The organism is Bacillus sp. RZ2MS9, from assembly GCF_001816185.2.
Taxonomy (GTDB): domain Bacteria; phylum Bacillota; class Bacilli; order Bacillales; family Bacillaceae_G; genus Bacillus_A; species Bacillus_A cereus.
On the sequence record NZ_CP049978.1, the window covers coordinates 4,155,119 to 4,211,736 of the forward strand.

A 56,618-nucleotide genomic window follows, 5' to 3' on the forward strand; every position below is an offset into this window, starting at 1 on the left:
ACGAAATTTCTTCTTATATGCAAATGAATCTGTTGCATAAATACATAAGGGCATTATAATATTGAAAGTAGGATAAGAAAAAAGGGAGCGATAGAATCGTGTCAACAACTTGGATTATTTTATTAGCCGTAATCGTAGCATTTATCGGCTACACTGTATGGATGTACTTCTATCAGAAAAAATTAATTAAAACTCTTACAGAAGAAGAATTTCGCGCTGGCTACCGTAAAGCACAGCTTATCGATATTCGTGAAGCAGACGAATATAACGCAGGGCATATTTTAGGTGCACGTAACATTCCGTTATCACAAATTCGCCTTCGCCATAAAGAACTTCGTCAAGATCAACCTGTTTACTTATATTGCCAAAGCGGATTCCGTACAGGTCGTGCAGCGCAATACTTAAAAAAACAAGGCTACAAAGATTTCTACCAATTACAAGGTGGATTTAAATCTTGGACAGGCAAAATTAAAAAGAAATAATAACATACAAAAAACTAGCTGAATAAATCAGCTAGTTTTTTCATTTCATCTTATTCGCAATGTATAATAAATTCTGCTTGATTACCTTTTCATCGTTCTCTTCTACATTCCGATACAGCAGTTGATATTCAATTCCTTTCTCTTTCCATATAAGCGTAGCAAATTCGTCACCACGTTCATAATCATCTTTATTTTTAAAATAAGCAGACGTTCCATTATTCAGTTTCATTTGTTCTTGAAATCGCTTCTCTTCCACAAGATCCGGAAAACTATAAGGAAAGTTCGCGACATTTAACTCAATATACTCATTTCTACCTGACTCCTTCTGTTTATATTTAATCGTTAAGACAGTGTTCTTTTTCCCAAGCGTTCTTACTTCCCCCTTCACATCACTTGTAATGTCGTACGGTAAAAACGTTGGAACTTTAAACTTCACCGGAAAATATTTTGGAAGTTCCTTTAGCGGAATAGGATCCGTAACACGATCCATAGCTCCTCCTGTTGTTCCCACAAAGTGTTTTTCTTCTTGCATCGTTTGCTGAAACGAACACGAACTAAGCATGAAACTAGAAAACACGAAACAAATGATTCTTTTTTTCAATTTGTTTCCGCCCTTTCATACCGCTCTCTTAACGAACGAAGCGTTGATATTCTCTTCATATTCGCTTTGTCACCAAACTCCACCTTTGAAAACTTTCCACGTTATTCTCACACATTTTGACAACACTTTTTGCAAACAAAAAAGACCCCTATCATTCTTACGCCCAAGTGAAAAGGTTACGCGAATAAAAAGAAGTCTTATTAATACCATAGTTTGTGAAAAGCTTTTCAGGTCAAGATTTTTTCTTTCTTATTATTTTCCCTTTATAATAAGGGAAAGAGGTGATACATATGGCCAATATAAAACAAATTGCTAAAACTGCTGGTGTATCGATATCAACTGTTTCTCGTGTCCTGAATAATCACCCTTACGTAAAAGAAGAAAAGCGTAAGCGTGTTCTAGATGCTGTTGAAGAATTAAACTACGCAAAAAATATAAATGCTGTCCATTTAATAAGAGGGAAAACATATACAATTGGCGTTATGCTTCCTTTCATTAACCTCCCCTACTTCAGTACGATTATTGAAGGAATCGGAAACGAAGCGTTAGCTGCCGGATATCACATTAATTTATGTCAAACGAATTACGATAGCATTGAAGAAATTCGTGTTCTTGAAATGATGAAAATGAAACAATTTGATGGGATGATTATTTGCTCCCGAACGAGCTCTTGGGAACAAATCGAACCTTTTGCAAAATTTGCCCCTATTATTTCATGTGAAAAAATGAAGCATCCCCTCATTTCATCCATCTACGTAGATCATTATGAAGGTTTCCGTCTCGGTACTGCCTATTTACTAAGTAGAGGCCATGAAAAAATCGGAATTTGTTTAGCAAGAAAAACAAGTGTAAATTCCATGGAGCGCGAAAAAGCGTTCGCCGATACACTTCGTAACGAAGGGAAAACGTTGCATCCTGAATGGATTTTCCACCAATGCTATACAATGCAGGACGGAGCACAAATACTCCATCGTATTTTAAATATGAAAAATCGTCCAACTGCTATTTTCACGGCGAACGATCAAGTTGCAGCTGGTTTATTAACAGAGGCTCGAAAACATGGTATTCGAGTACCTGAAGACCTTGCTATCCTTGGATTTGATAATCATGAAATTTCAAAGGCATTAGAAATTTCCACAATTGAACATCCCGGTCTCGCAATGGGCTCACATGCTTTTTCTTTATTCCATAAGCAGATCCAAAGCGAGCAAATTGTCGGCAGTGCAAAAGAACTTTCATTCCATTTAATTGAGCGAGAGACTGTCTAAAAAGAGCGTTACCTATAACGCTCTTTTTCAACTCTTCACCTATTGACATTATATTTTTCATCTCATATAATGAACCTAACGAACGGTAGGTAGGGGATGAAAATGACAGCAAACCGCATTAAAGCTGTAGCACTTTCTCATTTCGCACGCTACGGCTATGAAGGAACTTCATTGGCAAATATTGCTCAAGAAGTTGGGATTAAAAAACCATCGATTTACGCACACTTTAAAGGAAAAGAAGAGCTATATTTCATATGCTTAGAATCTGCTCTTCAAAAAGATTTGCAGAGCTTCACAGGCGATATCGAAAGCTTTTCCAATTCGTCCACTGAAGAATTGCTTTTAAAATTATTAAAAGGGTATGCAAAACGATTTGGTGAAAGTGAAGAATCAATGTTTTGGTTACGAACTTCTTATTTTCCGCCTGATGCATTTCGCGAACAAATTATTAATAAAGCAAATGTACACATTGAAAACGTCGGAAAACTTTTATTCCCTGTATTTAAAAGAGCAAGCGAACAAGATGAGCTGCATAACATTGAAGTAAAAGATGCCTTAGAGGCTTTTCTATGCTTACTCGACGGTCTTATGGTTGAACTATTATACGCAGGTTTAAATCGTTTTGAGACACGTTTAGACGCTTCTTGGAAAGTATTTTGGCGCGGACTTTCAAACTGACGGATTGCTCCTTTGCAATGCGTCGTTTTTAAGCCCTTTACCTAACGACTGGTAGGAAGGAGAAATGACATATGGCATGGATTTATGTAATCATCGCTGGTATTATTGAAATCTTTTGGGTGATTGGACTAAAAAAAGCAGAGGCACCACTTGAATGGGCTGGTGTTGCTCTATTAATTACAATTAGTTTCGTCTTATTATTTAGAGCTTATAAAGATTTACCTGTCGGCACTGTATACGCAGTCTTTACAGGAATCGGAGCTGGTGGAATCGTTCTTACAGAGATTTTCATTTTCGGAGAACCTTTCTCTATCGTAAAAGTTTTATTAATCGGTTTAATCTTCTTCGGAGTAATTGGTTTAAAACGAGTAACAGAAGAAAAAGAAGCGAAGGAGGCCGCATAAAATGGCTTGGGTATTTTTAATTCTAGCTGGTATTTGTGAAATTATTGGTGTACTCTTTATGAAAGTAGCCACTGAAAAGAAAGGCTGGGCACCAAAAGTTATTTTAATCGCTAACTTCGGCGTAAGCTTCTTCTTCTTATCTCTTGCGATGAACACATTACCGATGGGAACTGCTTACGCAATTTGGACTGGAATCGGAACTGCTGGAAGTGCACTTCTAGGCATTCTCATTTTCCGAGAATCAGCGGATTGGCGTCGTCTTGCTTTCTTAAGCTGCATTTTATGCGGCGCTGTTGGCTTAAAACTATTAAGCTAACGTGAGGTGAATGTCATGTGGAAAGAACAAGGAAAGAAAATATTAGCATGGATCACACTTTGTATCGTCATTCTATTACAAATAAGTTTTCATATAATAGAATCATTGTTTCATAAAGTATTATCCATTCTCACATTCCTTCCTAACATGACACTTGAAATTATATCGATTGTTTGGTCCATTATCGCCTCCATTGCAATCGTCATTATATGGAGTATCGCCAAACTATGGAATAAGTTATTTAAAAAGGACAGTACTTCTGAAAAAGAGTAACTGTCCTTTTTTATATTCATTCAGACTTTCTGTAGAAGTTAGATGTGATAAGACAAAACAGACCAATTATAACAATACTTATACCAATTCCTTTATGCAAATTAGGAAACGGTGATGGTATGTCTGAATAAAAATTTGATAACAAAAGACCTATTGACAAAAATAATACTCCTATTTCAAATAACAATTTTCGTTTCCCCATTGTTCCCCCTCCAATTTTTTTCATACATTCCTTTCTTTTGGACATACTACCCAAAAAAAGGAGTGGATAATATGCAAAATTCTATACATAAGCAAATCCTATTTTTATTTTTCCTATTTCTTATTCTCATCATCGTTTTCAGCTTTATATTACATACTCCGAAAGATGTGCCAAATAGCGTTTCTTTTTATAAACTACTGCTCTCGTATTGTCGTTATTGAAGAAGGTGCCTTTTTTAAGGCACCTTTTAAAATTCTCTTTTTTCATATATTTTTACTGAAACAAAGATAGATATTATGAACATGCATATTGAACTAATGAATAACAAGCTGTTATATAGTTGAATTTGTTCTAGGTTGATTCCAAAGAAAATAGAAGAAACGGCCATAGGTGCTATTAGTATAAAAATCGCAATAAAAATAGTTTTTTTATAGGCCAACCAAAACGATATCGGTAAAACAAAGCTTAAATACACTAAAATAAAGCTAATACTAGCAACCATTGTCGTTTCAATAAATTCAAATAGGTTAACCCCATTCTTCATTCCCATCGTAAAACAACCGACCATTACACTTATAAAAAGAATAATAATTGCTACTATATATTTTGCAAATACAATTTGTTTTCTCAATATTGGTAAACTATTTACTATAACTTCACTCTTATTTTTACTATCTGCTTCAAACGTTTTTACTGTTGCCCCAATTGTAATAATTACTGACATAATTATGAACAGATTTTCCGTATCTGTTAAGGCCATATAAAAGAAAACAGGATACAGTATGTACCAAATTAAAAATTTCCATTGAATAATGAAATCTTTTAAAATTAGTTGCTTGATCATGTATTGCACCTCCTAATATGAAAATGTCCCTTCTATAACTCTGCCTGCTGAAACATTTTCATTGAGAGGAACATTGATATGAATATACTCACTAATACTCCAATACTAAGAACACCCATTGCTAGTGTAGCCTCTTGAGAGTGAAGTACTTTTAACATAATTGTTTTATCACCAAAAATATTGCACATAAGACCAATCATACCCATTAAAGGAAACAGCATAATCAAATTCAAGACTGTAATAACTTTATATCCCCCAATGTAATTAGTCGGTATCGTTACTACACAATAAATCAAAGTTGCTACTATCGCTGAAAACACTGCATATCCAGGCATGACTATATCCCTGTCCAATAAAATATTTCCTAATATTACGACTATAAAAGTTACACTCAAACCAGCCATAATAAATAATGTGCTTGAAATATATTTAGCTATAATTATCTCTTTTCTCGTTATAGGTAAACTCACTAATACTTTTTCCGCTTTACTTTTCTCGTCATAATAAAAAGAAATATATATAATCGTACTACATGTTATAAATAATCCTATTGCAATCCCCATTGGTTCGACGGAATTCTTAAAAATAGATAAAATAGGGATTAAAAAATAGAAAGGAAACATCTTCTTCTGTAAAAAAAACTCCTTCAAAATCAACTGTTGCATATGAATTCCCCTCTCTATAAATCACGCGTTTTATAAATTTTAATTGTAAGAAACATAGAAGCGATATAGGCACTAGCTAATATCATTCCTCCAACTGTAAATACACCAATATGTACTGGATTCATAATCCACTCACTGAATGAAGATGTTGTTTCATTCAGCCCATCACTAATAAATATCCAAAGAAGTACACCAATCCCCATTGCTGCGGCTGATACTATACTTCTCATGCCCTTTGATTTTGTACCATAATAACTAGGAAAAAATGTCGCCACAAATACTACAGAATAAATCACTCCACTTACCACTACATACCATGGAATTTCAATATAAAAATTAGGATGGTATACACCAATATCATCAATAACAGCAATACCTCTTAAAAGGAATACAATTATCATAGTTGAAACCATGGCACCGACAATAAATATTGCACAGGAAATATATCTAGCAATAATGATATCCTTCCGACTTACTGGTAAACTATTTATAATAATGTCACTTTTATTTCTTTCATCCATAAAGGTTAACGTCATAACGGAGGAGAGGGTTATAAATAGACAACTCATCGGAAATAAAAATTCACCACTCGGCTCTAACATAAAAAACAAAAGAGGCATAACAAAATTCACTAACCACATTACCCGAAAAAAGAACAAATCTTTATATACAAGCTGACGCATAGACACCTCTCCCTTTCGCAGTGTAAACGATAATGTCATCTAATGTAGGCTTTTCTAGTACAACCTCATTTCCAAACCAATCGATAATTCCTTGTTTATCCTTCGCTAAACCTTCGAAACCAAATTTATTTTTTCGTAATCCAACAAATAGTTCTTTTCCTTCTTGGTCTAATAAATCATTACTTCCTTTTACGATTACGTAGTTCTCCATTAAGTCTTCTTTTTCACCAGTAAATATAATTTCTCCATCATTGATGAACGTAACATAATCTGCAATGCGCTCTAAATCTGTTGTAATGTGCGTTGAGAATAATACGGATACTTCATCTTCCATTACAATTTCTTGCAACATATCAAGTAATTCACTTCGAACAACTGGATCTAACCCTGCTGTCGGTTCGTCCATAATAATAAACTCTGCGTGGTGCGAAAGTGCGATGGCAATCGCAAATTTCATTTTCATTCCTTTTGATAATTCTTTAATTTTTTTATACTTTGGAACTTGCAATCTATGCATATACGATTGATACTGCTCTTCGTCCCACTTTTTATATAACGGTGCAATAATACGCTTCATTTGTTCACACGTTAAATCTTCGTAATAATGATTTTCATCATATACAAAGCCGATATTTTGTTTTATTTCCTTTTCAGCTTTCTTATTGTCCTTGCCAAAAATTTTTATATCTCCGTTATCTTTTTTAATTAAATTCATAATCATTTTGATTGTCGTACTTTTCCCGGCCCCATTCGGTCCGACAAACCCCATAATATATCCGCGTGGTAACGTAAAACTTATATTTTTCACTGCGAAACCTTCATAACTTTTACAAACATTTTTTAACTCTAACATCTCTCTCATTCCCCCTTATATAAAAACGCAATCATCTGCTGTAATTCTTCAAGTGAAAGCTGCAACGCTTTACTTTCATTCACAATCTCTTCCGCTTTACTTTCCAATAGGCGAAGCCTTTGTTCTTTTAATAGTTCATTATTTTTACGTGAAACATAAGTCCCCTTCCCAGCAACAGTTTCTATATATCCTTCTTTTTCAAGCTCCTCGTATGCACGCTTCGTTGTAATGACACTAATTTGTAATTCCTTCGCTAAGCTACGAATAGACGGTAATTGATCTCCACCCTTTAAACCGCCATTTAAAATAAGCTGGCTTAATTGTTTTCTTATTTGCACATAAATAGGGTCTTGGGAAGAATTCGAAATAATAATATTCATGTTTTCCTCCAGTGTGTGTATATACTGTGTATACCTTATATATACACTATATACACATCATCCTATTTTTGGCAAGAAAAAAAGACCAACATTTTCCTGTTGGTCTTTCGTATATGTATCACTTTTCAAAGCGATCTAACATCTCGTCTCTCATTCCGAAACTTACTACTGCAATTCCTATATACATAAACAGAAGGAATGCCGGATGAACTGTGTTGTACCAGCTGCTGTCAACGATTAAGTAAATCGTTAATGCCACAACAAGAACAAACGCTAAGATAAACATATAAAAGTGTCTTGTACTACCCATGATAAACTCCTCTCTTCTCACTTCACCATTCAACAGTTTATTTTATCGAATAATTCGATATGACTCAAGGTTAACTTTCTGTTATGTAATCAAGTTCCACCTTTACAATGTCCTCACATGCTATTGAAATGATTGTTCCTTGTTTATCAATCGCCGTCACTTCTCTATTATCCATTACACGATTTGCTACTCTTTCTAACACTTTTCCTTGGTCTCGATAGCAAAATTCTTTTACATCTTTAATTGTTTCTCCATTTTCTAAATGGTATACCATTCTATAACATCGATATCCCAAAATTTCACCCCCGTCTTGTTCGTTTTTTCACATATACATAAAAATGAGTAATCTTTGCCTCATCACATCTTCTTAATTTCAATAAAATTCTAACAAAAATAAATACTTTTATCAAACCGACTTTTTCAACAAAACTACCTATAAAACTACACCTTTACACCATTAGGAAACAAAAAACATATTTTTTTAACATTTTCTTCACTATTTCTGCATAAAGTGAAACTTTAATCAGTGGGGATTTTTGTTCATTCCCACTGATTATTAGTTGAACCAATCGGGCATTTACGGACAGTTTATCTCCCACCTGGCTTCTTTGCACCAGCTAAGTTTTGAGTTGAGAGTTTACTGTCCGTTAATGCGGGACAAATTATCCATACAAAAAAAGAACCCGCCTCAGCGAGTTCTTCTTTTGTTATTTTAATCAAACTTGTACAGGAGCTGGCTTCGCATAACGTAAAACTGGTTTACGTGCAGCCATCGTTTCGTCTAAACGTTTAATGACTGTCGTATGCGGTGCTTCTTGTACAACTTCTGGATTTTCTTCTACTTCTTTAGCGATTTGAATCATCTTATCAATGAAACCATCTAATGTTTCTTTTGATTCTGTTTCTGTCGGCTCAATCATAATACATTCTTCCACATTTAATGGGAAGTAAATTGTTGGTGGATGGTAACCGAAATCAAGCAGACGTTTTGCAATATCTAATGTACGTACACCAAGTTTCTTTTGACGACGACCTGATAATACAAATTCATGCTTACAATGTCTATCGAATGGAAGATCGTAGAATGGCGCTAATCTTCTCATCATATAGTTCGCATTTAATACAGCATACTCCGTTACTGCACGCAAGCCATCTGGACCCATAGAGCGAATATACGTGTATGCACGAACGTTAATTCCGAAGTTACCATAGAATGGTTTCACACGACCAATTGCTTCTGGACGGTCGTAGTTGAAGTGATAACCATTTTCCGTTTTCTCTAAAATCGGTTTTGGTAAGTACGGAATTAAATCAGCTTTTACACCTACTGGACCAGAACCTGGGCCACCACCGCCGTGAGGACCTGTAAATGTTTTATGAAGGTTTAAATGCACAACGTCAAATCCCATATCTCCTGGGCGTGCTTGGCTTAATACCGCATTTAAGTTTGCACCATCATAGTATAATTTACCGCCTGCATTATGGACGATTTCTGCCATTTCTAAAATATTTTCTTCGAATAGACCTAATGTATTAGGATTTGTTAACATAAGTGCTGCTGTTTCTTCGTTTACAACACGTTTTAAGTCTTCTAAGTCAACAAGGCCATTTTCATTTGATTTTACTGTAATTGTTTCAAAACCAGCTACAGTTGCAGATGCTGGGTTCGTTCCGTGAGCAGAGTCAGGCACAATTACTTTCGTACGGTTAAAGTCACCATTCGCTTCATGGTATGCACGAATTAACATTAAACCTGTCCATTCTCCGTGTGCACCAGCTGCTGGTTGTAAAGTAACAGTATCCATACCTGTAATTTCAATTAAATGCTCTTGTAAGTCGTACATTAATTCCATTGCACCTTGTACTGTCTTTTCATCTTGCAACGGATGAATATTTGCAAATCCTGCGAAACGAGCTACACTCTCATTAATTTTCGGATTATATTTCATCGTACAAGATCCAAGTGGATAGAATCCAGAATCCACACCGTGGTTACGGTTTGAAAGTGCTGTATAGTGGCGCATAATATCAAGTTCAGATACTTCTGGTAGCTCTGCATCTTCTACTCGAATATAATCGCTCTCAAACACATCTTCTAGTTTCACTTCTTCTACATCTAATTTGGGTAAGCTATATCCTATGCGTCCTTCTTTACTCACTTCAAAGATAAGTGCTTGGTCTTGGTTCTTCATTGGATAGCCCCCATTTCGTTTACAAGTGTGTCAATTTCCTCTTTTGTACGAAGCTCAGTTACTGCTACAAGCATATGGTTTTCATGCTCTTTATAATCACGGCCTAGATCGTAACCACCGATAATATTCTTTTGTAATAATGCATCGTTTACTTCTTTCACTGGACGTTTGCAATCTACAACAAACTCATTGAAGAATGGTCCAGCAAATGTTACTGTGAAGCCTTTCGCTTCAAATTGACGTTTTGCATATTGTGCTTTAGAAATGTTTTGACGTGCCATTTCTTTCACACCTTGTTTGCCAAGTGCCGTCATTGCAACAGAAGCTGCTAGTGCATTTAACGCTTGGTTTGAACAAATGTTAGATGTCGCTTTATCACGACGAATATGCTGTTCACGTGCTTGTAACGTTAATACAAATCCACGTTTACCATCTGAATCTACAGTTTGTCCAACAAGACGTCCTGGAATTTTACGCATAAATGCTTTCGTTGTTGCAAAGTAACCACAGTGCGGTCCACCAAACTGCGTTGGAATACCGAATGGTTGTGCATCACCGATTACAATATCAGCACCAAATTTCCCTGGTGGTGTTAATGCGCCTAATGATAATGGATTTGAAGAAACGATAAATAATGATTTTTGTTGATGAACAATTTTTTCAATATCAGCTAATTTTTCAACTTGTCCGAAGAAGTTTGGATATTGAACGATTACACAAGCAACTGTATCATCTACTTCACTTTGTAATACGTCTAAATCTGTTACACCATCTTTATGATTAATTTCAACAACTTCAAGATTTTGACCTTTTGCATACGTTTCAAGTACTGCTCTTGATTCTGGATGAACCGCGCTAGATACAAGAATTTTCTTTTTGCGAGTATGGCCAGCTGCTAACATTGCCGCTTCAGCTAAAGCTGTCCCCCCGTCATACATAGAAGAGTTTGCTACATCCATTCCTGTTAATTCACAAATCATTGTTTGGAATTCAAAGATTGCTTGTAATTCCCCTTGTGAAATTTCCGGTTGGTATGGTGTGTAAGCTGTATAAAATTCTGAGCGAGAAATAACATGATCTACAATTACTGGAGCATAATGATCGTATACGCCTGCTCCTAAGAAAGAAGCGTATTCTTTTAAGTTAGCATTTTTACTAGCCATTTGAGATAGCTCTTTTAAAAGCTCTGGCTCTGATTTTGCTTCTTTAATTTTTAAATCCCCTTTAAAACGAACACTCTCTGGAATATCAGAGAATAATTCATCGATCGTTTGAACGCCGATCGTTTGTAACATTTCTTTTTTGTCTTCTTCTGTCATTGGAAGATAACGATGCAACATGAAATCTACCCCTCTCCCCGTTACTTTGAACGTTTGTAAAATGGTGTTGGAACAACTACTGCTTTGACGCGTTTATTACGAATTTCAATTTCTACTTCTGTATCAACTGCTGCGTATTTTACATCAATTAGTGCTAAACCAATGCTTTTCTTTAACGTTGGAGATTGTGTACCACTCGTTACTTCCCCAATTTTTTCTTCACCAATAAATACAGGGTAATGCGTACGAGGAATTCCACGTTCGATTACTTCGATGCCGACTAATTTACGAGGCGCACCGTTTTCTTTTTGCTCTTTTAACGTTGCTTTTCCAAAGAAGTCTGCTTCTTTATTTGTTTTTACCGCAAAGCCAATTCCAGCCTCAATCGGTGTAATATCTTTTGATAATTCTTGTCCATAAAGTGGTAATGTTGCTTCGAATCGAAGTGTATCACGAGCACCTAAACCACATGCTTTTAAGCCCTCTTCTGCTCCAACTTCAAGAAGTTTCTCCCAAAGTTTTGCAGCATCTTCACTCTTACAGTAAATTTCGAATCCATCTTCACCTGTGTAACCTGTACGAGATACAAGTGCTGGAATTCCATCTACAAGAATATCGTTTTTAAATTTAAAGAACTTAATTTCTTTCAAATCTTCTGACACAACTTTTTGTAAAATGCCTTCTGCTTTTGGTCCTTGAATTGCAAGCTGTGCAACTTCACTAGAAACATTGACTACTGTCGCATCGCCAATTACATGACTTGCTAACCATTCGTAATCTTTCTCGATATTTGATGCATTGATTACTAATAAATAGTCTTCTTCACCACGTTTGTAGATTAATAAATCATCTACTGTACCACCATTTTCGTAGCACATAGCTGTATATTGTGCGCCCCCTACCTTTAAGGTAGATACGTCATTTGTAACAACACGTTGTAAAAATGCTAAACTATCTACACCTTTTACTTCAACTTCTCCCATATGAGACACATCGAACAAACCTGCAGCTGTACGTACAGCTTCGTGTTCTTCTTTAATGCTTGAAAATTGAACTGGTAATTCCCAACCACCGAAGTCGATTGTTTTTCCACCATACTTCGCGTATACATCAAATAACGGTGTACGTTGTAATGTAATCATGCTCTCTCCCCCTTATGCTTTGACAAATCAATAAAAGTTGCTTCCCTTTTCTAAACATTTTCATTCTGAAAAGATAGGATATACGGAATCTCATTATATTTTTTTATGAAAGCGTAAATAAAAAATCACTTTCTTGGATAAAATACGAAAGATTCCACACATTTCACACCATTATCCTAACATCATTCGCTATATTTCATCAATATTCTAGCATAAAAAATAATTTAGAATTTTTTATGTTAAAACACAATAAATACAGCTTTTGAGATTTAATACTTTATTATTGTCTATCATATAGCCTTTAATAACGATAATTATGCCTTCTTTTAAGGAAAATCATCATACATTAAAAAATAATTACTTTAGTTTATAAAAGGTGGGAGAGTTGTAATGAATGTCGATATTTCCGTAGATCGGACATGGCAAAACAATTTTTTAAATAGAATTGACGAAGATGGTCCTTGGACAAACTGGGATTTATATCACTTAGCTTATGAAACAGAAAAATCGTTACTTGTTCCTACTTTTGATGGACTACAAGCACCGAAACATTTATCCCATTTCACACCGCTTCCGCATCAATTAGAAGTCGCTCAAAATGTGATTGAACAAATGAACGGTAAAGCGATTCTAGCAGATGAAGTAGGCCTTGGAAAAACAATCGAAGCTGGACTTATTTTGAAAGAATACATGGTCCGCGGGCTTGTGAAAAAGGTACTTATACTTGTCCCAGCTTCTCTCGTATCACAATGGGCATACGAACTGAATACAAAGTTTTTCATTCCCGCTGTAGCACAAAAGAAAAGCTACTCATGGGAACAAGCTGACGTAATCGTATCATCAATTGATACTGCGAAACGTTCACCACATCGCGATATCGTGTTGAACTTGGAATATGACCTTATTATTATCGATGAAGCACATAAACTGAAAAATAATAAAACAAAAAACTATGAATTTGCACAACGATTAAAAAAGAAGTTTTGTTTATTACTAACCGCTACTCCTGTTCAAAATAAGATTGATGAAATTTTTAACCTTGTTTCTTTATTAAAACCAGGACATTTAGGCAATCAATCCAACTTTGAAGAATATTACGCTTCCAAAAATCGCTCAGCCGAATCAGATGAAGACTTAAAAGCTCTCATTAATAAAGTAATGGTGCGAAATAGACGACATAATACCGGTATCGATTGGCCGAAGAGACATGTACGTACAATTTTTGTTGAGTTTAATGAACAAGAACAAGCTCTATATAATGATATCGAAAATTGGCGAGGACAAGACGCCTTCACATCTGCTTTCTCATCGTTAACTTTAAAACGGGAAGCGTGTAGTAGTCGTGAGGCTGTTTACTATTCATTGAAAAAGCATGTAGAAAAAAAACAGAAAGAAAACGAACATTATATAAAAGATCCACATATCGATGTGCTAATGGACAAAATTAATCATATTCCTTTCAACTCCAAAGCAAATAAAGCTCTTGAGCTTATAAAAGAAATTGACGATAAAGTCGTTATCTTCACAGAATATCGAGCGTCACAAATGTACTTACAATGGTTTTTACAACAACACGGTATTTCTTCCGTTCCATTCCGCGGCGGGTTTAAACGCGGGAAGAAAGATTGGATGAAGGAGCTTTTCCAAAACCACGCACAAGTATTAATTGCAACTGAAGCTGGTGGTGAAGGGATTAACTTACAGTTTTGTAGCCATATGATCAATTATGATTTGCCATGGAATCCAATGCGTCTTGAGCAAAGAATCGGACGTATTCACCGTCTCGGTCAAAAAAATGATGTTCATATTTATAACTTAGCTACAAAGCATACTGTTGAAGAACATATTCTGAAACTGTTATATGAAAAAATCAACTTATTCGAGCGTGTTATTGGTGAACTCGATGAAATTTTAACGAGAATTAATATGAAAAACATCGACGCGCACATTCAAGAAATTTTCGCGCAATCAAAAAGCGAAGGTGAAATTAGAATTAAGATGGAAAACTTAACATCTATTATCGACTTTGCGAAACGAAATGAAGCTGAGGTGCAAGGCTATGCAGCAACATGAAATTCATAATTACTTATACAATTTCTTTGAGGCGAATAACTGTGAAATTTTAGAACGTTCTCCTCATTTATTAGATGTACAGTTAACAATTGAGATGGATAAATTATTAATGAATCGCCCTTTTTATTGGCACTATCTTGAGAAAACAGGAGGCGTACCGAATCCGATGCGCCTTACTCTTATTACAAATCCAGAAAATGAAGAAAATGATGGTGAGCTTATTCACTACGGTTCACCACGTCTACATCAAATTTTCCAAACGACAAAAGAATTAGGCTCATACATACGTTTATATGAGGATGTAAGACATAATGGAGCAACACATACACCGCTCCACCCTTGGCTCGGTATTAATATAAAAGTTTCCTATCAATGTGATCGAAAAAAAGACATCCTTCACTCGATTGGTATTCATCTCATTTCTGGAACAATGATGGCAAACTTTCATGAAACATTAACAAACATTAAACTTACACCAAAAATACCTGATTTTTGTTTTACGCTCTCGCCCATCATTAAACCTCAAAGTGGTTTACAACGCATAGAAGACGCTTTAAAAAATATAATTGCAGAAGATGACCATACGTGGGCAAAAGAAGCAAGAGTGCGTTGGAATCATGATTTAGACCTTTTAAACCGTTTTTATGAAGAAAGTGACGAACTTCCTGAGAGCTATGAAATTGAAAAACAAGCTCTGCAAGAACAGTATGAACCACGTATTACAGTGCAAATTATTAACGGTGGACTCTTTTATGTTACCGCGAATCATTTTCTATCAAAATAAAGCTCCTTCTGCTTTAGAAGGAGCTTTATTTCGAGTTATTCTCTATCCTCATTACGCTCTTGTTGTTTTTGCTTTGCCATGCGTTTTTGATACGCACGATCCTTCGCGCTCACATGATTTGCATCAGTTGGAAGATTTTCTTTCGAACGTCCAATTCCATTGCTCATCTTTCCCACTCCTTTTTACGTTTTTCAGAATACATGTTTATTTTCAGCTAGAGTTACAATCCTTATACAAAAAAATAAGAGCAGCCATTGGCCACTCTTACTCGCTCACATATTTTTGAAACATATCATGGATGCCTTTATTTACTAGGTTCGAGATCTGCTCGTCAGATTTATTCGGATAACGATCACGCAATCTGATAGATGCCTTCACCATTAAATTTTCTAATACAGAACGGCCACCTTCTCCATAAATAATTTCAGCATATTTAACAAGCCTTCCATCCTCTACTGTTGCTGGATTATGATTGAAGAAAAATTTACTCATTGTCTCCACCTCTCTCTTTTGATAACGTTTACATTTATATAGATTATTTATGTTATTTATTTCACAATATTGTATGCATGTATATTTAATTAGTTTCATTATAAAGCAACATATCGATAGTAAATATGTGATTTTCCGTCCATTTTGTGAACAAATTAAAAATGAAAGCGTTTCCTTTATTATATACTAAAAAAACTTACTACGCTAGGGGCAATTTTTTTCAATCTACTCCCCCCTCGAAAATTGATATATTTTTTCTTTTCCCATTAAACCTTATACAATTTTCAGAAATTATATTATAAAATATATGTATGACTTAAGGAGGCTTTGTATGAATCAAAATAAAAAAGCTATATTAGATCTTGTCTTTTATCTCGTAATCCCATTCCTCATTTGGAAATTTGCAAAACCTTATATCGATCCTTATTACGCGATGTTACTTTCCTCTGTTCCGGGGATTATTTATACACTGTATACCTTTAAAAAAGAAAAACAGTTTAACGTGACAGGGTTCTTTATTTTAATTACACTCATTTCTAATACAACGGTAGATTTATTATCTGGGTCAGCTGAACGAATGTTGTGGAATGATGCATATTATCACATCGTACTCGGTATTATCGTCATATGTACAATTTTTATAAAGAAACCACTTATGTTATATTTCGCAGCAGATATTGCCGCACTGCAAGGCCATGACCGTGATAAAAGTCGTGAGCTTTATCGTGATAGTCGTATTTATCCAGCACTACAATATTTAACGCTATTTTTCGGTCTACAATTCATATTAAAAAGCTTCTTAAAAATTTATTTCATCTCTGTTTTCGGTGTAGATGGCTATGGTGAAATGAGAGCGATTATGACCGCTGTTGGATGGGGCATTTCCATTTGTATCGGAATTGGATTTGTTTGGGTAAATAATAAAATACATGCCGTTACGGAAGAACAAGAATCCGTGCAGTAAATAAAAACCCCCTAGTGTAATACGACACTAGGGGATTTTGGGTTTGTTAAACATATGACTAAAATTTAACTTGATTTTTTTCTTTTACTTTTTACATTTCGGTAAAACAAAGCAGCACTCAGCGGCATAACACCAAACCACTTATTCATAAATGGCTCTTTTTCAGCACGGCGTTGTTCTTTCTTTTGTTTTCGATCTTCTTTTGGAGCATCCATATACGACACAAACTGCTGCGTCACAAAGCGAACATAATCATTAGTAGACATATTATCATCACCTCTACTTGATTAGTATGTCCACTTTTTTATACATTAATCTTTTCCTTTAATTCATTCATAATTTGCCTTACAGACTTATTTGTCGTATCGATATGAATGTGAGCCTCTTCATAATAAGCTCGGCGTGATTCAAATTTCTTTACGAATGCATCTATATCTTTCTTTTGAAATAGTGGACGTGTCGTATCTTCACGAAGCCTTTCTGCAATTACATGTGGATCACAATATAAATACACGATGGTGCCATTTTCCTTCATCCACTTTCGGTTTTCCTCTCGTTCAATGATGCCGCCACCAGTTGTAATGATTACATTACGACTCGGTAGTGAACGTAACATTTCACTTTCATATTCGCGAAAAGCCATTTCACCTTCTTCGGCAAAAATATCACGAATTGCCTTCTCTTGCTTCTCTTCGATTTTTTGATCAGTATCTACAATATCCATATGAAGTTCTTTACTTAATGCTTTTCCAATTGTTGTTTTCCCAGCTCCCATGTAGCCGGTTATGTATATAGATTTCATTTCTTGTCCTCTCAATCGTCATTTATTAATTGTTATTATAACGAAAGATGCTACTTTGTTTAATAAAAAAACGTTTTGTTCTTATACTATGAAGAACAAAACGTAACACTCGCTTTTACTTATAAGTGCCTCTTCTCACCCACTGCGTTGCAATCCATTTCTCGCCTTTCGTTACAGGTGCCCCTCCGTGTAACGTAAGCTCGTTTAATGATTGATCTTGATAAAAATACTCAAAGTATACTGCCATTCCCTTTCTAGGGTGTACAGAAAGATTTAATTTTGGGAAGTACGTTTCTCCGCCTTCTTCTACATCATTTAAATACATTACAAGCGTACTAATACGATTGTTAGCAGCTGATCTACTATGTTCCGCAAAATAATCATAGTGTGCTTTATATTGTTGATCCACTTCATAATTTAAAATGTGCAATCCTTCTCCGTGCGCCACCGGAACATTCATGATAGATGAAATTCGTTTTTCAATCTTTGAAGTAAGTTCATTGTCTTCCAAAAATGCACCGCTACTTGTTCGAATATCATTTACATCACGTGATGAACCAATTTTAGAACGCTCCATTTTATTTTTAGACATTTCAATCAATTCATCACACTCTTCATCACTTAGTACATTTGCTAATACGACAATAAGAGGTTCTTCGAATTTTGAAATAATGTGTATTTCTCTATCTTCTGTCATAATCGTATTTCCTTTATGATCAAAAATAGTTTGTTCCTTATTTTCACCTATTTGATTGTTGTTTGTCATTTCCCTATTCTCCCTAAAAATAATGATTGGATAGCATGAATATATCATATTCTTTCTACCTTTCTCTTTTTTGAGAAAATTTAAACTTTTGATCATTATATTTGTCCATTTCTTCTAAAAAATCAATTCAATTTACAATAGGAAATCCTGGTTTATTTATATATATATTTTACATATTATCCTTCTATCCAATCGACTATTTTCCCATCCTTTTTTCTATACCGAAAACTCACCGTATAGAAAGCTTCCTGTTTGAGTGTACACTGCAAAGCAACGAGAATTAAATCATTTTCAAAGACATAATTTCCACTCGCTTCTCCCTTTTCATACTGAAAGAAAAATGTACCTTCTTTTTCTTTTTGCTGTAAGTCTTTTTTTATATCTGTAATAGATCGGTTAAGTAATTCATCCAATAAAAATTTTTGTTCTATTCCTATATAAAAATTTTTATCTGTAAACAACATATTTGTTTCGTATATAAAAAAAGAAGTTAATAAAATAAGAAAGATAATCGTTCCAGGCATTGTAAATCCCTTTTGCTTTCTCATACGTTTATTCCTATTTCGCTATATCGCATAACTACACCTTCATATATTTTCCCACTAGTATCTTTCACATTTATAATGAGTACATGAGGTGTTAGTTTGTAAGAAACCGTTCCAATATTTTGTAAAACAACTTCCCTCCCGCGCCTATCTACCTTTCTTATAAGACGACTATTCTCTTTTTCATACGATACTTCACTCCCATTACGCGATCGGAATTGTAAAATACTTTCTCCATTTTCAAATGCTAGCTGTTCTCCAGATGATACTTCACGAAACTCCAATTGCATTTGCCCTAAATACACATCCCACTCCCAATCATTTAACCCTTTCGACTGTTTATTTTCCATTTCAATGAAATGTAGGCGGGGAAAGAGCAAAAAAAATATTGATAATAGAAACAGACATACAATCATTTCTATTAATGAAAAACCAAATTCTAATTTATTTTTTCTCCTACATAAAAGCATTGTTCCATCATTCTGTCTTTCACATCTTTCCACATGGTACAAACTTCATTGCCTCCCCAATATGTGTAATACCCAATTCCATTTATATTCTTTTCTATTATTCGCTTTTCTTCATTTCCATACATATATATAGCTGCTTCTTTTTTTAATAATCCAGTTGCCTTATAACGAATTTGTATATTTTTTCTTTCTTGCATAACTAATACTGTTTGCGGTAGTAGTAACGATACAGCCATCATTAAAACACTTAACGATACAATCATTTCAGCCATTATGGATCCTTTTTGACATTTCACGATACGTAAATCTCCCTCTTCCAAGCTGAAATACAATTTCATATTTATAATTTCTATACGAAATTATAATCGTACCACCTCTATTAATATTTCCACTTGGGTTATATGTCATCGGATTTGGAAACGTATGCAAATCAATTTGTATATCTTCTTCATACTCTCGCTTGACGATATAATACTTTGTACCTGACTCTTTTATAGCATACATATTTCTATCTTTATGCCAACGTAATGTGTAGTGCTTTTGATGGTTTATCGCTAATTGCTGCATATACAAAATATCATTTGAAAACTGTCTCAAAAATTGTTCAACTTTTTGTCGCTCGTATAAGGAATGAACACTAAAATACGTAACTATACTTAATACAGAAATAACAAATAAAACGAGTAACATTTCTAAAAAAGTAAACCCTTGTTGTTTCACAATGCCCTAATTGATACTGTGCCATCATCTGATATATGAATAGATTCGCCATTCGGACACTTATCAGTTGTAATATACTTTTCATCTGCCAGTTCTTTTAACGATGGAATTTTATTATGTTGTAATTGATATACTTGTATTTGCGCTTCTATAGATTTCACGTAAGCTGCACACCCTTTTCCTTGGACCGATGAACGCTGTGTAACTACATTTGGAATAATTAATAGTAATAATATAGTTATGACAACCATTACTAATAGCATCTCTAACAGAGTAAATCCTTCCTCATTCTGCATACAAATGCCCCCTAAATAGAATTCATCATTTGAAACATCGGCATAATCATCGCTAAATACATAAGGACAACGATTCCTCCAATACATGTAAATAAAATAGGCTGAATGATAACTAACATATGTTTAATTTTTCGTTCCATCTTTTCCATAATAAGATCGCTATAGTCACCTAATTCAATCCCTAAATTGCCATTTGCTTGTCCATGCGTAATAACATAAGAAAGTTCTTTCTCGTAATACCCACTTTTAGCAATGATAGATTGTAACTGTTCTCCTCCAATTAATTGTCTTTCAATCCGATTCGCTTCATATTGAAAGAACGGATGATATCTTTGCTCCATCATTATTGTTAAAGCTTCGCATACTGATAGTCCACCATTTAATAAACCACTCAACTGAGTAGCAAAATAATGTGAATGCTTTAAAATAAGAAATGTTTTGATGAGAGGAATACGAAGCATGATTTTTACCTGTCTAATATGTGGAAGTTTCCTAAAATACAACATGTATAAACTACATCCAATAATAACAGTTAAAATAGCGGTTAAAATAATGTATGGTAGCAGTTTTATTGCACTTAAAATTTGTTCTGTAAGTAGTGGTGTATTAGAACCGAACGAACTATAAACCATTTCAACCTGAGGTAATAAAATGAGGTTAAAAATAAAAAGCATGATTAGTAGAAAAAACATCAAGAACATAGGATACTGCATTATTTTCATCATGTCTTTCCTATACTTATCTTTCTTATAAAGAAGTGCACTTCCTTGTTGCAAAGCAAAAGAAATATCACCATGTTGCTCGGCATAAAATAGATAACTTAACATGTCCTGATGAAACTTTAACTGATGAAAAGAATCGTGTAGACTTTTCCCATCTTTTAACCCCTCAATCATGCGCTGCAATTGTACTTTCTTTTCTACAGGTAATTGAAACTGTAAAAATTCTAATGCTTGTAAAAGAGAGTAGCCTTTTTCTAATAATTCTCCTAAACGTTTCAACAATACTACTTGATCACTTAAACTCCAAGTTTTCTTAAACATAAACATCTTCTTCTAAAAAACCTAAAGCATATCCTTTTCGTATTGACGATTCTAAAGTCTCATGTTTGTAAGTAACACATTCTCCATCTGCTTCTTTAAGTGCTTGTTTTAACTCATGTCCATATAGTAGCTCATAAATGCTTGCTTGCCTTACTTGCCTCATTGATTTACATAAAGTTGAGCACTTTCCTCTGCAAAACGGACACTTCAATTCGACAAGTCGCTGTGCAGCTACAGCCAATAAAGACTGTTCAATCTCTTGCCTCGTTATACCATAATCCATGAAACGAATGATTGCTCCTTTCGCATCATTCGTATGCAGCGTTGTCATTACTAAATGTCCTGTCAAACTTGCCCTTATAGCTATTTTTGCTGTTTCCTCATCCCGGATTTCACCGACTAAAATAATATCTGGATCATGACGTAAAATAGCCTTTAATCCTGTTTCATATGTGAGACCCGCTTTTTCATTTATTTGAATTTGTAATACATCGTCACTTCTTTTTTCAACCGGATCTTCAAGTGTAATGATGCGACGTGTTTTCTTTTTTCTAATTACTTCTAATAATGCATACATTGTCGTCGTCTTCCCAGATCCAGTCGGTCCAGTAAATACGAGTAGCCCCTGTGAATAGCGTAAAAACGAGAGTAGTTTTGCTGCCGTACTTGGAAATAACGAAAGATGTGATAAGGGCTGAACAGATGCTTGTAAATGAAGGCGAATAACGAGACTTTCTTGATATACTGTTGGAAGTGTCGAAAGGCGTAAATACACTTCTTGTCCATCAATTTGCAAATACAACGAACCATTCTGTGGCTTCCGTTTCTCTCCTATGTCCATAGATGCTAAAAATTTGAAATGTGAGACAAGTTTTTCTCCAAACTCCTTTTCAATACACTGTCTCGTCATTAAATCTTTTCCTATACGTAGTTGCACTGCTACATCCTTCTGCCGGGGCACAATATGTAAATCTGACGCTTGTACCCTACACGCTTCTTTTAAAATTGTATTCGCAAAAATTTCAATCCCATTCATTACTTTTCCCTCCTCACTATGTATATAGCATGAAAACATTCGCAATAAAAATTTGGACTTTTGTATTTTCAATAGAGAAAAAAGGAAAAATATGTTTGTGAAATTATGAACAATTTCCGAATTATTGTCTGAAATTACCTATACTCATGTTTATCTGTATTATAATGTTATTATCTTGGATAAAGTGATAAAGGTGGAGATCCTCATGGAACAAGCTTTAAAAATTACAGGTGTATTATCTGACCCAACTCGTTATTACATTTATAAATATATTTCGCAAAAACATAGTTACGTAACGGTACAAGAAATTGCAGATGAGTTTGACATTCATCCAAACGTAGCGCGTTTACATTTATCTAAATTAGAAGATGTTCATATGCTAAAATCGGAAACGAAGAAAACTGGAAAAGGCGGACGACCGAGCAGATTGTATGTCTTATCTGAAGATGTTATCCAATTACAATTTCCATTCCGTGATTATCAATTGTTAGCAAGAATCGCATTTAATTCTTTACTTAGCCTTGGCGCTGCTGGTGAGAAAGCGCTATACGAAACAGGAAAACAATTCGGAGCTGAATTAATGCAACAACATATGCAACGTTTAAATGTGAGTGAAGATGCTTTAACAGTGGAACAAAAAGTTCAAATTGCAAAAGAAGCTTTCTCAACAGCTGGCTTATCACCTGCATTTGAATTAAGTGCAGATGGAACAAAAATTTTCTATGATGTACACAATTGTCCATTTAAAGAAGTTGCTGTTCATCATCCAACTGAAATTTGTAACATGCACGGAGATATGATGAAAGGAATTTTTGAAATCCTATTCCCTAACATGGAATTAACTCGAAATGATAGTCTATTAGATGGATGTAAATCTTGTAATTATAAACTAACAATTTAATTTCTCATATAAAAAGAAGCCAATAATAATTGGCTTCTTTTTATATGAATGAATATTTACAATAGTAAGAAAAATAAACTATAATGAGGTGAGGTTTACTTTTTTTAGAAAAGGAGGGAGATGGCATGGAGCGCATGTTTCGCGTTCTCGGCTTTTGGACTGGAATTTTCTCGGTTATGTTTTACGTAGGGGATATGCAACAGACCGCACTACTATTTTTAGGACAAACAGGTTTCTTCGTACTTTTAAGCTATTTAAAATTAACAGAGCGTATGTATATATACGTATTTGGGGCATATTTAACTGTTTTCTTCATAGGATTTACATACTACACGACGTTTTTACTTGTCCCTGGGGCTGGACATTAAAAGATGGCATTTTGCCATCTTTTTTTAATTCCGGAATTTCCTAGTTGACTTATAGGTTTTATTGCCTTATATTCTATATAACAGATTGGAATTAGGGGGAATCAACATGAATACACTGCTTGTCGGAATTAACGTTGCAGTCATGCTCATTTTAGTTGGCGTATTATATTATATGCAACGTAAGCATGTATCTTTTAATAAACGTGTATTTACTGCTTTAGGAGTCGGAATTATATTCGGTCTTATATTACAATTTATTTATGAACCAACTTCTAAAATAATTATTGAATCAAATACTTGGTTTGGCTTAATCGGTAACGGTTATGTGAAATTACTTCAAATGATCGTTATGCCACTTATTTTAGTATCTATTATTTCAGCCTTTACAAAATTACAGTTAACGAAAAACCTTGGTAAAATCAGTGGTCTTATTATCGGAATTTTAATTCTTACTACAGGAATCGCTGCAGCTGTCGGTATCGCTGCAAGTGCAGGATTTGATGTGTCTGCAGCAGGCTTGCAACAAGGTGATGCAGAATCTGCTCGTCTGAAACTAGTTGAAGAAAGATTTACTTCTATTGAAAAGACAACAATTCCAGATAAATTATTAGAGCTATTGCCTACAAATCCGTTTCTTGATTTAACAGGCGCTCGTCCAACATCAACAATTTCTGTCGTAATATTTGCAGCCTTTATCGGCATTGCCTTTATAGGTGTAAAACGAAAATATCCAGAACAAGCAGAACTATTTAAGAAAATGCTTGATGCTGTATATGCAATCGTAATGCGTATGGTAACATTAATTTTACGCCTTACTCCATACGGCGTATTAGCTCTTATGGCAAAAACAGTTGCTGGTAGCGATATAAATGCTATTTTAAAACTTGGTAACTTCGTGTTAGCCTCTTACGTAGCACTTATCGTAATGTTTATCATTCACTTATTATTAATTGCATTGTCTGGTTTAAATCCAATTCAATATTTGAAAAAAGTGTTCCCTGTACTAACTTTTGCATTCACATCTCGCTCTAGTGCTGGTGCGATGCCATTAAATATTGAAGCTCAAAAAGAAAAGCTTGGTATTTCCGAAGGAATTGCAAACTTCGCAGCTTCATTTGGGGTATCTATCGGACAAAACGGTTGCGCAGGTATTTATCCAGCAATGCTTGCAATGATGGTCGCTCCAACTGTAGGAATTGATCCATTACAACCACAATTTATTTTAACTTTAATCGCTGTTGTTGCTATTAGCTCATTCGGTGTTGCCGGAGTTGGTGGCGGCGCAACATTCGCAGCTTTAATCGTACTATCTACAATGAACTTACCAATCGGTATTGTTGCTCTAGTTATCTCGGTTGAGCCATTAATCGATATGGGGCGTACAGCTCTTAACGTAAGTGGTTCTATGACAGCAGGTCTTATTTCAAGTAAATGGCTTGGTGAATTAGATCAAGATACGTACAATCAAGATGATACAAAAACTGGTGAAATTGCTTCATAATGAAAAAAAGACGCTAACATACAATTGTTAGCGTCTTTTTTATTCCGTTCCCTCTTTATAGATTTTATCTTGAGAATTCTTACTCCAAGTATTCTTCTAGTTGCTCTTTTAACTCCTCCTCAATCTCATAACAAGATTCATCAACAAGTTCCCCTACTTTCTTACTCCCAAAAATGTTTGATTGAATTGACATTCCTAAAAAGATTCTTTCGCATTTCCAAATTGGAATATAGTGAAATTCAATCATCTCTTTTTCTTCATCTAATATAGCTATGGCAACTGATGAATAATAACCCACCTCAAAGGGATTCTCTTTTTCTCTTGCAAATCCCATATCTAATTCCATGTGTTTTTCTATGTATAAATGCGCATACTCTTTATGCAGTTTAAGTGATATTCGCTCTATTTCCTTCTCCATACATTGAATGTTCTCTTTTAACTCCAACGTAAACTCCTGTTCTTTATATTTCATTTTCGCCTCCTGAAACATAGAAAAAGAGAATATGATAACATATCCTCTTTCCTCAAATATATTTCATTATCTCACAGCCCGTCCTTTTCACAAATAACCATTTTGTTCGCACCATTTATGAAATTGTCCTACGTCTACTCCAACTAACACGATATCCTTTAGCTCTACATCAATGATTTGTTCTCCAATTACAATAGCAAACTGCGATGCTAATTTTGTCTCGTTTTTCTTTACAATTCCAATTCGGTTCCGATGCGGTCCATCTTTTATATATGCTTTTTGTCCTACAATATCAAAGTTCAAAATTCTCACCTCTTTTACTGCGCTCAAATTGGAAATACGATCTCCACCTCGGAAAATTTCCTTTCATTGCACTATTTCTCTATATATATGACGAAACAATAAAAGAGTCCTTCCTTCTTTACAATTATTTTTTCTTTGTTTCATTTTTGTGATTGAAACGTAAAGTTTATAATAAAATACACTTGGAAGCGCTTTCTATGTAATTTTTTATGTTATAATATATAAGTAGAACTTCGTAAAGAGGGTTAAAAAATGAATACAAAAATGATTAAAAAAGTAATTGAAGCATTAAAAGTATATGGCTTTCAGGATGTATCATTCTGTGACAAAACGAAGCAATTTTTATTTCATAACGAAACCGATATTATGAGCGGCTATGCAGAAATAACATATAGTAGTCAATTCGAAAAATTCAACGTACAAATTCATCCAATTGAAACGCATCACCAAGCAGAGTTACAAGAGATTGAAAGACATATACAAGCTTGTATAAGAAAAGTGGAATATTTAAACGCACTTCTTACCGGGCAGACAAAACTAGATGATAAAATTATTATTATGTAAAAAAAGAACGTGATCCAATCACGTTCTTTTTTCCTTATACGTTCATCTTTTCCTTTAGTTGTAATCCTGTAACAGATTCTAATACATCCATCGATTCTCCAAATGTCATATCAAAAATTGTCTTGTCCTCTATGTATGGAAACTGTCTGAAACGCTTTTCTAACACCTTCACAGCATCTGATGTAAAGTTTGCACTATCAATGCCAAATTCTGTTTCAAGAAGAACGATCCAATCTAGCACATGAAAACCTAATCCATTGACGAATGAAATAAGTTTTTCTTCTGGATTTGAAGATAAGAATACTTGGCGTTCCATCTCACTAAAAAGTTCTTCTCCTAAGATTTCAGCTAACTCATCATCATGTTCACGTTCAACAAGTTCTTCGTAGCCGTAATCATCCACAAGCTCTTCTACTTCTTCACTATCCTGACAAAGCAATTGACTAAGAAGTGCCTCTTTCTTAAATTCACTATTTTGTACGACTTCTAAAAAGCTCGTTTCCCATCCATTTTCTAATTTCATATTATGTACTCCTTTATATACGTTTCTTATCATCACTGTACCCAAAAGATCACTTTTATAACCTTTTAGGTAGTTACTATTATTTCACATGATTCATAACAAAAGATGCAAACTCAGCTACATCTCCTTCAAAAATATTTATTTCTGGCAAGTGATAGAACGTTGTTTGGAGCGGGTTTCCTGCATGATATACATATATCGTTTTCTCTAGTGCAATCGCCATTCCAAACTCTGTATGGCTCCCGTTTCCACCATCTAATATAAGTAAAAATACATCCGCTTCTTTTACAGCATTTCGTTCTGCCTGACCAATTTCTCTTAATTGTTCTTCATTCGCTGCTCTTTCGTTTTTGGTCCAATCATATGTATGGTGCCATCCTGCATGTTTCAGTTCATTTGCTACAGAATGTACAAGATGTTTATTTTGGAAACCTGAGGCGATATAAAAATTCATTTATATACACTCCTTCATTGTGTATGGGGAAACTCCTTTTTAGCGTTATTTGTTATAGCTATAATAAAGAACAACTTCAAAAAAAATCCCCATCTTTAAAACTTATTTGCGTTTAAATGATGGGATGCTTCATGGTCTTCTTTTATTTTTTGTTTTTTATAACTTTCATCAGCTAACATTTCTAGTTCAGCTGTTATCTCTGACTTTTCAAGCTCTCTTTCTTGCGAAAATTTCCTTGAAATATAAACAATAACACTACCAACGTACAACACAAAGCATATAATAAGTGCAGTATTTTCATAGAGACTTAGCTCCAACACAGTCACTCCTAATCCATTCGTATTTTCACGCCTCATTAATTGGAATTTCCCTATTAACCCATTTGTTATCCCGCTATTTGAGGGCAGTAAGACTACCTCCTCAAAATTTAGTAACAGTAAAGAAGTTAGATGTGGGATGAACCCAACTGATTAAAGTTTCACTTTATTGTAACATAAAAATATCAATTCTTGGAATCTTTCACCCTACTAAAAGAGGCATGATTGTTTCATCATGCCTCTGAAATATTTTGAATGATTGTTTTAATTGCTTCTTTTCCATTATATTTTTTTAGTGCTGTTTTATACTTCTCATTATTTTGATTCAATTCTTCGACATACTTTATAAGAGATTTTACAGTTACATCTTCTTCATATAATACGGAGGCATACCCTTGCCTTTCAAAGGACTCTGCATTTAATATTTGATCTCCACGGCTTGCAAATTTCGATAATGGAATTAAAACCATCGGCTTTTGTAATGTTAAAAATTCAAAAATTGCGTTGGAGCCCGCGCGTGAAATAACAAAATCTGTTACCGCTAATATATCTGGCAGTTCTCCATGTACATATTCAAATTGTCTATATCCTTCTTTATTTTGTAAACTTTCATCAAGGTTACCTTTTCCGCAAAGGTGAACAATTTGATATTTTTTAAGAAGTTCTGGTAATGCTTCTCGAGCCGTATCATTAATTTTTTTCGCGCCCAAGCTGCCTCCCATAATCGTAATAACTGGCTTTTTACGTGAAAAACCTAAAAACGCTAAACCTTTTTCACGATTTCCCTTCAGCACTTCTTCACGTACAGGAGATCCCGTATATATTACTTTTTCTTTCGGTAAATGTTTCGCTGCTTCTTCAAATGTAACAAATATTTTCGAAGCAAAACGAAGCGCAATTTTATTTGCTAGTCCTGGTGTCATATCAGATTCATGTAATAAAACTGGTACTCTATTTAGCCATCCTCCAATTACGACTGGTACAGATACGAAACCGCCTTTTGAAAAAATCACATCTGGTTTTAGTTTTCGAATCCTTACATACGCATCCATAACACCCTTCATTACAAGAAAAGGATCTTTTATATTTTTCAAATCAAAATAACGACGTAGCTTTCCACTCGAAATACTATAGTAGGGAATGCCTTCCTTTTCTATAATCGTTTTCTCAATACCTTGATGAGAACCAATATAAGAGATATCCCAGTTGTCTTCCTGTAAATATGGGATAATGGCTAAATTAGGTGTTACATGTCCTGCCGAACCGCCACCTGTAAAGACTATTTTCTTCATACGTCTCCCCCTTCTAGACTATAATACACTAAAATATCTTGCCTCAGGGTGAGAAAATACCATAGCCGTTACGGACGCTTCTGGCTCCATCATGAATCCTTCTGTTAATGAAATACCTATTTCCTCTGGATGAATTAAGCGAAATAGCTTTTCTTGATCTGCAAGTTCTGGACACGCCGGATAACCAAATGACACTCGTATTCCTCTATATTTCGTACGGAAACGTTCTTCCATCGTCAGTTCAGGTGAGTCCGGAATGCCCCAGCGGTCACGAATGAGCATATGTGTTTTTTCAGCAAGTCCTTCCGCTAATTCAAGCGCTAACGATTGAATGGCATGACTACGTAAGTAATCACCTTTCGCCTTCCACTCTTCTGCAATGTCCCGAACTCCTTCCCCGACCGTAACAGATAAGAAAGCAACATAGTCCATCTCATCTCCTATTGGGCGCAAATAATCACCTAAAGTACGATAGGGAGCCTTTCCTTGTCTAGGAAATGTGAAACGCTCTATAACACGCGTATGATCTTCTGGATTATATATTACAATGTTTTGTCCGTCGCTTTGCGCTGGGAAAAATTGATACACTGCTTTCGGCTTTAACCAAGATTGTCCTTCCTGCAATAATTCATCTATTAAATCATTTAATTCATGTGCTCTCTTATCTCCCTCTTTCAAAAGCTTCTTCACATTTCCTTTTAATCCAAGGTGATGCCCAAGTAGCATTTGTCTATTCAGAAATGGTGCGAGATGTGAAACAGGAACATCTCGTAATACAATTCGTTTTGTTGAATCAGGCACGATAACTTCAGCCTTCGGTAATGGCTCAATTACTGCTGGAATTTCTACTTTCTTCTCCTCTTTTTTTACGATATGAAGATGACGTTCTTTTTTATCCTGTTTCATCTTCTCACGCTCTTCTTCTTTTTGAAGCTTATTAATAATATCGAGCCCCGTCATCGCATCACTCGCATAACAAACGAGCCCTTTATATGATGGTGAAATCCGATTATCTGTAAACTTTCTCGTTAACGCCGCACCACCTACAACAATGGGAACATCAATATTTGCTGCTTTTAAATCTTCAGCAGTCGTTACCATTTGTTGCGCTGATTTTACTAATAAACCGGAAAGGCCTATAATATCCGGCTTCTTTTCTTGTACTTCTTGAACAATTCGATCCGAACGTACATTAATTCCTAAATTAATAATCTCATATCCGTTATTTGCTAAAATAATTTCAACGAGATTTTTCCCAATATCATGCACGTCACCTTTTACAGTTGCTAATAATACTTTCCCTTTTTTCGCACTATCACTAGATTCCATATGTGGCTCTAAATAGCTTACAGCAGCTTTCATACTTTCAGCACTTTGCAATACTTCAGCAACAATAAGTTCATTATTATTAAATAGTCGTCCTACCTCATCCATCCCTGTCATAAGCGGACCGTTAATAATATCAAGAGGTTTTCTTCCTTCTTCAAGCGCAAGACTTAAATCCTCGTGTAATCCTTGTTTCGTACCTTCTACAATATAATTTGCTAGTCTTTCATCAAGCGTTAACGTTTCTTGCACAACGATATCTTTCTTTTTAGCAACTCGGTAAAAGTTTGTAAATTCTTCTAACGTCTCTTTCGTCGTTTCAAACAGTAGTGCATCTGCAAGGCGTTTTTCTTCCTCTGGAATCGACGCATAGCGTTCTAATTTTTCCGTATTCACAATCGCGTAATCTAACCCTGCTTTCGTAGCATGATATAAAAAGACTGAATTTAATACCTCACGTCCAGCCGGTGGTAAACCAAATGATATGTTACTTACCCCTAAAATCGTTAAACACTCTGGTAACGCTTCTTTAATAAGGCGAATTCCTTCTATAGTCGCTGCTGCTGAACCAATATATTCTTCATCACCTGTCCCTACCGGAAACACAAGTGCATCAAAAATAATATCTGACGGGCGTATCCCATACTTCTTTGTAAGTAATTCATAGCTTCTTTTCGCAATTTCTATCTTTCGCTCCGCACTAACCGCCATACCGTCTTCATCAATTGTTCCTACAACTATAGCAGCACCATACTTCTGAAGAAGCGGTGTCACTTTTTTAAATCGTTCTTCTCCATCTTCTAAATTAATTGAATTAATAACAGCTTTTCCTTGAATATAAGTAAGAGCTCGCTCCATCACATTTTCATCTGTTGAATCAATCATAATCGGTACTTTTAAAACTTTCGTAACTTCTGCTAAGAAGTTTTCCATATCTTCTATTTCATCGCGATCAGGATCTGCCATACAAATATCAATAATATGAGCATTTTTCTTCACTTGCGCTCTTGCCACTTCAGCAGCCTCTTCAAATTTCCCTTCTGCTACTAATCGTTTAAATTTACGTGACCCAATAACATTCGTTCTTTCACCTACAAATAACGGTCTCATAGACTCATCATATTGCAGTGCTTCTAATCCACTAATTCCATGTCCTTCTCTCTCATGATGGTCACGAGGCTTAAGAGATGCTAGCGCGGATTTCATTGCTTTTATATGTTCTGGTGTCGTGCCACAACAACCACCAATAATATTAACCCACCCTTCTTCAGCAAATCGCTTCACCTTTTCAGCAAGAGAAGATGGAGATTCATGGTAATGTCCATCTTCATCAGGAAGACCTGCATTTGGATAACAAGAAATGTAACACTCCGATAAATCAGATAGTGAACGAATATGGTCCCTCATAAACTCCGGACCAGTCGCACAGTTTAACCCAACAGATAATGGTTTCATATGTTCTACTGATAAATAAAAAGCTTCAATTGTTTGCCCAGCCAGAGTCGTTCCCATTGGCTCAATCGTACCTGAAATCATAATAGGAACCGTTTTTTTCAGTTCTTCAAAAGCAGCTTGAATTCCAATATAAGCTGCTTTCACGTTACGCATATCTTGACTCGTCTCAACGAGTAATACATCAACTTCTCCTTTTAATAATCCTCGTGCCTGCCTTGTATAAGCCTCAATCAATTCTTCAAAAGTCACACCACCAGTAACACTAATTGCTTTCGTTGTTGGTCCCATCGCTCCCGCAACATATACTTCATTCCCGCTTTCTTTAACAGCTTGCTTCGCCAAAAGTGCTGCCTTTTCATTTAGTTCTTCATCTAAATGAGACAGCTCATAATCACTTAGTACAATATTCGTTGCCCCAAATGTATTTGTTTCAATAATATCCGCTCCAGCTTCAATATAAGCTTTATGAATCTTTAAAATAACGTCTGGTCTTGTTTCCACTAAATATTCATTACAGCCCTCGTACTCTTCTCCTCCGAAATCTTCAGCAGTTAAATCCTCTTGCTGAATCATTGTCCCCATTGCACCATCTAATATTAAAATGCTATTTTTCAATTTTTCTTCTATACACTTCATCAATTAATACCTTCTTTCACTTCTTGCTTTTCTCTTACATATTTAACAAGATGTTCTGTAATTTCATACTTTAAAAATGGTGTAATAAGATAAATACCATTAAAATATTTCATCGCTGCGTCGACCAATTCTTGTGAAATGCGAATCCCTTCCTCAATTGCTGCCTCTTTCGTTTCATGTCCATCCATTCTCTCTCTTATTTCTTCAGGAAGAGTAATACCCGGCACCTCAAAATGAAGAAAATCTGCATTCCGCTTACTTACTAACGGCATAATTCCAATAAAAATAGGTTGTTCCAAATGCTTTGTCGCTTCATACACTTCTTCAATTAACTTGATATCGTAAATTGGCTGAGTTAAAAAATACTCCGCTCCAGCATCTATTTTTCGTTCCATTCGCTTAACCGCTGCTTTTAAGTGCCTCACGTGAGGATTAAATGCGCCGCCTACAGAAAACCTTGTCGCCGGTCCAATTGATTTCCCTAAAATTGAACGTCCATCGTTCATTTCTTTAATCATTTTAATAAGCTCAATAGAGGATAAATCATATACAGAAGTGGCACCGGGAAAATCACCAACGCGCGCTGGATCACCAGTTAAAGCTAACACTTCTTCCATCCCTAACGCCGATAAACCTAACAAATGAGATTGTAGTCCAATGACGTTATGATCTCTACACGTTAAATGCGTCAATACTGGGATATCATGCTTCGTTAATAACGCACCCATCGCCATATTAGAGACACGAGGCGATGCTAATGAATTATCTGCTAGAGTAATAGCATCTGCTCCCGCTCTTTTTAACGCTCTTGCTCCTTCAAAAAAACGCTGTGTATCTAACGTTTTCGGTGGATCTAATTCCACTACAACTGTCGTTTGTTTTTTTGCTTTCTCTGCTAGAGTGACGTGAGCCTTCGAACGTTTCTCATGCGTATGAACGACTTTTGGCCTTTGAATCGTTTCTTTTTCTATTACAGGGGTAATATTCGCAACAGCGCGCTTCATACTTTGAATATGTTCTGGAGTCGTACCACAACAGCCACCCAATAACCGAATACCTTGCTCAATAAATTTCGGTGTCATTGCTTCAAAATAAGCTGGACTTCCCTCATATACGTAACGTCCCTCTACATAATTCGGGAGACCTGCATTTGGGTATGCTGATAAATAGCCATTTTGCGGAATCGATATCATTTTGAAAGCTTCCGTCATATGAAGCGGCCCCAGTTGACAATTCAATCCAACAACATTTGCACCGTAATCTATAAACTGCTTTAATATTTCATTGACATCATTTCCATTTTGAGTCGTACCTGCTTCATGTAACGCTAATTGCGCAACAATCGGAATATTCGTTTGCTTACGCAACACTTTAACAGCATGAAGTAATTCAAATTCATCATAAAAAGTTTCTAATAGTAATCCATCAACCTGTTCTTCTAGTAAAGCCCCCGCCTGTTCAAGTAACATAAACTCCCTTTCCATATCAGTCGTTGTAACAGCTCCGATATGTTTCATACCACCAATTGTTCCTAAAATTGCATTTTTATCTGTCACAGATGCTTTCGCCAATTTCACTGCCGCTCTATTAATTTTTGTAACTTGATTTTCTAAACCATACATACGTAATTTCGCCTCATTTGCTCCATACGTATTCGTTTGAATTACATCTGCTCCAGCAGCTACATATTGTTTATGAATGGATATAATTAGATCTGGATCAGATACGTTCAATTCTTCAAAGCTACTTTGCAAACCATGTGAATGCAATAACGTTCCAACCGCACCATCACCTATTACAATTCCTTTTGATAATAAATCTAGTAATTTCACGAATCTCCCTCATTTCTATCAATATAAAAACCCCCTCTTCACTTTGAAGAGGGGGACATAATTGTTCCTCCTCTTATTATGCAAAACATTCGTTTTGCAGGTATTAGCACCGTTTCAAACATTTCGTTTGAAGGTTGCCGGGTTTCACAGGGCCTTTCCCTCCACCGCTCTCAATAAGAGTTGTCTTTATTATTTTATTTATGTAGCTAAAAGGAAATGCGTTCCCCTTTTAACAATGTTTGTTAATTTTTTAATAAATTTAGCATGCACAAAATTAAAAGTCAATGACACTTGCGGAAAAATAAAAATTATTTAAAATAAAGTTGCAATTCAATTATCTTTTATTGTAAAGTTAAAAACATAATAAAAATTTCATACGAACATTCTTATCTAGAGAGGTAGAGGGACTGGCCCTGTGACGCCTCAGCAACCATTAACATTTTGTTAATAAGGTGCTAATTCCAGCAAATTGTGAAAGATTTGACAGATGAGAAGAAGACTCTATTCAAACCGAAAGCCTTCTTCTTAGAAGGCTTTTTTTATTTTATATTCACTTAATGTTTCAATTTAAAAAGGAGGAATTTTCACATGTCAACAATCGAAACAAAACTAGCACAAATCGGAAATCGTAGTGAAACTACAACTGGAACGGTTAATCCACCAGTTTATTTCTCAACCGCTTATCGCCACGAAGGAATTGGTAAATCTACTGGCTTTGACTATTCACGAACTGGCAATCCAACTCGCGGTCTTTTAGAACAGGCGATCGCAGACTTAGAATATGGCGAACAAGGTTATGCCTGTAGTTCAGGGATGGCGGCTGTTCTCCTCGTCCTTTCTCTATTCCGCTCTGGAGACGAACTTATTGTATCTGAAGATTTATACGGGGGAACGTATCGATTATTTTCTGAGCATGAAAAAAAGTGGAATGTTCGATGTAGATACGTAAATACACAGTCTATTAAACAAATTGAGCAAGCTATCACAACTGAAACGAAGGCTATTTTCATAGAAACTCCAACTAATCCATTAATGCAAGTTACTGATATTGCTGCTGTCGCAACTGTAGCGAAAAGGCACGGACTACTTCTTATTGTAGACAACACATTCTACACACCTTATATACAGCAACCATTAACAGAAGGTGCTGACATTGTACTTCATAGCGCAACGAAATATTTAGGGGGACATAACGATGTACTAAGCGGGCTTGTCGTTGCAAAAGGAAAGGAACTTTGCGAGGAAATCGCTCATTATCATAATGCATCAGGTGCAGTTTTAAGCCCATTTGACTCATGGTTATTAATTCGCGGTATGAAAACGTTAGCGCTTCGCATGAGACAACATGAAGAAAATGCGAAAGCAGTTGTTGCGTATTTAAATGATGAAGACGGGGTGACAGATGTATTTTATCCAGGAAGAGGCGGCATGATTTCATTCCGCCTTAAAGATGAAGCTTGGATTAATCCATTCTTACAATCTTTATCCTTAATTACATTTGCCGAAAGTCTTGGTGGTGTAGAAAGTTTAATGACTTATCCAGCAACGCAAACACATGCTGATATTCCTGAAGAAATTAGAACAGCAAACGGCGTATGCAATCGTCTTCTTCGATTCTCAGTTGGCATTGAAAATAGTAACGATTTAATTCAAGACTTAAAGCAAGCCATTAAACTCGTAAAAGAAGGTGTAAGAATATGAGCTATTCTATAGATACACTCTTACTACACAACCAATATAAACATGACTCGCAAACAGGCGCTGTGAACGTTCCTATTTATAACACATCAACTTTTCACCAGTTTGATGTAGATACGTTCGGAAAATATGACTATAGCAGGTCAGGAAATCCAACTCGTGAAGCTCTTGAAGATATCATTGCTTTATTAGAAGGCGGAACAAAAGGATTCGCCTTTGCATCAGGCATTGCAGCGATTTCCACTGCATTCCTCCTTCTTTCACAAGGTGATCACGTACTCATTTCAGAAGATGTGTACGGAGGCACTTACCGAGTGATAACTGAGGTACTCTCCCGTTACGGTGTTTCACATACATTTGTTGATATGACCAATTTAGAAGAAATAAAACAAAACATGAAACCAAATACAAAGCTCTTTTATGTAGAAACACCTTCTAACCCACTTTTAAAAGTGACAGATATTCGCGAGGTTTCTAAACTCGCAAAATCTATTGGCGCTCTTACTTTTGTTGATAATACATTTTTGACACCACTATTCCAAAAACCACTTGAACTTGGAGCTGATGTCGTTCTTCATAGTGCTACAAAATTTATTGCTGGTCATAGTGATGTTACTGCCGGATTAGCAGTAGTAAAAGATGCAGAACTCGCTCAAAAGCTTGGATTTTTACAAAATGCATTCGGTGCTATTTTAGGACCTCAAGATTGTTCTCTCGTACTTCGCGGTCTAAAAACATTGCACGTACGCCTCGAGCATTCAGCTAAAAATGCCAATAAAATCGCACATTATTTACAAGAGCACGCTAAAGTACAAAATGTCTATTATCCGGGATTACAAACACATCTCGGATTTGATATTCAACAATCTCAAGCAACATCAGCTGGAGCGGTCTTATCGTTTACTTTGCAGTCAGAAGATGCACTCCGCCAATTTTTATCAAAAGTAAAATTACCTGTTTTTGCAGTTAGTTTAGGAGCTGTAGAGTCAATTCTTTCTTATCCAGCAAAAATGTCACATGCAGCACTGTCGCAAGAAGCTCGTGATGAAAGAGGAATCTCTAATTCATTACTTCGGTTATCAGTCGGTCTTGAAAATGTTAACGATTTAATATCCGATTTTGAAAATGCCCTTTCTTATGTAGAAGAACCTGTAAATGCATAGAGAAAAAGAAGATATGAGATTAGGTTTTCATATCTTCTTTTTCTGCGTTTTAGTTATATTCATTTGAATTTCTTCTTTTCTTATAGTCCATAAAAAAATAAAAGTATATCATCTATTTCTAAATAATGGATTAATTGATATATTAAGAAATAAAAAGGGGTGAAAATAATGGATATTTGTTCAGATATTTTAATCGTTATCGATTTACAAAATGGCGTATGTTATAGCGAGGAGCATTTATTTGATTTACAGAACTTACTAACAAAAGTAAATAAAAGAATTTATTCATACAGAAAATTAAATAAACCAATCCTTTTTGTTCAACATTGTGATGATGATTTAGTACCCGAGAAAGAACTTTGGGCTATTCATACCGATCTAGATGTTCAAGAACAAGATTTTTTTGTAAGAAAAACACATGCAAATTCATTTTATAAAACAAACTTAAAAGAAATTTTAGATCAATTATCTGTAAATTGCATTGAATTTTGTGGCGCCCAAACAGAGTACTGTATGGATGCTACGATTAAGTTTGCCCACGGACTAGGATACGAAAACTTTATGGTACAGAAAACAACCTCTACGTTGAATAATCCTTTTATGTCCGCAAAAGAGACAATTGATTTTTATGAGAACATATGGAATCACAGGTTTTTAACGTTGCTAAAAGATGAATTTTAGAATAAATGACTAATGACTTGATCATCCTAAGATTTATCAGCTGTAAGCAAATATTTCATTATCACCATAAAGAAGCGAATTACATTCAGCTTCTTTTCTTTTAACCTGTTTTATATTCTATATATATCATTATAATTCCTTTGTCATATTATTTTAAAAATTTCGTATATTCATTTGAAAGAATAAGAAAATCATGATAAAATTGTGTTACAAATATATCTATATCTTTCAATTTTTAAAACGCATCGAAATTTTCACCCAAAAATGTCATTTTACAAAAACATGCTAATTTACCTATTTTATTTACATCAGGGTCTCTTTTCTTACAATTTCTTTACTTTAGGACTTTTTTTCTGCAACAACTATTTTCTTTTCTTTAAATTTTTGGTATGTATAGTATGGTATAATAGCTCACACGGAGGTGGAAAAGAACATGTTAGAAACCTTTCAAAAAGAATTAGAACTATATGAAAGTAATGCAGAATTATTAAAAGTGCTAGCTCATCCTGTTCGTTTATGTATCGTAAAAGGATTAATCGAGCGCGGTCCAAGCAACGTTTCTACAATGTATACTGGCTTAAACATGCCACAATCTACAATTTCACAGCATTTAGCAAAATTAAAAAGCGCTAAAATCGTTTCTAGTGAAAGAAAAGGATTGGAAATTTATTACAAAGTAGAGAATGAAACAATCATTCAACTCGTTCGCGTATTATTAGGTTAGGGACTAATAATCGAAGAAAAAGAACGTATTCTATATTTTTCATCTCATATCTTTAATATAAATATATATCATGAGAGGAAATATATAATACTACATAAGTCGTATTAAAAAACAAGACACAGTATATACTGTGTCTTGTTTTTTATATTGTTACATACCGATCCAAATGTAAATGTTGCATATCTTTTGTATGTATAACAACATCAAATGCACTCCCTACTCCTCCATTCAAAATCATAGAACGAACTGCTCGATTTTGTTTTTGCATTTCAGAAAAAGGATTCGTATCTTGATGGCTCGTAAGCTGTTCTAATATCCCTGCAGCTAACAAGAACTCAGATTGTTTCTTATGCCATACTGCACTCATTCCTTGCATACTAAACATCTCCTTTAGCTCGTCCCAATGAATATGAGTAGTAAGATCCATTTCACCTGGATGCGCTAGTGGGTTACGTATTAGCTTATGCTGATAATACCCTCGCAAACTTCCTTCACGGTGTGCTGGATGCATCCATTCTTCTTTTGTGTATCCATAATCAACTGTAATACATATACCTTTTTGAAACCATTTCGCAATTTCTTTTATATACTCCTCCATCACAATTGGTACTTCAAAACGTTGCCCTTCAGCAATATGAATATTATATTTCAATAAATAGCGACCAATTCTTTTATCTAACGGCCTACATACTTCTGAAAGGTTTCCTTCCTCTGTATATGTAATACGTACTTCATACAACATACCATTTCTTTTCTCAATTATTTCAACAGGAAGTGCATCAAACAACTCATTCGAAAAAAGAATTCCCTCGAAAGAATCTCCCATTTCACTATAGGAGGTATAGTACGATACATTAGAAAATGAGCCAAGGTGCTCCTGCTGTAATTTTCTATGAAAAGGGCTCACTTCAATCATTGAATAGTTTAAATCAATAAAGGTTTTTGGAGATAATTGCTTCCATTCTTGTAAAACATCATAGGCAAACTTCCCTGTTCCTCCGCCAATTTCACAAATATTCGGAGCAACTTCACCATTTTCAACAAGACGAATAAAAAGTTTAGCAAAAGTTTTTGCAAACACAGAGGATACGTTGCTACTTGTAAAAAAATCCCCTTGTCTTCCAATCTTTTCACGTTCTTTCATATAATATCCATGACCTTCTGTATACAATACAAGGTTCATATACGTACTATATGAAATTGAATAATCCTTTTCTTTCCCCATCCATTCTCTTAAAATGAGCTCCATTCCCATAATGACTCCTTATTGTAAAAACGGATTATTTTCTTTTTCAAAGCCAATGCTTGTTTCTGGACCATGTCCACATAAAACCGCTGTTTCATCTGGTAATACAAATAATTTCTCTTCAATACTTCCAATTAATTCAGCGAAACTTCCACCAGGTAAATCTGTTCTTCCAATGCTCATTTGGAACAATACATCTCCTGAGAATACAGCATTCGCCTCTTTACTATAATAAGAAATACTTCCTGGAGAATGTCCTGGTGTCTCAAAAATTTCAAAATTAAATGATCCAATTGTTAATGTACCTTCTGCATCAATAATATGATCCGCTGGTTTTGCTGTAATACTGCGGTTCATCATAAAAATTTGAGAGCCGTTTACAGTTGCATCTCCTAACCAATCTGCTTCTTCTTTATGTACATACACAGGAATATGAAAAGTGTCTCTTACCGCATCAACAGCACCGATATGATCAAAGTGAGCATGTGTTAATAAAACAGCTAATGGTTTTAATTGTTCTTCTTGTACATATGTAACGAGCTTTTCACCTTCATGACCAGGGTCAAAGATAATGCACTCTTTTTGATCGTTCATTAAAATATAAGCATTCGTTTGTAATGGTCCTAACGGCATTTGTATCCATTTCATATGAAAATCTCCTCCAGTTATTAAACTTACTTTTAATGATACAACATTTCTTTCTCTGAGGAAAAGAAAGGATGCTATCTCGACAATCATTTTTAAAACATGTACAATATAAAAGAGTAAATATTCCAAAAACTCATAATAAGAAATGAGTAGACAGAGGAGGATATTGTATGGGCCTTGTTATTATTTTTACACTTGTCACTCTGTTAGCTGTATTTGCTACGCTTAGAACACTTCGTGAAAAAAACTTTTTCGCGAGCGGCTTTGCAATTGCAACTGTACTCGTTTTCGGATGGTTTACGATCATGACTGTTCTATATAACGGGTATCCACCAGCAGCTTAATTCGTTTACACTTTATTCTTCATCGAGATTTCACACAAAAAGAGGAAGGGTTCCCCCTTCCTCTTTTCATATTTCACAACTTATATCATCTTCGCTTCGTATTTGTGCTTTTTTACAAGCCAAGCTCCTCCGATAACACCTGCATCATTACCAAGTGTTGCAATAGCTAACTTCGTGCTCTTTACAGCACGTGAGAAAGCGTATTGCTCGAAATAGCGTTGAATTGGTTCTAATAGCGCATCTCCAGCTTTAGACACGCCTCCACCAATAACAATTTTCTCTGGGTTCAATGTACTAGAAAGGTTCGCTACAGCTAATCCTAAATAAGAGGCTACTTTTTCTACTACTTCACCTGCTAATTCATCACCTTGTCCAAGTGCTTCAAAGACATCTTTTGATGTAATACGTCCTTCTTCAGCTAACATAGAACGCAACATGCTCTCTTTATTAGTCTCTTGTATTTTTTGCATAGCAACACGTACAATACCTGTCGCAGATGCTACTGTTTCTAAGCAACCAGACTTCCCGCAATTACATGGGAAAGCATTTTCTGTAACGACTGTAATATGTCCAATCTCACCAGCAGCACCACTCACGCCGTGTACAATCTCACCATTGGCGATTACACCACCACCAACGCCCGTACCAAGTGTCATACAGATTAAATCTTTTGCACCTTCACCAGCACCTTTCCACATTTCACCAAGCGCTGCTAAGTTTGCATCATTATCAATAACAACAGGTAATCCTGTTTCTACTTCTAATAAATCTTTTAGCGGATAGTTTTTCCATCCTAAATTAACCGCTTCATAAATCATTCCAGACGCCACATGTACAGGACCAGGAGCTCCCATACCAATACCAATTAACTTGCTCTTCAATTCGCCTAATTCTTCTAGCTTTTTATCAATTGCTTTCGCAACATCAAGTGTAATATGTTTTCCTTGCTCACCTGTATTCGTAGGGATTTCCCACTTATGTAAAATTTCACCGTACACATTAATAAATGCTAATTTAATCGTTGTACCACCAAGGTCAACACCAACTAACCATTTCTCTTCCATGTTGCTTACCTACCTTTATCTAATTCTTATTTAGCTCTTTTTGAATTTCTTGCTTCAATAAAAATAAAGCTGTTTGATAGTCTTGTGGATCGATTAGCTGTGATTGATTTAATTCACGCAATTCATCTTGCATTAATTGTAAATCTGCAATTCGATCTCCCGTATAAATAATCGTACCAAATTTCTTTAGCAATTGCTGAATATCATAAATAGATACCATTTCATCACCCTCTATGCTCACTTACTATAAAAAATTATAATAAGAAAACGTTCACATATTTTATTATAATCAAGAAGAAAAAGTCTCGTCAATTTTTATTTGTCTATACAAGCTTATTTGTAAGCAGTGTTCCTTTTTCTGTAATAATTTTTTCTATGTTTTTATCAAATGGCTCTACCGGAATGTGTTTTACCATTTGAAAATCATACGCTAATGACAGCGTTTTCCCTTTATAATGCACGAGATAACGATCATAATAGCCACCGCCGTACCCAATTCGCTCTCCTCGTTCTGTATAAGCTACGCCTGGGACAATTTGAAGATCAATTTCATCCATATTCACTTCTTCCGTAAGCTCGGGAATCGGTTCACGTAAATTCATATACACCGTTTCTAATTGATCAAAATTATTAATTTGCCGGAAGGACATCGTTCTTGTTCCTTTATTACACTTAGGAACTACAACTTTCTTTCCTTCTTCCCAAGCTTTTTCGATAATAGGATATGTATTCACTTCATTTTCCATTGAAAGAGTAATTCCAATTGTTTTAGCTTCAACCCACTCTTTTTGCGCATACAACGAAAATGCAATCTGTTCTGATAAAGTTGTATACTGTTCTTCTGATAAAGAATTCATGTGTTCTATTATTTGTTTACGCAAACGTACTTTCTCTGCTTTCACACATTCTCCCCCTTACAGTGACACTTTACTCTATGCTGATAGTGTATCACTTTTAACATAGGAATCGAATACAAAAAGAAACAGTAGGAAAATATTCCTACTGCTTACTTTGTTTCACGGTGTAACGTAGACTTCTTGTCACGCTTGCAATACTTTTTAAGCTCGATACGCTCAGCGTTGTTACGTTTATTTTTCTTTGAGATATAGTTACGATCTCCGCATTCTGTACATGCTAGAGTAATATTCACACGCATTCTTATTTCCCTCCAGTACTAATAACTTAAATCAGACTATACTATAATACCACTTTTAAAATAAAAATTCTACACCTTTTGATATTGTCTAATTTTTTCTATAAGATTTTTCATATTTTCCCTTGCTATTACTGGGTTTCTAGCATGTGAATACACCAAAAATTTTGGTTGTTTTATGTCAGAAACGATATAAGACCACTCTTTTTCAGTATATTTGAACTGCACTCCTTCAAATATACCTTCTCCCTTCCTTTCTATATCATCCAATAATTTCCTCATAATTTCCCCTTTTTCATTCCATGAACATACCACTTCATCATAAAGTAAATAGAGCGGAGGTGATTGCTCTACTATGCTGAGAAACGTTTTTCCTTGCAATGCTATTAGCTCGAATAATTTTCCAATCCGATATAAAATATCTCGCTTCCACCTCACTTGAAACGACTTTCTTTCATCCTGCGTATAAAATAGAAGATAACATTCTCCTAACTTCAAAGACATTGGGTAAATATTTCCTGTCGATTCGAGCAAGAAATCTGGAATATCTACCTCTTCCAAATCTGTACCTTGGTAAATATTACTATGTTTATCGTATAACTCGAAATGATTTCCTTTCTCCGAAAACATAAGAGCCATATTCGCTTTACTTGATTTCATCAAAGCTTTCACATGATCTTTTTGTTCGCTTGCATAAATCCATGTAACTGTACAACCAAGTCTTTGCAGAAAGAGCATAAGTAAATGTTGCAACGTATCATTTCTCTTATTAATAAGAAGATGAAACTTCTGCATCTGTATTTTCTCGATATCAATATGCTCCAATATAACTTCTATATACTCATTCATAGAAACATGAACGAGCTTATTACGCCCCATTTCTTTCTCCTGCACGTAATAAAACAATTCGGACATATATATTTGTTCTATCTCTTTTTGCTGCTTATACGTTAACGGCATGCCAGCTTGACCGTATAACTTTATAACAATCTCATTCTCATTCTCCACTTGAATGAAAACACCACCTGCACATTGCAAATGATGAACACTATATTGAAAAAGTGACTCGTTCATTTCTTTACATTCCATCGTATGAATCCCTATACCATGAATAGCATGTAAAAATAAATTTTTATAAGAGGTTGTTTCTATATTTTCTTGACTTCCAATTAATATACTTTCTCCTTTTTCAAAAAGAGAACCATACGCCATCGCAATCTTCACGATAAACTGGGGAGTAATTTCAACATTCCCTCTTCCTACAATGCGGCTTTTTTGTAACCACCCTGCACTCATTTCACTCTCTTGAATACCAGCCGCTCCTACTATCGAATGACTATCAATCGCCTTATAAGGCCATAGTTTTCCTTTTTGCTTAATTACCGTACTTCTCCCGATATGACAGTGATCCGCTACAACACTTTTTTGAAACAGTGTAACATCATCTTCAACTATTGTACGCTCTCCTATTGTCGTTTCTAATAGTTCACAATACTTCCCAATGTGGGCATTCGCAAAAACAATACTTTTTTGAAGATGAGAATAACTTGAAACGATACTATTTTTCCCAATAATAGAATATGGCTCAATTACAGCTCCTGTACCAATCTTTGCTCCTTCTCCAATAAAAGAGGGGCCATGAATTTTCGTCCCTTTACCAATCGTCACCCCTTCCCCCATCCATACCATAGGTAATACTTCTGTATAAGGAATAGGTACTTGTAACTTTTTCGTTAACAAATCAAATTGTGCTTGTCGATATTGATTAAATGTGCCGATATCTAACCAATAACCTTCTGACAAATATGCGAATAACAAATTTTTGTTTGCCAATAATGGAAACACATCATGACTAAAATCAAAAAATTGCCTAGGCGGTATGTAAGAAAAGATTTCTGGCTCCATAATATATATGCCTGTATTCACAACATTAGATACTACCTCATTCCAGCCCGGCTTTTCTATATATCGTGTAACCTCCTGGTTTTTATTCATTACAACCAATCCAAATGAGAGTGGATTTTCTACTTCTTTCACAAACATTGTTACCATTCTTTTCTTTTGTTCATGAAACCTAATTCCTTCTGATAATTGAAAGTCAGTTAATGCATCCCCGCTTATCACAACAAATGTTTCATCTAAAAATTGTTCTGCTTGTTTAATACTCCCTGCTGTGCCAAGCGGAGGAGAGTCTTCAAAATAATACAAGTTAACTCCCCATTTACTACCGTCACCAAAATATTGCTTAATAGTCGTACTCATATATTGAACAGTAATTGCAATTTCACGAATACCATGCTGACGTAATAACTCAATATTATATTCTAAAACTGGTTTTTCTAATAATGGTAACATCGGCTTTGGAGTATTGCATGTTAATGGTCTAAGGCGTCTTCCTTTTCCTCCAGCTAAAATAACCCCCTTCATATACTTCAGCCTCCACTTATATAATGTTCAGTAACTCCATATACCATATGTATATTCCCTATCCCACATGAACTAGCAGCATAAACTTGATTAGTTAAACAAATCCTCATTTAGAAGACCATATAATTAAATTTCTCACCTATAAAAACGTATGTTTCAAACAACAAGAAAGCGCTTACTATAAATTGGTAAATAATACTTATTAACGACAAACATATATACTAATTTTTCCATTACATTATGATACATCTTATCATCATAAACTAAAGGAAACAACGAGCTTTTTTTGTCATGTTTTGACTAAAAAAAGCAGGTGATTTCTCATCACCTGCTTTTATTCCTACTCATTCAATAAATAATGCTTTCCTTTTACTAAATAAAAGACATTTTCAGCAATATTTGTAATATGATCTGCTACACGCTCAATATATCTCGCGACAAATGATAATTGTGTAATTTGCGTAATTGCTTCTGGTTGTTCCGGAACCGACGATATAAACTCACGAATTGCTTTTCCATATATTTCATCAACGGAATCATCCATTTCAGCAATTTGTTTCGCAAAAGTTAAATTTTCTTGTTCATATGCTTCTAACGCTAAATGCAACATCTCATTTGCAACCGCAAACATTTCATCCAGGTTGTGCAAACTAACAGCCACTTCTTTTTCCCCAAGACGAATTGTAGCCTTTGCAATATTAACAGCATGATCTGCAATACGCTCTAAATCTGTCGCTGTTTTAATTGAAATAAAAATCCTTCTTAAGTCACTTGCTACAGGTTGCTGCTTCGTAATGAGCATAAGCGCAAGATCGTTTATTTCCTCTTCTAAATTATCCATGCGGTAATCACCATCAATGACCTCTAACGCTTTCTCTACATCCCTTGTATGCAGACCTTCCATAGCCATCAATAAAGCCGCATTTGCTAATTCTCCAAGCTCGATCACCTTTTGCTGTAACGCTTTTAAATCACCTTGAAACTGTTCTCTTACCATTTTTCTTCCCCCTCAATATTATGTGCCATTATATAAAAGTGAAACTTTAATCAACCCTCATCAATCGGGATTTGATAGGCAGCAAGATCCCCTCCCTAACTTCTTTGCTTTCGCTAAATTTTAAGGTGGGGGTCTTACTGCCCGCAAATAGCGGGGTAAATCTCCTACATAGCCTCTTGCGCTTGTAATAAACCTTAAGATAAGGAGAAGTATTAGTTCTCTATTAACAGTAAGATAAAATAAGAAATGCCCTCTGTTAAGAGGGCATTTGCTCTTAGCTTTGAAACGATATCAACCAAAGCGACCTGTAATATAATCTTCTGTACGCTTATCTGAAGGAGTCGTAAATAATTTGTTTGTATCTGTATACTCCACAACTTCCCCGCTTAAGAAGAAAGCTGTTTTGTCTGAAATACGCGCTGCTTGTTGCATATTATGCGTTACGATAACAATACTAAAATCTTTCTTTAGCTCTTGAATTAATTCTTCTACTTTTAATGTTGAAATTGGGTCTAATGCCGATGTTGGCTCATCCATTAAAATAACGTCTGGCTCAATAGCTAAGCAGCGTGCGATGCATAGACGCTGTTGCTGTCCACCAGATAAACCGTATGCATTATCGTGCAAACGATCTTTTAACTCATCCCAAATCGCTGCTCCACGTAAACTTTTTTCAACAATTTCATCTAATGTCTTTTTGTCACGAATACCATGGATTTTTGGACCGTATGCTACATTCTCATAAATAGATTTTGGAAATGGATTTGGCTTTTGGAACACCATTCCTACATGCGTTCTTAATTCTTCAACTGGATATGATTTATCAAATATATTGCGTTCTCTATATTCAATTACACCTGTAGTTCGAACAATCGGTACTAATTCTACCATGCGATTTAATGTTTTTAAGTAAGTTGATTTACCACAGCCACTTGGACCGATAATGGCTGTAACTTCATTCTCATGAATACTTAAATTAATATCTTTTAAAGCATGGTCTTCCCCATACCATAAATTTAAGTTTTTCGTATCAAATACTACCTTCTTTGGCGCAGTCTCGATTTTCTCTTCGTTTTTCACCTGTACATTTACTACTGTTGCTACCATTTGAATTCCCCTTTCATCCACTTCCAACTTATTTTCGATTTCGTAACCATAAAACAAATATATTAATAAATAGCAACAAACCTAACAAAACAATCATCCCAGCTGCTGCTACATACTGAAATTCTTCTTGTGGCCTACTCATCCAATTAAAAATTTGAATTGGTAGAACTGTAAATCTATCAAACATACTAAATGGAACATAATTTGCAAACGCAAGTGCCCCAATAACTAATAGTGGTGCAGCTTCTCCAATTGCTCTTGATATCGCTAACGTACAGCCCGTTATAATCCCTGGGAAAGCATATGGCAATACAATTTGATACATCGTTTGCCACTTCGTAGCACCTAATCCGTAAGAACCCTCTAATAATACACTTGGTACTGATCGAATTGCTTCTTGACTCGCCACAACAACTGTTGGTAAAACGAGTAGACTCATCGTCAGTGCTGCTGCAACTATACTCTCTCCTAAATGAAGAGCATATACAAAAATAGTTAAACCAAGCAATCCAAATACAACGGATGGTACTCCTGCTAACGTTTGATTATTAATCTCTATTATTTTTTTAAATAGAGATTCCTTCGCATATTGCTCTAAATAAAGTGCTGTTCCAACTCCAAATATAAAAGAAACAGGTATAACAATACTCATAAATAATATTGTCCCTGACAAAGCTGCAGCAATACCAGCTTCTTTCGGATTACGTGAAGCGAAATTTGTAAAGAAATTTATTGAAAGATAACTTATACCTTTTTCAACAATTTGAAACAGTAACAAAAACAAAATTACCATTGAAAATAAAATTGCTATATAAAATAACAATTTGTAAATTCGATCTTTTAAAAAGCGTGATGCCATGTTTTTTTGTATTTTTTTATGATTCAACATTCGCATATTATGTCATCCTCCTAAAACGGCGCATAATAGACTGCGAAATGATGTTCATAATAAAGGTAAACAAAAATAACGTTGCACCTACAGCATACATGCTGTAATACGTAATCGTTCCATGCGGAGCATCACCTAAACTTACTTGCACAATATAGGCTGTTAACGTTTGAATAGAATGTGTCGGATCAAGCGATACATTCGGTGTGGATCCTGCTGCAATTACAACAATCATCGTTTCACCAATTGCACGAGAAGCCGCTAATATAATTGCTGCCATAATCCCTGTAAAAGCGGACGGAAACACCACTTGTTTTACCATTTCAAACCGCGTCGCTCCGAGTGCTAATGAAGCTTCTTTCGTCCCTTTCGCCACAGCTCTCATCGCGTCTTCAGATAGAGATGCAACTGTAGGCATCATCATAAATCCGATAACGATTCCTGGACTAATCGCATTAAAAAACTGTAAATCTGGTATAAGCCTTTGTAAAAGCGGCGTAACAATTGTTAATGCAAAAAAACCATATACAATTGTCGGGATACCTGCTAATAGCTCTAACATCGGCTTTAATATTTTCCGTGCACTATTTGAAGCATATTCGCTTAAAAATACGGCACACGCTAAACCGATAGGAATTGCTACAAACATAGCGATTGCTGTTACAAGGAACGTTCCACATATGAGTGGTAATATACCGAATTTAGGGTCTTCAAAAAATGGTAACCATTCTTTCTCCGTCAAAAAGGAGTATAATGATATTTTTTGAAAAAACATGATTGTTTCATTAGAGAGCGTAAAAACAATTCCAAGTGTCGTCACAATAGAAACGCTAGCAATTATTTTTAGTAATAAAGGCACTATTCGATTGATTCGCTGCGTTTTTTTTCTTTGTTTTGTATTTCTTTCAATCAAATGTTGTACAGAAAATGTAATTTGACTTTTGTCATTATGAGCCAAAGATGAAAACCCCTTTCCACCCTGACATTACCTTTTTATTTCTGTTAACATACGCAGCTGTTCATTGTATTTTTCTTTTCGTAATTTTACATACCCGACCTCTTCAGCGAGGTTACCGACATGCTGAATCATAAACTCAACATAGTTTGCTACATTCATTTTATTTCGGATAGATGCATTATTCACATAAGCAAGTAGCGGCCTAGATAACGGCTTATACTTACCTGATTGAATGGTCTCTTTCGTCGGAAATACACCATTTACTTTTATTGCTTTCACCTTATCTCGATTAGCCATATAATAAGCATATCCTACAAAAGCAATGGCATGTTTATCATTCATTACCCCTTGTATAATAACTTGATCATCTTCAGACAAAGAGACTTTTTTTACAATGCGATGATTTTGTAAGATGACATTTTGAAAATAATCATACGTACCAGAGTCTACGCCTGGTGCATAAAACTTCACTTGTTCACGTGGCCATGTTGAATGAATTTGTGACCATCGCTTCTCTCTTCCATCTTCACTCCAAAGTAGTCGTAACTCGTCTACTGACATATCGTCTACCCATGTATTATGGCGATTCACAACAATCGTAAGACCGTCGTTAGCAACCTCAAAAGGTGTGAACTGAATAGAGTTTTTCTTCATTTCATTTTTCTCGACTTGTTTCATTACTCTCGAAGCATTATTTATATCTACTTCTCCTTTACTGAAACGATTAAATCCTCCCCCAGTTCCAGAAATACTGATGGAAATTTTCACGTCTGGATGCACCTTTGTATATTCCTCCGCTACTGCTTCTATAATAGGAAAAACCGTTGAGGATCCATCAACTCTCACTTCTCCCGTATCATTTAAAGCAAATGCAGTAGACATTTCAAAACAGAGGAACCATATTGATAATACGAAAATCTTAATCGGTGTATGCATCCATTTCACGTGTTCTTCCTCCTAGAAGTAACCGGAAATAACAGGATTACAGATATAAGAATACTGCTAAACTATTAATTCGGTTTTAATTGTTTGTAAAAGTTTTGTAAAGTTCCACAAAAATCAACATACGATACAATTTTAATTCAGTAGTAGCTATTCATTTCCTCTGATGATTTCCCTATAAAATATTTATCCCCTATTCCACCATATACAAGTATCATTTATAGGGCCGCGTTTTTTAAATGTTGTATACTTGTCCACATTTATTACACGATATGCATAAACCATAAAAAAAAGCACACTATCTTTTCATATAGTGTGCTTTTTTACGACTTTTTTATTCATCATCTTGATCTTTGTTTTTATTGTCTTTATCATCTTTTGGAGCTTCACCATTTACTTCTTTGTTTTTCAAATCAAAGTAAGCGTCCATAATTTCACGACCAATATATCCATTAATACCAGTCTTATCATCATGTACCCATGGAACGACAACAGAGAATGCTACTTCTGGATCTTCAAGTGGCGCATAACCTACTAATGTTAAGTTATATGTTTCCACACGTTCACCTTTTGCATTTCTACCAATCTCTTTATCTCCGCCATACACAGTTTGAGCTGTACCAGTTTTCCCAGCAGCTTTATATTTTGCACCTGTAAAGTACTTTGTAGCTGTACCACCTGAATCATTATACACTTGTCTAAATCCTTCTTGAACACGTTTAATTTGCGATTCCGGCATATCAATACGATTTAATACTTTCGGTTCCATAGATTGAACAACTTTCCCAACTTCATCTGGTTTCACTGCCGGTTGACGAATTTCTTTTACAACTTGTGGTTGCATACGATATCCACCATTGGCAATCGTCGAAATATATTGCGCTAATTGAAGCGGTGTATACGTATCGTACTGTCCAATTGATAAATCTAGTAAGAAACCTGGTTGACTACTCTTACCCATCTGACCAGCAGATTCATTCGGTAAATCAATTCCTGTTTTTACACCAAGTCCAAACTGTCCGAAATAATAACGCATCGTATCAAATGCTTTTTGAGGTATATCTAACGTACCACCTCTCACATATGGAACACCGGCGATATTCATCGCTGTTTTAAACATATAAACGTTAGAAGACATTTTTAAAGCTGTAAGGTCATTAATGTATCCCATCGTTTTCCAAGACGACTTCGTAGGTGTACCTTTTAATTTAATTGGTTCATCCAATTGTACTGCCCCTGGTTGAATCGCACCAGTTTGATATCCAGTAAGTACTGTTGCACCTTTTACAGTTGACCCCATCGGATAAGAACTTGTCATGGTACCTAATGCAAAGTCATTTACTTTCGTTTGACCATCTTCGTTAACTAATTGTTTCCCCGCCATAGATAAAACTTCACCATTTTTTGGGTTCATCATTACAACAAATGCGCGATCTAAAAGAGGTTCACTTCCTTTAAACCTCATTAAATTCTTCGCAAGAATATCTTCCACGCGCTTTTGTAATTCCATATCAATTGTTAAGTTCAGGTCATTACCACTTTGTCCTTTTGATACATTAATCGTTTCTAAAATATTACCGTTTTTATCTGTAACATTTCTAACTTCTGCTTTCGTACCATGCAGGCTATCTTCATACTGTTGTTCAAGATAACTTTTTCCTACTCGGTCATTTCGATTGTAATCACGAACAAGATAGTAATCTAGTCTTTCTCTCGGTAAGCCTTCATCAGATGTCGACACCCCACCAAGTACACTTCGGAATAAATCATCGTACGTATATTTTCGCTCCCAATCAACATTCGTATCTACACCTGGTAATGCTGCTAGGTTTTCACTAATAATCGAATATTCCTTTTCTGTAGCATCCTTTTTAATAACTTGAGGTGTCATTGCATATCCGCCGTCCATCTTACTCTTAATCGCTAGTATTTCTAGATCTTTGGCGGATAATTGATTAATCTCTTCTTCTGTTACACGACTTCGCTGACGCTCGTCTAATTCTTTATCATCAATTTTTTTATCTTTAAACTCTTGACGATCTTTATTCGTAATTTTTTCTTTAGCTTCCTCTTTATGCATAGCAAGCCAATAATCTTTTTTATCGCGATCTGTTAATTTATCTGTCGGTACTTCAATCAAATCTGCTAGCTTTTTCGCTGTTTCTAAGCGATCCTCTGCAGTTGATCCCTTCATTTTTGTAAATGTAATAGTACGAATGGCTGCATTATCTACTACAGGTCGCCCATAACGGTCAAATATTTTCCCACGCGGTACAGGATTACTTATCGTTGAGTTTTCTTTCTTCTCCACTTCATTCTTATATTCTTCACCGCGAACAATTTGTACATATCCGAGCCTTACAATAACCGCGGAGAACATTAAAAACACGCAGAAAAACAACACGTTTAATCGAAAAGGAACGTGGGTCTTTTTCTTATTTTGCTTCTGCTTCTTGCTCATACAAACCCCCTCTACCAACAGCTATGTAATGTGAAAGGGACACCCTCATACAGGTGTCCTCACTGCTGTCTTACATCTTTTTCTATTCTAGCATAAAACAAACGAGAAGTTAACCTTCTGGTTCAGTTTGGTTTTGCGCGTTCTCTTGCGTTACAACACTTGTTTTACTCGCATTTCCCTCATCATATTTGACATTTTTAACTGCAAAATAAATAAGAAAATGTCCAGCACCTAAAATACATAATAAGTAAGGTAAACTTTTTTCAGGTGGAAAGAATAGTACAGCACATAAAAAACTTAAAATGGAACAGATTCTTCCGGCGTTTAACCATAACTCCCGAACAACGACATATTCCACACGCCATTCTCTCGCATTTTTCGCTCTACCAATTACGTCATATGTCATTGATCCGTACGGAACAAGTAAAATAGGATATGCAATCGCAATACATGCCGCATAAATAAGTAATTTCGTGTATGTAACATTGAAAATAACTAAAAAGACGACAGCATATAAAATAATGCCCCCAAGTAAAATTGCTTTTTTTCGCCACTCCTTCTTTAACATACGAGCAACTAAGTAATAACATACAAAGGATACAGCAGAGTTCACTAAACTGTATTTCCCTAATGCGAACTCACTATTAGTTGCTAAATAAACATATACTGAAATGACAAAAATAAACGTCCCTTCTCTCAATCCTTGGAAAAAATGAGCTCGTGTAATCTTTCCCCAATTTTTATCAATCCGTCGTTCTTTCAATACTTGCACGATTTCATAACGCCCTTCACATTCTCTTTTAGATAAAAAGAAGCTTAAGACGACAGCAATTGCAAATAGAACTAATGAAAGAAAGAATATAACAGTATAGCCACTCCATTTCTCCATACGTGAAATTGTGTATCCTGCTGCTATTGGTCCAATCATCCCAGAGAAGGATGTAAGAAGTCCAAGAAACCCATTAAAGAAATCTCTTGTTTCTGGTTCTGTAATTTCAAATGTCAATAAGTTAAAAGCCAACCAGTAAAAACCGTATCCTACTCCTAAAAGAGCCCCCATTAATAGAATATACTGAGAAGCACTTTTCCCTGCTACTAAGACAACGATAAAAAAAATTGCGAGCGTTCCTACCCCTATTCGTAATAAAATCGAGCGATCGATACGTTTCGCTAATTTCCCCCCTACAAGAAATGTGAGAGGCTGTAATACCACGCTGGCTAAATTATACAAGCCAAGATTCACATAATTTTGTGTTTGTTTCCATAAATAAATATTTACAAACGTATTCGATAAAGAAATTGCGAGCGTGTATAAACCTCCTATAAGGAGCAATAACACTAAATCCCGATTCACTTCAACGTCACCAATTATATGTTTCCATTTCATACACAACTCTCCTTTACTTCATGTTCTAGTCTTCCAAAGACAAGCCCAATTATGTAAAAGGAAAGCATAGAAAAAAGCTAGGGGCTCTCCCCTAGCTTTTTCTATATTTGTTACAATTATTTTGCTTCTTGGTAACGTTTTTCAGCAGCGTTCCAATCTACAACGTTCCAGAATGCACCGATGTAGTCTGGACGACGGTTTTGGTAGTTTAAGTAGTAAGCATGCTCCCAAACATCTAAACCGATAACTGGCGTTTTACCTTCAGTTAAAGGAGAATCTTGGTTTGGAGTGCTTGTTACTTCTAACTCACCATTGTTTACTACTAACCAAGCCCAACCAGAACCGAAGCGAGTTGCGCCAGCTTTTGCGAATTCTTCTTTGAATGCATCGAAGCTACCGAATTTTGCTTCAATTGCAGTTGCAAGTTCACCTACAGGTTGTCCTCCGCCGTTTGGAGATAGGATTGTCCAGAAGAATGTATGGTTAGCATGTCCGCCACCATTGTTACGTACTGCTGTACGGATTGCTTCTGGTACTTCGTTTAAGTTTGCAACTAATTCTTCTACGCTTTTGTCAGCTAATTCTGCATGACCTTCTAAAGCAGCGTTTAAGTTTGTAATGTACGTGTTGTGATGTTTTGTATGATGGATGTTCATTGTTTCTTTGTCAAAGTGAGGCTCTAAAGCATCATACGCATAAGGTAAATTTGGTAATTCGTGTTTTGCCATTGTTATATTCCTCCCAGTTTATGTATTGCCACTTAAGTGACATACAACTTCATTCTACCCTAATTGCCATAGGGTGCAAACAAATAAATCACATTGTCTTGCTATCATTAAAGTAGCAAAATTCCCACTTCTTTTCAATTAAAATGCTCATATATTCCGTAAAAAAAGCTTCCTTCTACAAGGAAGCTTCCTGCTAACATAATAAACATGTGAAATGGATATGGACCCTGTAGGACTCGAACCTACGACCGGACGGTTATGAGCCGTCTGCTCTAACCAGCTGAGCTAAGGGTCCACAATTATGTATGTAACAACATATCAAATAAAGGAATTCCTATCGGATATGCTCTTTAAGAAATGTAAGATAAATTTACCATATAGAAAAGAAAAGTGTCAATTGTATTTTTCTTATTTAAAAGAAGAAAGTTAATAAAAGAAATTTAGTTATCTCCACTATATGTAAATATAATATATCTTGAGATTCTCTAGATTACTACGTTACAATGATTTTATACATACATAAAGGAAGTGAATCTATGTCCATATTTACCCAATTCGTAAAAAGCATATACTCGCCTAAAGATATGGCGCTATTCCGTTTTCAAAAAATCGGTAAAACCATTTTGTATATTATGCTACTTTGCTTAATTACTACTATTCCAAGAACTTTTTTGTACGGTAGTTTTATCCAAGATGGTGTAAGCATGGTAAATCAAGTCATCGATAAAGATTTACCTGATTTTAAAATTGAAAATGGCGAACTAAAAGCCGATATTGATCAACCTATTGAAAAAGAAGAAGGAAATGCACTTTTCGTATTTGATCCAAATTCAACAGACCTAGAAAAATATCAAAATAAAACAGGTTTATTTGTTTTAAAAGATAAAGTAGTCTCTATGGGAAATGGTCAAATACAAACGTATTCTTATAACGATTTGTTAGGTGCATCTCTTGAGAAAAAAGATCTACAAGAATTTATTTCTTTATTTGATAATATTTATCCAATTTTATTATTTGTTATTGGATTCTTAGTGTACCTATTCCAATTATTCATCACTTTTGTAGGTGTGACTTTACTTGCGTTCATCGGTTCTGCTATGAGCGGTCAACGTAAACTATCCTATAAACAAGTTTGGACACTAACTGCATACAGCTACACAATCCCAACAATCTTCTTTATGATTATGGATGCATGTAAGATTGTCGTACCTGGATCAACATTCATCTATATCGCAGTTGTTTTAATTGTTCTGTACTTAACGATTAAAGAAGTTCCAAAACCGAAAGAAAAATAAGAACGAAAAAAAATGCCTAAATAGGCATTTTTTTTTTGGACAAGCATATATTCCTAGCAAAGGAGTGAAGAATATGAAGAGATTAGGTATATTCCTATTCGTGCTTGTTCTCGGTTATATATTTTATTACGATATAAAAATCGGTACTTTACCGATGTT

General features: G+C 35.2%; 68 protein-coding genes, 1 tRNA gene and 2 riboswitches (1 of these 71 cut by a window edge). Of the genes, 21 read left to right on the top strand and 48 right to left on the bottom strand.

What is annotated here, in order from left to right; all coding sequences use genetic code 11:
• Window positions 1-98 precede the first annotated feature (98 nt).
• The gene (locus BHV55_RS21120) at window positions 99-482 is read left to right on the top strand and encodes a rhodanese-like domain-containing protein (protein WP_000108653.1); all 384 of its coding nucleotides are present in this window, start codon (window positions 99-101) and stop codon (window positions 480-482) included.
• Between the two features lie 40 nt (window positions 483-522).
• Here BHV55_RS21120 and BHV55_RS21125 read toward each other — a convergent pair whose 3' ends face one another.
• Window positions 523-1,059 carry a hypothetical protein gene (locus tag BHV55_RS21125; protein ID WP_025966335.1) on the bottom strand — a complete coding sequence of 179 codons (537 nt, stop codon included), beginning with the start codon at window positions 1,057-1,059 and terminating at the stop codon, window positions 523-525.
• Between the two features lie 314 nt (window positions 1,060-1,373).
• Here BHV55_RS21125 and BHV55_RS21130 point away from each other — a divergent pair, with 314 nt between their 5' ends.
• From BHV55_RS21130 to BHV55_RS21150, 5 genes are all read left to right on the top strand, one after another.
• Window positions 1,374-2,351, top strand: a complete 978-nt coding sequence (locus BHV55_RS21130) for a LacI family DNA-binding transcriptional regulator (protein WP_001273982.1) — start codon at window positions 1,374-1,376, stop codon at window positions 2,349-2,351.
• A gap of 96 nt (window positions 2,352-2,447) precedes the next feature.
• The gene (locus tag BHV55_RS21135; RefSeq protein ID WP_002005730.1) at window positions 2,448-3,029 is read left to right on the top strand and encodes a TetR/AcrR family transcriptional regulator; all 582 of its coding nucleotides are present in this window, start codon (window positions 2,448-2,450) and stop codon (window positions 3,027-3,029) included.
• 71 nt (window positions 3,030-3,100) lie between these two features.
• Window positions 3,101-3,433 (top strand): DMT family transporter, encoded by a 333-nt coding sequence (locus BHV55_RS21140; RefSeq protein WP_000312339.1) that lies wholly within the window; start codon window positions 3,101-3,103, stop codon window positions 3,431-3,433.
• A gap of 1 nt (window position 3,434) precedes the next feature.
• Window positions 3,435-3,749 carry a DMT family transporter gene (locus BHV55_RS21145; protein ID WP_000312623.1) on the top strand — a complete coding sequence of 105 codons (315 nt, stop codon included), beginning with the start codon at window positions 3,435-3,437 and terminating at the stop codon, window positions 3,747-3,749.
• A 15-nt stretch (window positions 3,750-3,764) separates the two neighbouring features.
• On the top strand, window positions 3,765-4,022 hold the full coding sequence (locus BHV55_RS21150; protein WP_000265427.1) for a DUF3975 family protein: 258 nt from the start codon (window positions 3,765-3,767) through the stop codon (window positions 4,020-4,022).
• Between the two features lie 16 nt (window positions 4,023-4,038).
• Here BHV55_RS21150 and BHV55_RS21155 read toward each other — a convergent pair whose 3' ends face one another.
• The 11 genes from BHV55_RS21155 to gcvT all read right to left on the bottom strand — a co-directional run bounded on the left by BHV55_RS21155 (window position 4,039) and on the right by gcvT (window position 12,612).
• On the bottom strand, window positions 4,039-4,224 hold the full coding sequence (locus tag BHV55_RS21155) for a hypothetical protein (RefSeq protein WP_000518066.1): 186 nt from the start codon (window positions 4,222-4,224) through the stop codon (window positions 4,039-4,041).
• Between the two features lie 247 nt (window positions 4,225-4,471).
• The gene (locus BHV55_RS21160; RefSeq protein ID WP_070756949.1) at window positions 4,472-5,068 is read right to left on the bottom strand and encodes an ABC-2 transporter permease; all 597 of its coding nucleotides are present in this window, start codon (window positions 5,066-5,068) and stop codon (window positions 4,472-4,474) included.
• A gap of 32 nt (window positions 5,069-5,100) precedes the next feature.
• Window positions 5,101-5,733 carry an ABC-2 transporter permease gene (locus tag BHV55_RS21165; RefSeq protein ID WP_001186558.1) on the bottom strand — a complete coding sequence of 211 codons (633 nt, stop codon included), beginning with the start codon at window positions 5,731-5,733 and terminating at the stop codon, window positions 5,101-5,103.
• Between the two features lie 14 nt (window positions 5,734-5,747).
• Complete coding sequence (locus tag BHV55_RS21170; protein WP_001249567.1) at window positions 5,748-6,416, bottom strand: ABC-2 transporter permease; 669 nt, start codon at window positions 6,414-6,416, stop codon at window positions 5,748-5,750.
• The gene (locus tag BHV55_RS21175; protein ID WP_048567750.1) at window positions 6,397-7,269 is read right to left on the bottom strand and encodes an ABC transporter ATP-binding protein; all 873 of its coding nucleotides are present in this window, start codon (window positions 7,267-7,269) and stop codon (window positions 6,397-6,399) included. The genes BHV55_RS21170 and BHV55_RS21175 overlap by 20 nt, the downstream gene beginning before the upstream one ends.
• A 5-nt stretch (window positions 7,270-7,274) precedes the next feature.
• Complete coding sequence (locus BHV55_RS21180) at window positions 7,275-7,649, bottom strand: GntR family transcriptional regulator (RefSeq protein ID WP_001021353.1); 375 nt, start codon at window positions 7,647-7,649, stop codon at window positions 7,275-7,277.
• Window positions 7,650-7,767: 118 nt separating this feature from the next.
• Window positions 7,768-7,959, bottom strand: a complete 192-nt coding sequence (locus BHV55_RS21185) for a hypothetical protein (protein WP_000535933.1) — start codon at window positions 7,957-7,959, stop codon at window positions 7,768-7,770.
• Between the two features lie 70 nt (window positions 7,960-8,029).
• Entirely contained in the window at window positions 8,030-8,233 is a 204-nt protein-coding gene (locus BHV55_RS21190) for a DUF3929 family protein (RefSeq protein ID WP_000262496.1), read from the bottom strand.
• Window positions 8,234-8,675: 442 nt separating this feature from the next.
• Entirely contained in the window at window positions 8,676-10,151 is a 1,476-nt protein-coding gene (gene gcvPB, locus BHV55_RS21195; protein WP_000795702.1) for an aminomethyl-transferring glycine dehydrogenase subunit 2, read from the bottom strand.
• Window positions 10,148-11,491, bottom strand: coding sequence for an aminomethyl-transferring glycine dehydrogenase subunit 1 (gene gcvPA / locus BHV55_RS21200; protein ID WP_000903240.1), 1,344 nt, complete (start codon window positions 11,489-11,491; stop codon window positions 10,148-10,150). Before gcvPA ends, gcvPB begins: the two co-directional genes overlap by 4 nt.
• Before the next feature lie 20 nt (window positions 11,492-11,511).
• Window positions 11,512-12,612 (bottom strand): glycine cleavage system aminomethyltransferase GcvT, encoded by a 1,101-nt coding sequence (gene gcvT, locus BHV55_RS21205; RefSeq protein ID WP_000631769.1) that lies wholly within the window; start codon window positions 12,610-12,612, stop codon window positions 11,512-11,514.
• Window positions 12,613-13,002: 390 nt separating this feature from the next.
• Here gcvT and BHV55_RS21210 point away from each other — a divergent pair, with 390 nt between their 5' ends.
• Window positions 13,003-14,685 (top strand): DEAD/DEAH box helicase, encoded by a 1,683-nt coding sequence (locus BHV55_RS21210; RefSeq protein WP_001100036.1) that lies wholly within the window; start codon window positions 13,003-13,005, stop codon window positions 14,683-14,685.
• The gene (locus BHV55_RS21215; RefSeq protein WP_001183964.1) at window positions 14,672-15,469 is read left to right on the top strand and encodes a YqhG family protein; all 798 of its coding nucleotides are present in this window, start codon (window positions 14,672-14,674) and stop codon (window positions 15,467-15,469) included. The genes BHV55_RS21210 and BHV55_RS21215 overlap by 14 nt, the downstream gene beginning before the upstream one ends.
• A 35-nt stretch (window positions 15,470-15,504) precedes the next feature.
• Here the strand turns inward: BHV55_RS21215 and BHV55_RS27695 are convergent, their stop codons facing one another.
• Together BHV55_RS27695 and BHV55_RS21220 are read right to left on the bottom strand one after the other, a co-directional pair.
• The gene (locus BHV55_RS27695) at window positions 15,505-15,636 is read right to left on the bottom strand and encodes a hypothetical protein (protein ID WP_000064668.1); all 132 of its coding nucleotides are present in this window, start codon (window positions 15,634-15,636) and stop codon (window positions 15,505-15,507) included.
• Between the two features lie 97 nt (window positions 15,637-15,733).
• Window positions 15,734-15,961 carry a hypothetical protein gene (locus tag BHV55_RS21220; protein ID WP_000032702.1) on the bottom strand — a complete coding sequence of 76 codons (228 nt, stop codon included), beginning with the start codon at window positions 15,959-15,961 and terminating at the stop codon, window positions 15,734-15,736.
• A gap of 73 nt (window positions 15,962-16,034) precedes the next feature.
• Between BHV55_RS21220 and BHV55_RS21225 the strand changes: the two genes are divergently transcribed.
• Window positions 16,035-16,151 (top strand): hypothetical protein, encoded by a 117-nt coding sequence (locus BHV55_RS21225; RefSeq protein ID WP_001987222.1) that lies wholly within the window; start codon window positions 16,035-16,037, stop codon window positions 16,149-16,151.
• Between the two features lie 141 nt (window positions 16,152-16,292).
• Window positions 16,293-16,925, top strand: a complete 633-nt coding sequence (locus tag BHV55_RS21230; protein ID WP_001073111.1) for a VC0807 family protein — start codon at window positions 16,293-16,295, stop codon at window positions 16,923-16,925.
• Between the two features lie 65 nt (window positions 16,926-16,990).
• On the opposite strand, the gene BHV55_RS21235 is transcribed toward BHV55_RS21230, so the two are convergent.
• The 10 genes from BHV55_RS21235 to comGA form a co-directional block, all read right to left on the bottom strand.
• Window positions 16,991-17,191: a YqzE family protein gene (locus BHV55_RS21235; RefSeq protein ID WP_000106083.1), complete on the bottom strand. Its 201-nt coding sequence runs from the start codon at window positions 17,189-17,191 to the stop codon at window positions 16,991-16,993.
• Between the two features lie 38 nt (window positions 17,192-17,229).
• Window positions 17,230-17,727 (bottom strand): shikimate kinase, encoded by a 498-nt coding sequence (locus tag BHV55_RS21240; RefSeq protein WP_070756950.1) that lies wholly within the window; start codon window positions 17,725-17,727, stop codon window positions 17,230-17,232.
• Window positions 17,728-17,842: 115 nt separating this feature from the next.
• The gene (locus BHV55_RS21245) at window positions 17,843-18,493 is read right to left on the bottom strand and encodes a 2OG-Fe(II) oxygenase (protein ID WP_000183860.1); all 651 of its coding nucleotides are present in this window, start codon (window positions 18,491-18,493) and stop codon (window positions 17,843-17,845) included.
• A gap of 176 nt (window positions 18,494-18,669) precedes the next feature.
• On the bottom strand, window positions 18,670-19,041 hold the full coding sequence (gene comGG / locus BHV55_RS21250) for a competence type IV pilus minor pilin ComGG (RefSeq protein ID WP_001231273.1): 372 nt from the start codon (window positions 19,039-19,041) through the stop codon (window positions 18,670-18,672).
• The gene (gene comGF, locus BHV55_RS21255; protein ID WP_000923098.1) at window positions 19,038-19,508 is read right to left on the bottom strand and encodes a competence type IV pilus minor pilin ComGF; all 471 of its coding nucleotides are present in this window, start codon (window positions 19,506-19,508) and stop codon (window positions 19,038-19,040) included. The genes comGG and comGF overlap by 4 nt, the downstream gene beginning before the upstream one ends.
• Entirely contained in the window at window positions 19,478-19,780 is a 303-nt protein-coding gene (locus BHV55_RS21260) for a hypothetical protein (protein ID WP_000829471.1), read from the bottom strand. Before BHV55_RS21260 ends, comGF begins: the two co-directional genes overlap by 31 nt.
• On the bottom strand, window positions 19,773-20,228 hold the full coding sequence (gene comGD, locus BHV55_RS21265) for a competence type IV pilus minor pilin ComGD (protein ID WP_000813142.1): 456 nt from the start codon (window positions 20,226-20,228) through the stop codon (window positions 19,773-19,775). The genes BHV55_RS21260 and comGD overlap by 8 nt, the downstream gene beginning before the upstream one ends.
• On the bottom strand, window positions 20,225-20,524 hold the full coding sequence (gene comGC, locus BHV55_RS21270) for a competence type IV pilus major pilin ComGC (protein ID WP_001178686.1): 300 nt from the start codon (window positions 20,522-20,524) through the stop codon (window positions 20,225-20,227). The genes comGD and comGC overlap by 4 nt, the downstream gene beginning before the upstream one ends.
• An 11-nt stretch (window positions 20,525-20,535) precedes the next feature.
• Entirely contained in the window at window positions 20,536-21,567 is a 1,032-nt protein-coding gene (comGB, locus tag BHV55_RS21275; protein WP_000475184.1) for a competence type IV pilus assembly protein ComGB, read from the bottom strand.
• Entirely contained in the window at window positions 21,560-22,603 is a 1,044-nt protein-coding gene (gene comGA / locus BHV55_RS21280) for a competence type IV pilus ATPase ComGA (protein ID WP_001013180.1), read from the bottom strand. Before comGA ends, comGB begins: the two co-directional genes overlap by 8 nt.
• Before the next feature lie 205 nt (window positions 22,604-22,808).
• Between comGA and BHV55_RS21285 the strand changes: the two genes are divergently transcribed.
• The 3 genes from BHV55_RS21285 to BHV55_RS21295 all read left to right on the top strand — a co-directional run bounded on the left by BHV55_RS21285 (window position 22,809) and on the right by BHV55_RS21295 (window position 25,373).
• Window positions 22,809-23,504 (top strand): helix-turn-helix transcriptional regulator, encoded by a 696-nt coding sequence (locus BHV55_RS21285; protein WP_000434125.1) that lies wholly within the window; start codon window positions 22,809-22,811, stop codon window positions 23,502-23,504.
• Between the two features lie 125 nt (window positions 23,505-23,629).
• Window positions 23,630-23,872, top strand: coding sequence for a DUF2626 domain-containing protein (locus BHV55_RS21290; protein WP_000440721.1), 243 nt, complete (start codon window positions 23,630-23,632; stop codon window positions 23,870-23,872).
• Window positions 23,873-23,978: 106 nt separating this feature from the next.
• Entirely contained in the window at window positions 23,979-25,373 is a 1,395-nt protein-coding gene (locus tag BHV55_RS21295) for an L-cystine transporter (RefSeq protein ID WP_001094331.1), read from the top strand.
• Window positions 25,374-25,452: 79 nt separating this feature from the next.
• Here the strand turns inward: BHV55_RS21295 and BHV55_RS21300 are convergent, their stop codons facing one another.
• Entirely contained in the window at window positions 25,453-25,845 is a 393-nt protein-coding gene (locus BHV55_RS21300) for a hypothetical protein (protein WP_000875390.1), read from the bottom strand.
• Between the two features lie 87 nt (window positions 25,846-25,932).
• Window positions 25,933-26,148 carry a DUF3912 family protein gene (locus tag BHV55_RS21305; protein WP_001008326.1) on the bottom strand — a complete coding sequence of 72 codons (216 nt, stop codon included), beginning with the start codon at window positions 26,146-26,148 and terminating at the stop codon, window positions 25,933-25,935.
• 252 nt (window positions 26,149-26,400) lie between these two features.
• Between BHV55_RS21305 and BHV55_RS21310 the strand changes: the two genes are divergently transcribed.
• On the top strand, window positions 26,401-26,712 hold the full coding sequence (locus BHV55_RS21310; RefSeq protein ID WP_001093237.1) for a hypothetical protein: 312 nt from the start codon (window positions 26,401-26,403) through the stop codon (window positions 26,710-26,712).
• A gap of 34 nt (window positions 26,713-26,746) precedes the next feature.
• Here BHV55_RS21310 and BHV55_RS21315 read toward each other — a convergent pair whose 3' ends face one another.
• The 6 genes from BHV55_RS21315 to BHV55_RS21340 all read right to left on the bottom strand — a co-directional run bounded on the left by BHV55_RS21315 (window position 26,747) and on the right by BHV55_RS21340 (window position 34,547).
• Entirely contained in the window at window positions 26,747-27,235 is a 489-nt protein-coding gene (locus BHV55_RS21315) for a hypothetical protein (RefSeq protein WP_000764267.1), read from the bottom strand.
• 79 nt (window positions 27,236-27,314) lie between these two features.
• Window positions 27,315-27,689, bottom strand: a complete 375-nt coding sequence (locus BHV55_RS21320; protein WP_001012333.1) for a nucleoside 2-deoxyribosyltransferase — start codon at window positions 27,687-27,689, stop codon at window positions 27,315-27,317.
• A gap of 95 nt (window positions 27,690-27,784) precedes the next feature.
• The gene (locus BHV55_RS21325) at window positions 27,785-28,045 is read right to left on the bottom strand and encodes a DUF3966 domain-containing protein (protein ID WP_001250699.1); all 261 of its coding nucleotides are present in this window, start codon (window positions 28,043-28,045) and stop codon (window positions 27,785-27,787) included.
• Between the two features lie 194 nt (window positions 28,046-28,239).
• On the bottom strand, window positions 28,240-29,298 hold the full coding sequence (murG, locus tag BHV55_RS21330; protein ID WP_000724777.1) for an undecaprenyldiphospho-muramoylpentapeptide beta-N-acetylglucosaminyltransferase: 1,059 nt from the start codon (window positions 29,296-29,298) through the stop codon (window positions 28,240-28,242).
• Between the two features lie 18 nt (window positions 29,299-29,316).
• The gene (gene metH, locus BHV55_RS21335) at window positions 29,317-32,715 is read right to left on the bottom strand and encodes a methionine synthase (protein ID WP_016111664.1); all 3,399 of its coding nucleotides are present in this window, start codon (window positions 32,713-32,715) and stop codon (window positions 29,317-29,319) included.
• On the bottom strand, window positions 32,715-34,547 hold the full coding sequence (locus tag BHV55_RS21340; RefSeq protein WP_000770360.1) for a bifunctional homocysteine S-methyltransferase/methylenetetrahydrofolate reductase: 1,833 nt from the start codon (window positions 34,545-34,547) through the stop codon (window positions 32,715-32,717). Before BHV55_RS21340 ends, metH begins: the two co-directional genes overlap by 1 nt.
• Before the next feature lie 70 nt (window positions 34,548-34,617).
• Window positions 34,618-34,727, bottom strand: a riboswitch (SAM riboswitch).
• A 203-nt stretch (window positions 34,728-34,930) separates the two neighbouring features.
• Window positions 34,931-35,041: riboswitch (SAM riboswitch) on the top strand.
• Window positions 35,042-35,135: 94 nt separating this feature from the next.
• On the opposite strand from BHV55_RS21340, the gene metI reads away from it, so the two are divergent.
• The 4 genes from metI to BHV55_RS21360 all read left to right on the top strand — a co-directional run bounded on the left by metI (window position 35,136) and on the right by BHV55_RS21360 (window position 38,813).
• Entirely contained in the window at window positions 35,136-36,248 is a 1,113-nt protein-coding gene (gene metI, locus BHV55_RS21345; protein ID WP_000103889.1) for a cystathionine gamma-synthase/O-acetylhomoserine thiolyase, read from the top strand.
• The gene (gene metC, locus BHV55_RS21350) at window positions 36,245-37,408 is read left to right on the top strand and encodes a cystathionine beta-lyase (protein ID WP_000122301.1); all 1,164 of its coding nucleotides are present in this window, start codon (window positions 36,245-36,247) and stop codon (window positions 37,406-37,408) included. The genes metI and metC overlap by 4 nt, the downstream gene beginning before the upstream one ends.
• Before the next feature lie 168 nt (window positions 37,409-37,576).
• The gene (locus tag BHV55_RS21355) at window positions 37,577-38,089 is read left to right on the top strand and encodes a cysteine hydrolase family protein (RefSeq protein WP_000350341.1); all 513 of its coding nucleotides are present in this window, start codon (window positions 37,577-37,579) and stop codon (window positions 38,087-38,089) included.
• A gap of 433 nt (window positions 38,090-38,522) precedes the next feature.
• Window positions 38,523-38,813: an ArsR/SmtB family transcription factor gene (locus BHV55_RS21360; protein ID WP_000894377.1), complete on the top strand. Its 291-nt coding sequence runs from the start codon at window positions 38,523-38,525 to the stop codon at window positions 38,811-38,813.
• 142 nt (window positions 38,814-38,955) lie between these two features.
• Here BHV55_RS21360 and BHV55_RS21365 read toward each other — a convergent pair whose 3' ends face one another.
• Both BHV55_RS21365 and BHV55_RS21370 read right to left on the bottom strand, forming a co-directional pair.
• Window positions 38,956-40,068, bottom strand: a complete 1,113-nt coding sequence (locus BHV55_RS21365; RefSeq protein ID WP_070756951.1) for a class I SAM-dependent methyltransferase — start codon at window positions 40,066-40,068, stop codon at window positions 38,956-38,958.
• A 9-nt stretch (window positions 40,069-40,077) separates the two neighbouring features.
• Window positions 40,078-40,707 carry an MBL fold metallo-hydrolase gene (locus tag BHV55_RS21370; RefSeq protein WP_000871238.1) on the bottom strand — a complete coding sequence of 210 codons (630 nt, stop codon included), beginning with the start codon at window positions 40,705-40,707 and terminating at the stop codon, window positions 40,078-40,080.
• A gap of 170 nt (window positions 40,708-40,877) precedes the next feature.
• On the opposite strand from BHV55_RS21370, the gene BHV55_RS21375 reads away from it, so the two are divergent.
• A complete protein-coding gene (locus BHV55_RS21375; protein WP_000524852.1) occupies window positions 40,878-41,051 on the top strand; it encodes a DUF2759 domain-containing protein in 174 nt (57 codons plus the stop codon).
• Between the two features lie 80 nt (window positions 41,052-41,131).
• On the opposite strand, the gene glcK is transcribed toward BHV55_RS21375, so the two are convergent.
• From glcK to BHV55_RS21445, 14 genes are all read right to left on the bottom strand, one after another.
• Window positions 41,132-42,115, bottom strand: a complete 984-nt coding sequence (gene glcK, locus BHV55_RS21380; protein WP_000391701.1) for a glucokinase — start codon at window positions 42,113-42,115, stop codon at window positions 41,132-41,134.
• A 19-nt stretch (window positions 42,116-42,134) separates the two neighbouring features.
• Entirely contained in the window at window positions 42,135-42,335 is a 201-nt protein-coding gene (locus BHV55_RS21385; protein WP_000253699.1) for a YqgQ family protein, read from the bottom strand.
• Between the two features lie 103 nt (window positions 42,336-42,438).
• Entirely contained in the window at window positions 42,439-43,017 is a 579-nt protein-coding gene (locus tag BHV55_RS21390; RefSeq protein ID WP_048567746.1) for a 5-formyltetrahydrofolate cyclo-ligase, read from the bottom strand.
• Between the two features lie 104 nt (window positions 43,018-43,121).
• Window positions 43,122-43,271: a 50S ribosomal protein L33 gene (rpmG, locus tag BHV55_RS21395; protein WP_001265616.1), complete on the bottom strand. Its 150-nt coding sequence runs from the start codon at window positions 43,269-43,271 to the stop codon at window positions 43,122-43,124.
• A gap of 69 nt (window positions 43,272-43,340) precedes the next feature.
• Window positions 43,341-45,695 (bottom strand): sugar phosphate nucleotidyltransferase, encoded by a 2,355-nt coding sequence (locus BHV55_RS21400; RefSeq protein WP_070756952.1) that lies wholly within the window; start codon window positions 45,693-45,695, stop codon window positions 43,341-43,343.
• Between the two features lie 340 nt (window positions 45,696-46,035).
• A complete protein-coding gene (gene phoU / locus BHV55_RS21405) occupies window positions 46,036-46,692 on the bottom strand; it encodes a phosphate signaling complex protein PhoU (RefSeq protein WP_000251243.1) in 657 nt (218 codons plus the stop codon).
• A 291-nt stretch (window positions 46,693-46,983) separates the two neighbouring features.
• The gene (gene pstB / locus BHV55_RS21410; RefSeq protein ID WP_000226681.1) at window positions 46,984-47,799 is read right to left on the bottom strand and encodes a phosphate ABC transporter ATP-binding protein; all 816 of its coding nucleotides are present in this window, start codon (window positions 47,797-47,799) and stop codon (window positions 46,984-46,986) included.
• Window positions 47,800-47,827: 28 nt separating this feature from the next.
• Window positions 47,828-48,694, bottom strand: a complete 867-nt coding sequence (pstA, locus tag BHV55_RS21415; protein WP_001242564.1) for a phosphate ABC transporter permease PstA — start codon at window positions 48,692-48,694, stop codon at window positions 47,828-47,830.
• A 1-nt stretch (window position 48,695) separates the two neighbouring features.
• Window positions 48,696-49,646, bottom strand: coding sequence for a phosphate ABC transporter permease subunit PstC (gene pstC / locus BHV55_RS21420; RefSeq protein ID WP_048567745.1), 951 nt, complete (start codon window positions 49,644-49,646; stop codon window positions 48,696-48,698).
• Between the two features lie 27 nt (window positions 49,647-49,673).
• Window positions 49,674-50,591 carry a PstS family phosphate ABC transporter substrate-binding protein gene (locus BHV55_RS21425; protein WP_048567744.1) on the bottom strand — a complete coding sequence of 306 codons (918 nt, stop codon included), beginning with the start codon at window positions 50,589-50,591 and terminating at the stop codon, window positions 49,674-49,676.
• 331 nt (window positions 50,592-50,922) lie between these two features.
• Complete coding sequence (locus BHV55_RS21430) at window positions 50,923-53,049, bottom strand: peptidoglycan D,D-transpeptidase FtsI family protein (protein ID WP_000038982.1); 2,127 nt, start codon at window positions 53,047-53,049, stop codon at window positions 50,923-50,925.
• A 109-nt stretch (window positions 53,050-53,158) separates the two neighbouring features.
• Window positions 53,159-54,436: an MFS transporter gene (locus BHV55_RS21435; protein WP_000871385.1), complete on the bottom strand. Its 1,278-nt coding sequence runs from the start codon at window positions 54,434-54,436 to the stop codon at window positions 53,159-53,161.
• A gap of 116 nt (window positions 54,437-54,552) precedes the next feature.
• Window positions 54,553-55,164: a superoxide dismutase [Mn] gene (gene sodA, locus BHV55_RS21440; RefSeq protein WP_001052031.1), complete on the bottom strand. Its 612-nt coding sequence runs from the start codon at window positions 55,162-55,164 to the stop codon at window positions 54,553-54,555.
• A gap of 221 nt (window positions 55,165-55,385) precedes the next feature.
• Window positions 55,386-55,459, bottom strand: a tRNA-Ile gene (locus BHV55_RS21445).
• Between the two features lie 241 nt (window positions 55,460-55,700).
• Here BHV55_RS21445 and yqgB point away from each other — a divergent pair.
• Complete coding sequence (yqgB, locus tag BHV55_RS21450; protein WP_000021899.1) at window positions 55,701-56,459, top strand: protein YqgB; 759 nt, start codon at window positions 55,701-55,703, stop codon at window positions 56,457-56,459.
• 73 nt (window positions 56,460-56,532) lie between these two features.
• Window positions 56,533-56,618, top strand: partial view of a protein YqfZ gene (gene yqfZ, locus BHV55_RS21455; RefSeq protein ID WP_000825416.1) — the 5' portion only. It continues 280 nt past the right edge of the window; the window shows 86 of its 366 coding nt (coding positions 1-86); the start codon lies at window positions 56,533-56,535; its stop codon lies beyond the right edge, outside the window.

Bases quoted from the DNA above. Each gene is read 5' to 3' on its own strand.
- BHV55_RS21435 (WP_000871385.1), bottom strand. From the start codon at position 54,436: ATGAAATGGAAACATATAATTGGTGACGTTGAAGTGAATCGGGATTTA.
- metH (WP_016111664.1), bottom strand. From the start codon at position 32,715: ATGAAGTGTATAGAAGAAAAATTGAAAAATAGCATTTTAATATTAGAT.
- gcvPB (WP_000795702.1), bottom strand. From the start codon at position 10,151: ATGAAGAACCAAGACCAAGCACTTATCTTTGAAGTGAGTAAAGAAGGA.
- BHV55_RS21240 (WP_070756950.1), bottom strand. From the start codon at position 17,727: ATGAAATCTATATACATAACCGGCTACATGGGAGCTGGGAAAACAACA.
- BHV55_RS21430 (WP_000038982.1), bottom strand. From the start codon at position 53,049: ATGAGCAAGAAGCAGAAGCAAAATAAGAAAAAGACCCACGTTCCTTTT.
- BHV55_RS21365 (WP_070756951.1), bottom strand. From the start codon at position 40,068: ATGGGAATGGAGCTCATTTTAAGAGAATGGATGGGGAAAGAAAAGGAT.
- metI (WP_000103889.1), top strand. From the start codon at position 35,136: ATGTCAACAATCGAAACAAAACTAGCACAAATCGGAAATCGTAGTGAA.
- BHV55_RS21130 (WP_001273982.1), top strand. From the start codon at position 1,374: ATGGCCAATATAAAACAAATTGCTAAAACTGCTGGTGTATCGATATCA.
- BHV55_RS21360 (WP_000894377.1), top strand. From the start codon at position 38,523: ATGTTAGAAACCTTTCAAAAAGAATTAGAACTATATGAAAGTAATGCA.
- phoU (WP_000251243.1), bottom strand. From the start codon at position 46,692: ATGGTAAGAGAACAGTTTCAAGGTGATTTAAAAGCGTTACAGCAAAAG.
- comGC (WP_001178686.1), bottom strand. From the start codon at position 20,524: ATGCAGAATGAGGAAGGATTTACTCTGTTAGAGATGCTATTAGTAATG.
- BHV55_RS21210 (WP_001100036.1), top strand. From the start codon at position 13,003: ATGAATGTCGATATTTCCGTAGATCGGACATGGCAAAACAATTTTTTA.
- BHV55_RS21170 (WP_001249567.1), bottom strand. From the start codon at position 6,416: ATGCGTCAGCTTGTATATAAAGATTTGTTCTTTTTTCGGGTAATGTGG.
- BHV55_RS21295 (WP_001094331.1), top strand. From the start codon at position 23,979: ATGAATACACTGCTTGTCGGAATTAACGTTGCAGTCATGCTCATTTTA.
- BHV55_RS21145 (WP_000312623.1), top strand. From the start codon at position 3,435: ATGGCTTGGGTATTTTTAATTCTAGCTGGTATTTGTGAAATTATTGGT.
- metC (WP_000122301.1), top strand. From the start codon at position 36,245: ATGAGCTATTCTATAGATACACTCTTACTACACAACCAATATAAACAT.
- BHV55_RS21185 (WP_000535933.1), bottom strand. From the start codon at position 7,959: ATGGGTAGTACAAGACACTTTTATATGTTTATCTTAGCGTTTGTTCTT.
- BHV55_RS21225 (WP_001987222.1), top strand. From the start codon at position 16,035: ATGCATGTATATTTAATTAGTTTCATTATAAAGCAACATATCGATAGT.
- BHV55_RS21375 (WP_000524852.1), top strand. From the start codon at position 40,878: ATGGGCCTTGTTATTATTTTTACACTTGTCACTCTGTTAGCTGTATTT.
- BHV55_RS21260 (WP_000829471.1), bottom strand. From the start codon at position 19,780: ATGGCTGAAATGATTGTATCGTTAAGTGTTTTAATGATGGCTGTATCG.
- BHV55_RS21290 (WP_000440721.1), top strand. From the start codon at position 23,630: ATGGAGCGCATGTTTCGCGTTCTCGGCTTTTGGACTGGAATTTTCTCG.
- BHV55_RS21235 (WP_000106083.1), bottom strand. From the start codon at position 17,191: ATGTCTACTAATGATTATGTTCGCTTTGTGACGCAGCAGTTTGTGTCG.
- BHV55_RS21385 (WP_000253699.1), bottom strand. From the start codon at position 42,335: ATGGTATCTATTTATGATATTCAGCAATTGCTAAAGAAATTTGGTACG.
- BHV55_RS21190 (WP_000262496.1), bottom strand. From the start codon at position 8,233: ATGGTATACCATTTAGAAAATGGAGAAACAATTAAAGATGTAAAAGAA.
- murG (WP_000724777.1), bottom strand. From the start codon at position 29,298: ATGAAGAAAATAGTCTTTACAGGTGGCGGTTCGGCAGGACATGTAACA.
- yqgB (WP_000021899.1), top strand. From the start codon at position 55,701: ATGTCCATATTTACCCAATTCGTAAAAAGCATATACTCGCCTAAAGAT.
- BHV55_RS21155 (WP_000518066.1), bottom strand. From the start codon at position 4,224: ATGGGGAAACGAAAATTGTTATTTGAAATAGGAGTATTATTTTTGTCA.
- pstB (WP_000226681.1), bottom strand. From the start codon at position 47,799: ATGGTAGCAACAGTAGTAAATGTACAGGTGAAAAACGAAGAGAAAATC.
- BHV55_RS21300 (WP_000875390.1), bottom strand. From the start codon at position 25,845: ATGAAATATAAAGAACAGGAGTTTACGTTGGAGTTAAAAGAGAACATT.
- BHV55_RS21180 (WP_001021353.1), bottom strand. From the start codon at position 7,649: ATGAATATTATTATTTCGAATTCTTCCCAAGACCCTATTTATGTGCAA.
- comGF (WP_000923098.1), bottom strand. From the start codon at position 19,508: ATGCTTTTATGTAGGAGAAAAAATAAATTAGAATTTGGTTTTTCATTA.
- BHV55_RS21135 (WP_002005730.1), top strand. From the start codon at position 2,448: ATGAAAATGACAGCAAACCGCATTAAAGCTGTAGCACTTTCTCATTTC.
- BHV55_RS21325 (WP_001250699.1), bottom strand. From the start codon at position 28,045: ATGAGGCGTGAAAATACGAATGGATTAGGAGTGACTGTGTTGGAGCTA.
- pstA (WP_001242564.1), bottom strand. From the start codon at position 48,694: ATGCGAATGTTGAATCATAAAAAAATACAAAAAAACATGGCATCACGC.
- gcvT (WP_000631769.1), bottom strand. From the start codon at position 12,612: ATGATTACATTACAACGTACACCGTTATTTGATGTATACGCGAAGTAT.
- BHV55_RS21320 (WP_001012333.1), bottom strand. From the start codon at position 27,689: ATGAATTTTTATATCGCCTCAGGTTTCCAAAATAAACATCTTGTACAT.
- sodA (WP_001052031.1), bottom strand. From the start codon at position 55,164: ATGGCAAAACACGAATTACCAAATTTACCTTATGCGTATGATGCTTTA.
- BHV55_RS21160 (WP_070756949.1), bottom strand. From the start codon at position 5,068: ATGATCAAGCAACTAATTTTAAAAGATTTCATTATTCAATGGAAATTT.
- BHV55_RS21215 (WP_001183964.1), top strand. From the start codon at position 14,672: ATGCAGCAACATGAAATTCATAATTACTTATACAATTTCTTTGAGGCG.
- BHV55_RS21165 (WP_001186558.1), bottom strand. From the start codon at position 5,733: ATGCAACAGTTGATTTTGAAGGAGTTTTTTTTACAGAAGAAGATGTTT.
- BHV55_RS21220 (WP_000032702.1), bottom strand. From the start codon at position 15,961: ATGAGTAAATTTTTCTTCAATCATAATCCAGCAACAGTAGAGGATGGA.
- BHV55_RS21315 (WP_000764267.1), bottom strand. From the start codon at position 27,235: ATGAAATTAGAAAATGGATGGGAAACGAGCTTTTTAGAAGTCGTACAA.
- gcvPA (WP_000903240.1), bottom strand. From the start codon at position 11,491: ATGTTGCATCGTTATCTTCCAATGACAGAAGAAGACAAAAAAGAAATG.
- BHV55_RS21400 (WP_070756952.1), bottom strand. From the start codon at position 45,695: ATGAAGGGGGTTATTTTAGCTGGAGGAAAAGGAAGACGCCTTAGACCA.
- BHV55_RS21175 (WP_048567750.1), bottom strand. From the start codon at position 7,269: ATGTTAGAGTTAAAAAATGTTTGTAAAAGTTATGAAGGTTTCGCAGTG.
- comGG (WP_001231273.1), bottom strand. From the start codon at position 19,041: ATGAGAAAGCAAAAGGGATTTACAATGCCTGGAACGATTATCTTTCTT.
- BHV55_RS21230 (WP_001073111.1), top strand. From the start codon at position 16,293: ATGAATCAAAATAAAAAAGCTATATTAGATCTTGTCTTTTATCTCGTA.
- BHV55_RS21370 (WP_000871238.1), bottom strand. From the start codon at position 40,707: ATGAAATGGATACAAATGCCGTTAGGACCATTACAAACGAATGCTTAT.
- BHV55_RS27695 (WP_000064668.1), bottom strand. From the start codon at position 15,636: ATGAGCAATGGAATTGGACGTTCGAAAGAAAATCTTCCAACTGATGCA.
- glcK (WP_000391701.1), bottom strand. From the start codon at position 42,115: ATGGAAGAGAAATGGTTAGTTGGTGTTGACCTTGGTGGTACAACGATT.
- BHV55_RS21150 (WP_000265427.1), top strand. From the start codon at position 3,765: ATGTGGAAAGAACAAGGAAAGAAAATATTAGCATGGATCACACTTTGT.
- BHV55_RS21310 (WP_001093237.1), top strand. From the start codon at position 26,401: ATGAATACAAAAATGATTAAAAAAGTAATTGAAGCATTAAAAGTATAT.
- BHV55_RS21285 (WP_000434125.1), top strand. From the start codon at position 22,809: ATGGAACAAGCTTTAAAAATTACAGGTGTATTATCTGACCCAACTCGT.
- BHV55_RS21245 (WP_000183860.1), bottom strand. From the start codon at position 18,493: ATGACAAACAACAATCAAATAGGTGAAAATAAGGAACAAACTATTTTT.
- comGB (WP_000475184.1), bottom strand. From the start codon at position 21,567: ATGTTTAAGAAAACTTGGAGTTTAAGTGATCAAGTAGTATTGTTGAAA.
- rpmG (WP_001265616.1), bottom strand. From the start codon at position 43,271: ATGCGTGTGAATATTACTCTAGCATGTACAGAATGCGGAGATCGTAAC.
- comGA (WP_001013180.1), bottom strand. From the start codon at position 22,603: ATGAATGGGATTGAAATTTTTGCGAATACAATTTTAAAAGAAGCGTGT.
- BHV55_RS21355 (WP_000350341.1), top strand. From the start codon at position 37,577: ATGGATATTTGTTCAGATATTTTAATCGTTATCGATTTACAAAATGGC.
- BHV55_RS21140 (WP_000312339.1), top strand. From the start codon at position 3,101: ATGGCATGGATTTATGTAATCATCGCTGGTATTATTGAAATCTTTTGG.